This is a genomic window from Microcoleus sp. EPA2 (genome assembly GCA_020882975.1).
Lineage (GTDB): Bacteria > Cyanobacteriota > Cyanobacteriia > Cyanobacteriales > Microcoleaceae > Microcoleus.
This window is the reverse complement of sequence record JAHRFD010000002.1, coordinates 70,039-127,570: the sequence shown is the minus strand read 5'-3', so window position 1 is coordinate 127,570 and position 57,532 is coordinate 70,039. Positions and strand designations below refer to the sequence as shown.

The 57,532-nt window shown below is 44.1% G+C and carries 59 protein-coding genes and 1 tRNA gene (1 of these 60 cut by a window edge); 21 read left to right on the top strand and 39 right to left on the bottom strand.

The window, feature by feature from the left end:
* Positions 1–58 carry the 3' end of a GNAT family N-acetyltransferase gene (locus AAFP14_RS03135; RefSeq protein WP_340517608.1) on the top strand. 497 nt of this gene lie to the left of the window's left edge, so only the last 58 of its 555 coding nucleotides appear in the window; its start codon lies beyond the left edge, outside the window; the stop codon is at positions 56–58.
* Between the two features lie 153 nt (positions 59–211).
* Positions 212–285 (top strand) — tRNA-Pro (locus tag AAFP14_RS03130).
* 230 nt (positions 286–515) lie between these two features.
* Here AAFP14_RS03130 and ispG read toward each other — a convergent pair.
* Entirely contained in the window at positions 516–1,736 is a 1,221-nt protein-coding gene (gene ispG / locus AAFP14_RS03125) for a (E)-4-hydroxy-3-methylbut-2-enyl-diphosphate synthase (RefSeq protein ID WP_341730851.1), read from the bottom strand.
* A 369-nt stretch (positions 1,737–2,105) separates the two neighbouring features.
* On the opposite strand from ispG, the gene AAFP14_RS03120 reads away from it, so the two are divergent.
* Together AAFP14_RS03120 and AAFP14_RS03115 are read left to right on the top strand one after the other, a co-directional pair.
* Positions 2,106–3,026, top strand: a complete 921-nt coding sequence (locus AAFP14_RS03120; protein ID WP_341730850.1) for an NAD(+) kinase — start codon at positions 2,106–2,108, stop codon at positions 3,024–3,026.
* Positions 3,027–3,053: 27 nt separating this feature from the next.
* Positions 3,054–3,386, top strand: coding sequence for a winged helix-turn-helix transcriptional regulator (locus tag AAFP14_RS03115; RefSeq protein ID WP_341730849.1), 333 nt, complete (start codon positions 3,054–3,056; stop codon positions 3,384–3,386).
* 122 nt (positions 3,387–3,508) lie between these two features.
* Here the strand turns inward: AAFP14_RS03115 and AAFP14_RS03110 are convergent, their stop codons facing one another.
* Together AAFP14_RS03110 and pdxA are read right to left on the bottom strand one after the other, a co-directional pair.
* Positions 3,509–7,111 carry an OmpA family protein gene (locus AAFP14_RS03110; protein WP_341730848.1) on the bottom strand — a complete coding sequence of 1,201 codons (3,603 nt, stop codon included), beginning with the start codon at positions 7,109–7,111 and terminating at the stop codon, positions 3,509–3,511.
* A 301-nt stretch (positions 7,112–7,412) separates the two neighbouring features.
* Complete coding sequence (pdxA, locus tag AAFP14_RS03105) at positions 7,413–8,525, bottom strand: 4-hydroxythreonine-4-phosphate dehydrogenase PdxA (RefSeq protein WP_341730847.1); 1,113 nt, start codon at positions 8,523–8,525, stop codon at positions 7,413–7,415.
* Between the two features lie 69 nt (positions 8,526–8,594).
* On the opposite strand from pdxA, the gene petM reads away from it, so the two are divergent.
* The 3 genes from petM (at position 8,595) to AAFP14_RS03090 (ending at position 11,029) form a co-directional block, all read left to right on the top strand.
* The gene (petM, locus tag AAFP14_RS03100) at positions 8,595–8,699 is read left to right on the top strand and encodes a cytochrome b6-f complex subunit PetM (RefSeq protein ID WP_340517484.1); all 105 of its coding nucleotides are present in this window, start codon (positions 8,595–8,597) and stop codon (positions 8,697–8,699) included.
* 190 nt (positions 8,700–8,889) lie between these two features.
* Positions 8,890–9,867, top strand: a complete 978-nt coding sequence (locus AAFP14_RS03095) for an NmrA family NAD(P)-binding protein (RefSeq protein WP_341730846.1) — start codon at positions 8,890–8,892, stop codon at positions 9,865–9,867.
* Positions 9,868–10,111: 244 nt separating this feature from the next.
* Positions 10,112–11,029: an NAD(+) kinase gene (locus AAFP14_RS03090; RefSeq protein WP_341730845.1), complete on the top strand. Its 918-nt coding sequence runs from the start codon at positions 10,112–10,114 to the stop codon at positions 11,027–11,029.
* Between the two features lie 366 nt (positions 11,030–11,395).
* On the opposite strand, the gene AAFP14_RS03085 is transcribed toward AAFP14_RS03090, so the two are convergent.
* From AAFP14_RS03085 to AAFP14_RS03010, 16 genes are all read right to left on the bottom strand, one after another.
* Entirely contained in the window at positions 11,396–11,818 is a 423-nt protein-coding gene (locus tag AAFP14_RS03085; RefSeq protein WP_341730844.1) for a type II toxin-antitoxin system VapC family toxin, read from the bottom strand.
* Positions 11,815–12,057: a hypothetical protein gene (locus tag AAFP14_RS03080; protein ID WP_341730843.1), complete on the bottom strand. Its 243-nt coding sequence runs from the start codon at positions 12,055–12,057 to the stop codon at positions 11,815–11,817. Before AAFP14_RS03080 ends, AAFP14_RS03085 begins: the two co-directional genes overlap by 4 nt.
* A gap of 232 nt (positions 12,058–12,289) precedes the next feature.
* Entirely contained in the window at positions 12,290–13,231 is a 942-nt protein-coding gene (locus AAFP14_RS03075) for a Fic family protein (RefSeq protein WP_341730842.1), read from the bottom strand.
* A gap of 277 nt (positions 13,232–13,508) precedes the next feature.
* A complete protein-coding gene (locus tag AAFP14_RS03070; protein WP_341730841.1) occupies positions 13,509–13,724 on the bottom strand; it encodes a YgiT-type zinc finger protein in 216 nt (71 codons plus the stop codon).
* Positions 13,725–13,726: 2 nt separating this feature from the next.
* On the bottom strand, positions 13,727–13,993 hold the full coding sequence (locus tag AAFP14_RS03065) for a DUF4258 domain-containing protein (protein WP_255699703.1): 267 nt from the start codon (positions 13,991–13,993) through the stop codon (positions 13,727–13,729).
* A gap of 108 nt (positions 13,994–14,101) precedes the next feature.
* Entirely contained in the window at positions 14,102–14,356 is a 255-nt protein-coding gene (locus AAFP14_RS03060) for a hypothetical protein (RefSeq protein WP_341730840.1), read from the bottom strand.
* A gap of 265 nt (positions 14,357–14,621) precedes the next feature.
* The gene (locus tag AAFP14_RS03055; RefSeq protein ID WP_341730839.1) at positions 14,622–16,583 is read right to left on the bottom strand and encodes an AAA family ATPase; all 1,962 of its coding nucleotides are present in this window, start codon (positions 16,581–16,583) and stop codon (positions 14,622–14,624) included.
* A 496-nt stretch (positions 16,584–17,079) separates the two neighbouring features.
* Entirely contained in the window at positions 17,080–17,319 is a 240-nt protein-coding gene (locus AAFP14_RS03050) for a DUF5615 family PIN-like protein (RefSeq protein ID WP_341730838.1), read from the bottom strand.
* 7 nt (positions 17,320–17,326) lie between these two features.
* Positions 17,327–17,413, bottom strand: a complete 87-nt coding sequence (locus AAFP14_RS03045) for a DUF5615 family PIN-like protein (RefSeq protein WP_263053636.1) — start codon at positions 17,411–17,413, stop codon at positions 17,327–17,329.
* Positions 17,410–17,640, bottom strand: a complete 231-nt coding sequence (locus AAFP14_RS03040; protein WP_006634608.1) for a DUF433 domain-containing protein — start codon at positions 17,638–17,640, stop codon at positions 17,410–17,412. Before AAFP14_RS03040 ends, AAFP14_RS03045 begins: the two co-directional genes overlap by 4 nt.
* Positions 17,641–17,711: 71 nt before the next feature.
* Complete coding sequence (locus AAFP14_RS03035; protein WP_341730837.1) at positions 17,712–18,290, bottom strand: Uma2 family endonuclease; 579 nt, start codon at positions 18,288–18,290, stop codon at positions 17,712–17,714.
* Positions 18,291–18,356: 66 nt separating this feature from the next.
* Positions 18,357–18,557: a type II toxin-antitoxin system VapB family antitoxin gene (locus tag AAFP14_RS03030; RefSeq protein ID WP_341730836.1), complete on the bottom strand. Its 201-nt coding sequence runs from the start codon at positions 18,555–18,557 to the stop codon at positions 18,357–18,359.
* 125 nt (positions 18,558–18,682) lie between these two features.
* Positions 18,683–18,964: a hypothetical protein gene (locus AAFP14_RS03025; RefSeq protein WP_341730835.1), complete on the bottom strand. Its 282-nt coding sequence runs from the start codon at positions 18,962–18,964 to the stop codon at positions 18,683–18,685.
* Positions 18,961–19,308, bottom strand: coding sequence for a hypothetical protein (locus AAFP14_RS03020; protein WP_341730834.1), 348 nt, complete (start codon positions 19,306–19,308; stop codon positions 18,961–18,963). Before AAFP14_RS03020 ends, AAFP14_RS03025 begins: the two co-directional genes overlap by 4 nt.
* Positions 19,309–19,360: 52 nt before the next feature.
* Positions 19,361–19,939 (bottom strand): Uma2 family endonuclease, encoded by a 579-nt coding sequence (locus AAFP14_RS03015; RefSeq protein ID WP_341730833.1) that lies wholly within the window; start codon positions 19,937–19,939, stop codon positions 19,361–19,363.
* Between the two features lie 161 nt (positions 19,940–20,100).
* A complete protein-coding gene (locus tag AAFP14_RS03010) occupies positions 20,101–20,685 on the bottom strand; it encodes a Uma2 family endonuclease (RefSeq protein ID WP_341730832.1) in 585 nt (194 codons plus the stop codon).
* 242 nt (positions 20,686–20,927) lie between these two features.
* On the opposite strand from AAFP14_RS03010, the gene AAFP14_RS03005 reads away from it, so the two are divergent.
* Together AAFP14_RS03005 and AAFP14_RS03000 are read left to right on the top strand one after the other, a co-directional pair.
* Positions 20,928–21,155 carry a hypothetical protein gene (locus tag AAFP14_RS03005; protein ID WP_341730831.1) on the top strand — a complete coding sequence of 76 codons (228 nt, stop codon included), beginning with the start codon at positions 20,928–20,930 and terminating at the stop codon, positions 21,153–21,155.
* A complete protein-coding gene (locus tag AAFP14_RS03000) occupies positions 21,152–21,508 on the top strand; it encodes a type II toxin-antitoxin system PemK/MazF family toxin (protein WP_341730830.1) in 357 nt (118 codons plus the stop codon). Before AAFP14_RS03005 ends, AAFP14_RS03000 begins: the two co-directional genes overlap by 4 nt.
* A gap of 118 nt (positions 21,509–21,626) precedes the next feature.
* Here the strand turns inward: AAFP14_RS03000 and era are convergent, their stop codons facing one another.
* Positions 21,627–22,538, bottom strand: coding sequence for a GTPase Era (gene era / locus AAFP14_RS02995; RefSeq protein ID WP_341731077.1), 912 nt, complete (start codon positions 22,536–22,538; stop codon positions 21,627–21,629).
* Positions 22,539–23,036: 498 nt separating this feature from the next.
* Between era and AAFP14_RS02990 the strand changes: the two genes are divergently transcribed.
* Entirely contained in the window at positions 23,037–23,456 is a 420-nt protein-coding gene (locus AAFP14_RS02990; protein WP_341730829.1) for a hypothetical protein, read from the top strand.
* Positions 23,457–23,603: 147 nt separating this feature from the next.
* On the opposite strand, the gene AAFP14_RS02985 is transcribed toward AAFP14_RS02990, so the two are convergent.
* Positions 23,604–23,876: a hypothetical protein gene (locus tag AAFP14_RS02985; protein WP_340517512.1), complete on the bottom strand. Its 273-nt coding sequence runs from the start codon at positions 23,874–23,876 to the stop codon at positions 23,604–23,606.
* A gap of 247 nt (positions 23,877–24,123) precedes the next feature.
* On the opposite strand from AAFP14_RS02985, the gene AAFP14_RS02980 reads away from it, so the two are divergent.
* The 3 genes from AAFP14_RS02980 (at position 24,124) to AAFP14_RS02970 (ending at position 26,729) form a co-directional block, all read left to right on the top strand.
* Positions 24,124–24,684: an NUDIX hydrolase gene (locus tag AAFP14_RS02980; RefSeq protein WP_341730828.1), complete on the top strand. Its 561-nt coding sequence runs from the start codon at positions 24,124–24,126 to the stop codon at positions 24,682–24,684.
* 309 nt (positions 24,685–24,993) lie between these two features.
* Positions 24,994–25,749 carry an ATP-binding cassette domain-containing protein gene (locus tag AAFP14_RS02975; protein WP_341730827.1) on the top strand — a complete coding sequence of 252 codons (756 nt, stop codon included), beginning with the start codon at positions 24,994–24,996 and terminating at the stop codon, positions 25,747–25,749.
* A gap of 323 nt (positions 25,750–26,072) precedes the next feature.
* Complete coding sequence (locus AAFP14_RS02970) at positions 26,073–26,729, top strand: ABC transporter permease (RefSeq protein ID WP_341730826.1); 657 nt, start codon at positions 26,073–26,075, stop codon at positions 26,727–26,729.
* 364 nt (positions 26,730–27,093) lie between these two features.
* Here the strand turns inward: AAFP14_RS02970 and AAFP14_RS02965 are convergent, their stop codons facing one another.
* From AAFP14_RS02965 to AAFP14_RS02930, 8 genes are all read right to left on the bottom strand, one after another.
* Positions 27,094–28,317, bottom strand: coding sequence for a glycosyltransferase family 4 protein (locus AAFP14_RS02965; RefSeq protein ID WP_341730825.1), 1,224 nt, complete (start codon positions 28,315–28,317; stop codon positions 27,094–27,096).
* Between the two features lie 24 nt (positions 28,318–28,341).
* On the bottom strand, positions 28,342–29,907 hold the full coding sequence (locus tag AAFP14_RS02960; RefSeq protein ID WP_341731076.1) for an MFS transporter: 1,566 nt from the start codon (positions 29,905–29,907) through the stop codon (positions 28,342–28,344).
* A gap of 207 nt (positions 29,908–30,114) precedes the next feature.
* A complete protein-coding gene (gene recO, locus AAFP14_RS02955; RefSeq protein ID WP_341730824.1) occupies positions 30,115–30,993 on the bottom strand; it encodes a DNA repair protein RecO in 879 nt (292 codons plus the stop codon).
* Between the two features lie 29 nt (positions 30,994–31,022).
* Complete coding sequence (gene deoC, locus AAFP14_RS02950; protein WP_341731075.1) at positions 31,023–31,706, bottom strand: deoxyribose-phosphate aldolase; 684 nt, start codon at positions 31,704–31,706, stop codon at positions 31,023–31,025.
* A 192-nt stretch (positions 31,707–31,898) separates the two neighbouring features.
* The gene (locus AAFP14_RS02945; RefSeq protein ID WP_341730823.1) at positions 31,899–32,645 is read right to left on the bottom strand and encodes a hypothetical protein; all 747 of its coding nucleotides are present in this window, start codon (positions 32,643–32,645) and stop codon (positions 31,899–31,901) included.
* A 324-nt stretch (positions 32,646–32,969) separates the two neighbouring features.
* Positions 32,970–34,622, bottom strand: coding sequence for an ABC1 kinase family protein (locus AAFP14_RS02940; protein WP_341730822.1), 1,653 nt, complete (start codon positions 34,620–34,622; stop codon positions 32,970–32,972).
* A 302-nt stretch (positions 34,623–34,924) separates the two neighbouring features.
* Positions 34,925–35,629, bottom strand: coding sequence for an HNH endonuclease signature motif containing protein (locus AAFP14_RS02935; protein WP_341730821.1), 705 nt, complete (start codon positions 35,627–35,629; stop codon positions 34,925–34,927).
* On the bottom strand, positions 35,622–35,867 hold the full coding sequence (locus AAFP14_RS02930; protein ID WP_341730820.1) for a helix-turn-helix domain-containing protein: 246 nt from the start codon (positions 35,865–35,867) through the stop codon (positions 35,622–35,624). Before AAFP14_RS02930 ends, AAFP14_RS02935 begins: the two co-directional genes overlap by 8 nt.
* 125 nt (positions 35,868–35,992) lie before the next feature.
* On the opposite strand from AAFP14_RS02930, the gene AAFP14_RS02925 reads away from it, so the two are divergent.
* Complete coding sequence (locus AAFP14_RS02925) at positions 35,993–36,877, top strand: DNA cytosine methyltransferase (RefSeq protein ID WP_341730819.1); 885 nt, start codon at positions 35,993–35,995, stop codon at positions 36,875–36,877.
* Here the strand turns inward: AAFP14_RS02925 and ileS are convergent.
* Both ileS and AAFP14_RS02915 read right to left on the bottom strand, forming a co-directional pair.
* On the bottom strand, positions 36,874–40,494 hold the full coding sequence (ileS, locus tag AAFP14_RS02920) for an isoleucine--tRNA ligase (protein ID WP_341730818.1): 3,621 nt from the start codon (positions 40,492–40,494) through the stop codon (positions 36,874–36,876). The two genes, AAFP14_RS02925 and ileS, sit on opposite strands and share 4 nt — an antisense overlap.
* A gap of 462 nt (positions 40,495–40,956) precedes the next feature.
* A complete protein-coding gene (locus AAFP14_RS02915) occupies positions 40,957–41,520 on the bottom strand; it encodes a Uma2 family endonuclease (protein ID WP_341730817.1) in 564 nt (187 codons plus the stop codon).
* 91 nt (positions 41,521–41,611) lie between these two features.
* On the opposite strand from AAFP14_RS02915, the gene AAFP14_RS02910 reads away from it, so the two are divergent.
* Positions 41,612–41,953, top strand: a complete 342-nt coding sequence (locus tag AAFP14_RS02910) for a hypothetical protein (protein ID WP_341730816.1) — start codon at positions 41,612–41,614, stop codon at positions 41,951–41,953.
* A 272-nt stretch (positions 41,954–42,225) separates the two neighbouring features.
* Here the strand turns inward: AAFP14_RS02910 and AAFP14_RS02905 are convergent, their stop codons facing one another.
* The 5 genes from AAFP14_RS02905 to AAFP14_RS02885 form a co-directional block, all read right to left on the bottom strand.
* Positions 42,226–42,636: an Npun_F0494 family protein gene (locus tag AAFP14_RS02905; RefSeq protein WP_341730815.1), complete on the bottom strand. Its 411-nt coding sequence runs from the start codon at positions 42,634–42,636 to the stop codon at positions 42,226–42,228.
* Between the two features lie 284 nt (positions 42,637–42,920).
* Positions 42,921–43,499, bottom strand: coding sequence for a hypothetical protein (locus tag AAFP14_RS02900; RefSeq protein ID WP_341730814.1), 579 nt, complete (start codon positions 43,497–43,499; stop codon positions 42,921–42,923).
* 13 nt (positions 43,500–43,512) lie between these two features.
* Positions 43,513–44,496: a protein kinase domain-containing protein gene (locus AAFP14_RS02895; protein ID WP_341730813.1), complete on the bottom strand. Its 984-nt coding sequence runs from the start codon at positions 44,494–44,496 to the stop codon at positions 43,513–43,515.
* 24 nt (positions 44,497–44,520) lie between these two features.
* Entirely contained in the window at positions 44,521–46,299 is a 1,779-nt protein-coding gene (locus AAFP14_RS02890; protein ID WP_341730812.1) for a protein phosphatase 2C domain-containing protein, read from the bottom strand.
* Between the two features lie 105 nt (positions 46,300–46,404).
* On the bottom strand, positions 46,405–47,076 hold the full coding sequence (locus AAFP14_RS02885) for a vWA domain-containing protein (RefSeq protein WP_340523073.1): 672 nt from the start codon (positions 47,074–47,076) through the stop codon (positions 46,405–46,407).
* 438 nt (positions 47,077–47,514) lie between these two features.
* Between AAFP14_RS02885 and AAFP14_RS02880 the strand changes: the two genes are divergently transcribed.
* A complete protein-coding gene (locus AAFP14_RS02880; RefSeq protein WP_341730811.1) occupies positions 47,515–48,882 on the top strand; it encodes a helix-turn-helix domain-containing protein in 1,368 nt (455 codons plus the stop codon).
* 16 nt (positions 48,883–48,898) lie between these two features.
* On the opposite strand, the gene AAFP14_RS02875 is transcribed toward AAFP14_RS02880, so the two are convergent.
* Both AAFP14_RS02875 and AAFP14_RS02870 read right to left on the bottom strand, forming a co-directional pair.
* Entirely contained in the window at positions 48,899–49,231 is a 333-nt protein-coding gene (locus AAFP14_RS02875; protein WP_341730810.1) for a DUF5615 family PIN-like protein, read from the bottom strand.
* Positions 49,224–49,541 carry a DUF433 domain-containing protein gene (locus AAFP14_RS02870; RefSeq protein WP_341730809.1) on the bottom strand — a complete coding sequence of 106 codons (318 nt, stop codon included), beginning with the start codon at positions 49,539–49,541 and terminating at the stop codon, positions 49,224–49,226. The genes AAFP14_RS02875 and AAFP14_RS02870 overlap by 8 nt, the downstream gene beginning before the upstream one ends.
* Positions 49,542–49,729: 188 nt before the next feature.
* On the opposite strand from AAFP14_RS02870, the gene AAFP14_RS02865 reads away from it, so the two are divergent.
* Entirely contained in the window at positions 49,730–51,220 is a 1,491-nt protein-coding gene (locus AAFP14_RS02865; protein ID WP_341730808.1) for a catalase, read from the top strand.
* Between the two features lie 303 nt (positions 51,221–51,523).
* A complete protein-coding gene (locus tag AAFP14_RS02860) occupies positions 51,524–51,964 on the top strand; it encodes a peroxiredoxin (protein WP_340523081.1) in 441 nt (146 codons plus the stop codon).
* A 5-nt stretch (positions 51,965–51,969) separates the two neighbouring features.
* Here the strand turns inward: AAFP14_RS02860 and AAFP14_RS02855 are convergent, their stop codons facing one another.
* The gene (locus tag AAFP14_RS02855; RefSeq protein ID WP_341730807.1) at positions 51,970–52,125 is read right to left on the bottom strand and encodes a hypothetical protein; all 156 of its coding nucleotides are present in this window, start codon (positions 52,123–52,125) and stop codon (positions 51,970–51,972) included.
* 85 nt (positions 52,126–52,210) lie between these two features.
* Between AAFP14_RS02855 and AAFP14_RS02850 the strand changes: the two genes are divergently transcribed.
* The 3 genes from AAFP14_RS02850 (at position 52,211) to tnpA (ending at position 56,920) form a co-directional block, all read left to right on the top strand.
* The gene (locus AAFP14_RS02850) at positions 52,211–54,865 is read left to right on the top strand and encodes a C39 family peptidase (RefSeq protein ID WP_341730806.1); all 2,655 of its coding nucleotides are present in this window, start codon (positions 52,211–52,213) and stop codon (positions 54,863–54,865) included.
* 191 nt (positions 54,866–55,056) lie between these two features.
* Positions 55,057–55,956: a helix-turn-helix transcriptional regulator gene (locus AAFP14_RS02845; protein WP_341730805.1), complete on the top strand. Its 900-nt coding sequence runs from the start codon at positions 55,057–55,059 to the stop codon at positions 55,954–55,956.
* Positions 55,957–56,467: 511 nt separating this feature from the next.
* Positions 56,468–56,920: an IS200/IS605 family transposase gene (tnpA, locus tag AAFP14_RS02840; RefSeq protein WP_341730804.1), complete on the top strand. Its 453-nt coding sequence runs from the start codon at positions 56,468–56,470 to the stop codon at positions 56,918–56,920.
* Positions 56,921–57,532 lie beyond the last annotated feature (612 nt).

Below are 57,532 nucleotides of genomic sequence, written 5' to 3'. Positions count from 1 at the left end.
TTTGGGCTTTATGTCAGATCCAGAGGGGATTAAAGGTATGTTCTGGTATCCAGATTAGTCGATCGGTCTATGTCAGCGTTGATTTTTGGCGGCCTTGCCCGATTGACGCTGGCATCACCCTTGGAAGTACATTTCGAGCTCAAATGAAAAAATAGCTTGACAAGTTCCTGGTTTTATGTGTTAATGGTCATGGGGTGGATAACTACCACACCGGGATGTAGCGCAGTTTGGTAGCGCGCCTGCTTTGGGAGCAGGATGTCGCAGGTTCAAATCCTGTCATCCCGATTTAACTTAATCCTTACATCTTTTCCCGCTGCTCTTAAAGCAGGTGTGCGATCGGGGTTATATGCCCCATAGGTAGAACTTATTTATCTATATAAATAAAATTTTGCGCCTAAAATGGCTTGTAGGGGCGGGTTTTACGAATAATAGATGAATACAAACCATCTAAATCAACCCGCCCCTTACTTTGGGTAACTACCGGATTTAAAATTAATCATCCGGCATCCGCTTACTTAAGGTTCCACCCAGCGATCGTCCGACTTAATCAAATTAATCAATTCTTCCACACCTCTGTCCTCCGGCACCTTCTTAATTTCTTCCCGGCCCCGGTACAGCGAAATATAACCAGCCTGCTTCCCCACATAACCATAGTCAGCATCAGCCATTTCTCCAGGCCCATTGACAATACAACCCATTACTGCTATGTCCAAACCCGTCAGATGCTGCGTCGCCGCCCTCACTTTGTGCAGCACTTCCTCTAAATTAAACAAAGTACGACCACAGGAAGGACAAGCCACATACTCAACCATCGTTTTCCGCAATCCCAAGGCTTGCAGAATGCTGTAGCAGACAGGAATTTCCTTTTCTGGGGCCTCTGTCAGGGAGACGCGGATGGTGTCGCCGATACCATCAGCCAATAGCGGTGCGAGCCCCGCGGTGGACTTGATACGGCCATATTCCCCGTCGCCAGCTTCCGTGACACCCAAATGCAGGGGGTAATCCATGCCCAGTTCGTCCATCCGGTGTGCCATCAAGCGGTAAGCCGCCACCATCACCGGAGCACGGGAGGCTTTCAGGGAAATGACGATGTTGCGGAAGTCCAGGGATTCGCAAATTTTGATGAATTCCAGGGCGGATTCTACCATGCCTTCTGGGGTGTCGCCGTAGGTGAACAGCATCCTTTCGGCGAGGGAACCGTGATTGACTCCGATTCGCAAAGCTTTGCCCTGATCTCGGAGAGATATCACTAGGGGTTCCAGGGTTTCCCTGATTTTTTCGCCAATTTCGGCGAATTCGGCATCGGTATATTCGGTTCTGTCAGCTTTCGGTTTCTCGAACACGTACAAACCCGGATTGATTCTTACTTTGTCTACGTGTTTGGCCACTTCTAGGGCGATTTTCATGCCATTGTGGTGGACATCGGCAACGAGGGGTACTGGTTGGTAGGTGGCGATCAGTTTTTGCTTGATTTCGGCTAAGGCTTTGGCGTGGGCCATGCTGGGCACGGTGACGCGGACGATTTCGCAGCCAATCTCGTGCAATCGCCTAATTCCGGCTACTGAACCGTCAATGTCGAGGGTGTCTTCGTTAATCATCGATTGTACAACCACTGGGTTGCCGCCACCGATGGTGACGCTACCTACTTTGACGGGTCTGGTTTTGCGCCGTTTGATGGTGGTGTCGAAGGCTGGTTGAGGGTTGGGGGTTTTAGTTGGATTTGGTAGAGTTTGCATAATTGATTGCTGGGTTTTGTTACCAAAAGTTTATAAAATTGTCTCCGCTGTTTTTTAGATTGCCACAGAAAGGGTCTGTTTGGAGACTGAGGTTTGGGGTTTTGGTTTTTTTTAAGGGATGTGCGATCGAATTTATGGGCTCGGCCCGATAACACATATTCCGATTCTCTGCCTCGCAATTCTCGAAAATAGTTTAGAATCTAAAAATGATCTCCAAAACCAATTTGTGCGATCGCACCTGTTAGGATTTTGCAGCTACCATAAAATCTCAAATCGGTGGATTTTGCAGTTTGCATAAAATCTAACAATCTCCAATCCCCGATCGATCGATCTCACAATCCCAAATCCCCAATCTAAAATCGACAGTTTGTGCAACTAAAACAAGTAATTATTGCCCACAAAGCCAGAGATCCCTTCAGCCAGCGGTGGGCAGAACAATGTGCTCGGCAGTTAGAAAGTCGCGGTTGTCATGTTTTGATGGGGCCCAGTGGCCCAAAAGACAACCCCTACCCAGTGTTTTTGGCTTCTAGTACCAGCCCCATTGATTTAGCTGTGGTGCTTGGTGGTGACGGCACTGCCCTGGCTGCGGCCCGAAATTTAGCTGCTGATGGTATCCCGATTTTGGCTGCCAATGTGGGGGGACACTTAGGTTTTTTAACTGAATCTTTTGACGATTTCCAAAATACTGAAGAGATTTGGGACAGACTTACTGAAGATAGATACGCCGTGCAGAAGCGGATGATGTTGCAGGCGGCGATTTTTCAGGGAAATAGAACTAATCTGGAACCGGAAAGCGATCGCTTTTTGGCCCTCAATGAAATGTGCATCAAACCTGCTTGCGCCGATCGAATGCCCAGTTGTATTCTGGAAATGGAAGTTGACGGCGAAGTAGTGGATCAATATCAGGGCGACGGCTTAATTGTCGCAACTCCCACAGGTTCTACTTGCTACACCGCATCTGCCAACGGCCCGATTATACACCCTGGCATGGACGCGATCGCCGTTACCCCCATTTGCCCTTTAAGTTTATCCAGTCGCCCCGTAGTTTTGCCACCCGGTTCTGTAGTCAGCATTTGGCCCTTAGCAGATTACGAACTCAGTACCAAACTCTGGACAGATGGGATTTTAGGTACTGCCATTTGGCCAGGACAGCGCGTAGACGTGCGGATGGCGGACTGCGAGGCTAAATTTATCATTTTGCGAGAAAACTATTCTTATTACGGCACTTTGAGAGAAAAACTTCAGTGGGCCGGAGCCCGCATTCGGTATAACAACAATCACCGCAATTAAAAGGCAATTAAATCCTTAAAAGATACTATGGAAGTCAAAACAGATACGGAGAGAGCCAGTTGTGTTGTAGAAAGAACTTTAGATGTCATTGGCGGACGTTGGAAAGTATTAATCCTGCGCGAGCTATTTCAAGGTGTGAAGCGTTTTAATCAGTTGCAAAGGGCCTTAAAAGGCATTACTCAAAAAATGCTGACACAACAACTGCGCGAGATGGAGTTACACGGGATTGTCCATCGTGAAATTTACTTGCAGGTTCCTCCTAAAGTCGAATATTCGGTAACACCTTTGGGAGAAAGCCTCAAACCTATCATCGACGCCATGCACGAATGGGGTGTGAAGTATCTCGATCTAACAAATTAATTTTGACAATAAATTACCGATCGCCTTCTAGTTTACCTGAAGCGCGATCGCTTTTTATAGCATTTACCTTAACAGCCTTGGCAGTTGCTATATTTTATGTATTTAAAAAGCCATGGCAACTTTTAATTTACCACTTCAAAAGTTACTGTTCTACTCAGCCACAATGGTTGATTTTCCGCCACGCCTGCAGGACGACTTTTGCTAGAAGCAACTTGTATTCTGTCACTATCTATTCCTTTATTCACTAAAGCTACTTTCACATTCTTCGCCCTTTCCAGTGCCAATCTTTGATTTTCGGCAGGATTGCTTTTAAAATCGCTATGTCCAATTACTCTCAAATTCTTGCCTTTATTTTCTGCCATAAATACCTTGATTTCTTTCATTTTTTGGGTGATGTCATTCGCCGGCAAAGTAGCAGCCCCCACACCAAAATAAATCCGAATTCCCATGGCCTTAGACAGCGGTTTACTTCCTATTACCACTGTATTTGTGACCGACTTCACCCCCGGAATTTTAGCAAAAGCTTCTGTTATTTTCTGAGCATCTTTTGCCTGGAGTACGCTACCTTCTACGGTAACTTTCTCTGCCGCATAACGAGCCGAAATGTCAATGCTTTCTACTTTGTTCAACAGAGCCACTGTCCGCTTGACATCAGCCTCCACTAACACTGGGTCTGGAGGTACTTCCACAGCTATAATTTTATTGTCTAAGGTTAATTGTGGCACAACTCCTTGAGCGATTTGTAGGGCTCTTGAACGCAATTTCTGATTCGGTACTCGTCCCGAAAGCTCTGCTACTTTACCTTTCACATCTGCCGTGAGTCGATAAACTGATAATTCGGGAGCAGACTGTAAAGCTAAATTTGTCTCAGCTTCTAATCTGCGTTCAATTCCACTACGGTATTGATAAATCCCCCAAGGTACTATAATTAAACCTAAAAGTCCAAATCCCACCATTAATAACGCTTTAGGTTGAGTGGATTTAGGTTTGACATTTGTATCAATTAATTTCCGCAACTCCGAATTGACTTCCACGGGGATACTGGCTGGATCTCCATTAAATGACTGGATTTTACTGCCGTATTCTTGAACAATATTTTTGAAAATTGCTCGCATTTTATACTTAAACCATTGGCGGGTTTCTCCTTCCACCACTACCGCTAGATAACAGGAACCCGCTACTTCCAATAAAATCGTAGATGTCCCGTATTCTATGGCATCAATTTCTGCAATATTGCCAGACTGAGAGATACAGTCGTTAACAAAAGAACGAATCGCAGTTAACATCCCCGCCACCATTTCCGATTCTAGCTGCTCACTTTGTGACTGTTGCACTGCTGTAATTACTAACCCAGAGTCTTTTTGAATTAAAAATACTGCCTTAACAGTTGATGGTGTGGTCTCTTTCATCAGCAATTCTGCTTCAGAAATCCCTTGTAACTTAGCTTTAAATTTGCGGGTAATTCCCTCAAAGCTCACCGCTTTTTCGAGTTTTTCATTAATCTCCTGTATCGTCTCGGCCATGTACTTCAAAATCGTACTACCGATAATCGGGTAGAGTGCATCCGACATCGCTTCTGTATTAAGATTAATTTGTCTTCTCACAGCAGAGGCAATTTCGGGTGCGATCGCCTGTGCAATCTCCTCTGGCGATTCATTGATGCGGTGGCTGATTCCCACTGGTATCGCTGGAGATATTGCGATTCCCATCGATTGCCTATTTTCCCTGGTTTTGTTATTAATTACTTGATCGATTATGGGGGCAATTGTTTCAGTAAATGCTTCCTGGGATTCGTTAATTGTGTCTAGCATCATTTCCAGGAAAATGGCTTTAATTTTGGCAACTAATGCTTCCTCATTGCCACCCCATTGAGCATCCTTTAGTTTACGTTCCAGATTTTCTACTTTATCATTGAGTTGATAATTATAATTAACAACCTCATCTAATAAAGGCAAAATTGACTCTATCACAGATTGTTCTAGTTGCTTGTGATGACCGACCATAAGCTCGTCAATTAAAGGTTTCAATAAATCGGTAAACAAGTCAGTAGATTCATAAATTCGGTGTTCGATCGCGACAATTTTTTGTTCGATTTTCCCCAGTCTTTCTTCAATTCTTTTATTTTGAATAATGGCATCCACCGCGGGACCGATCGCACTTTCTATCTCTACTCTTGCTTCGCTGATTTTTTCCAACAGCACCTGAGATATCCGGGGCATAATCCTTGCCATCAACCCTTCTAACTGGGCGACTGTTTCGTGCTGAACTTCGATAATTTGATGCTCATTTCTTAAGATTTTTGCTTCTATGCCACTGTTTTGAAAAGCTTCATTGATACCGGGGGCGATCGCCTCTCTCACCTCTAACTTTGTCTCATCTATCTTCCGATTCAGCGACTCAATCATTAACGGCATCAGCCTGGCCATTATTTCTTCCGGTTGAGAATTCTGCTTTTTCTGAATCAGATTAACTTTATTTTCTACATTCAACAGTTGCCCTTTAATTACTTCTTGATGACTTTGGCTAGCCATCAAAGGTTCGATGAGGGCGGCTAAATCTAATTTAGATTCATCTATTTTACGGTTAAGTAACTCCGTGATGATTGGCATTACCCGCCCAATTATTTCTTCCGGCTGCTGAATTTGTGGTTGTTGATCTAGCAGTCGCCCTTCGATGATATTTAATACTTTTTCTTCGATTTCTGCCCAAGCTATTCTCACCTGGGCTGAGGGTGTCACAGTCTGGATTAGCTCAGATTTTAACTCACTGATTTTCCGATTCAGCGACTCGTTAATTATGGGCAGTAGTTGTTTGACTAAATCTTCCGGCTGCTGCTGAAAACGTTGTTGAACGTGAGCAACTTGATGTTCAATATTTAATACTTTTTCTTCGAGGCCGTTTTGGTGGTTAATTACTTCCTTGACAGCCGGTGCAATTTTTGAATCTACCCCTAACTTAGACTCCTCTAGTTTGCGGTTGAGCAAATCGCTGATTATGGGAGTTAACCCTTTGATTAACTGTTCTGAATTGGGGATTTTTTGCTGAGATAGAATCGCGATTTGATTTTGTAGTTCTACTACTTTTGCTTCTATGTTACTCTGATTAATTCTGGGACTACCATCCGGTGCGATCGCCTCTCGCAACTCAGACTTCAATTCCCTGACTTGGCCGCTCAGCAACTCAGGAATTAATGGTGTTAATAATTTTAGCAACTCATCGGGATCGGAAATCAGCCTTTCAAAGTTTGCCAACCTCTGTTCTACGCTCAAAACATTATCATAAAACTCTGGTAAATCCCGTTCAAATAGTAATTGCTGTAACCGCTTTAACTTTTCTCTAGCCTCTTCTAAGGTTTCTTCCGAAGGCACTTCTTCGTTTTGGGGCTGGGATTTTCGCGTTCCTAATCGTTCTTTTTTTATTTTTTTCGGACTGGGATTTTCTGGCTCTGTTGTCACAACTTCGGGGATAATTGCTGGTGATTCTATCAAAAAAGACCATTGCTGATTTGGTTCATTTTTCTCCTCATTATTATTGTTAGACATTTTTGTACACCTTAAATTAATTTCGTTAGATTCATTTTTTAATTTTAATAATTGCAACTCCGCCAGCATTTTCATTAATTCTTGAAGTTGCTCGCCCGCTTTACTACCTATCTGATTTGTAGCATCGGTGTCAGTATTTTCTAATGGCTCCCTTTCCTCTGAATTGAGATTAAATTCTGTCATATTTTTTTACCATGATTTGACTTTGACTAATGAAAGGAAATCACCCGTTGGCAACCCCATATAAGGGAAAATCAATAGCAAATTTCAACAGAATCAAGCTAACTAACCTATCTATAGCAATTCTAAATCATTTGTGAATTTCTTGCTCCCGGACCTTAATAAGGTCCGGGTTGGGGTGGGGTAAAAAACTTGCGACTCCTGCAAGGATTGCTATATACTTGACTAACCTTAGTTAATTAACTTCATCTTTTTAGACACTCAGCGGGTTCTCTCTCTACTGGGAGAGAGAGGGCGATCCGTTTTATTTAGTATCTCGCGGATCGCCCCATTTTGCCAGCGATCTTCTGGTGGCCAACTCCCTCCCAAGCTCTAAGGCAGATTTCATGCTGGAAGCATCCGCAATCCCTCTACCTACAATATCAAAAGCAGTGCCATGATCGGGGGATGTGCGGACAAAGGGCAAGCCAATTGTAGTGTTAACTGCTTTATCAAAAGCCATTAATTTTACCGGAATCAAACCTTGGTCGTGGTACATTGCCAAATAAGCATCGTGAGTAGGTGCTGCTAAACCGTACCAAGCTTTACCGGGCTTTACCCAGAGGGTATCCGGTGGGATGGGCCCGTCTAACTGTACTTGCTCAAACCGATCGCGCTGAGTTTCCAACCAGGGTATCATCCAGTCTTGCTCTTCATTTCCCAGTTTCCCATTTTCGCCACTGTGAGGATTCAAGCCAGAAACCGCTATTCTGGGTGTTTCGATCCCAAAATCTGCCCGCAAACACTCGATGAGCAATTCCAGTTTTTCGCTCAACAACTCTGGAGTTAAAGCATCGGGGACTTGACGTAGGGAAATATGTGTGGTAGCCAGTAAAGTAATCAGCATCCAGTTGCTGTGGGGAGATTTGGCTGCAAACAGCATTCCGAAGCGTTTCGATCGCGCTTTTTCGGCCAGAAGTTCTGTTTGTCCTGGATAATTGTAATTTGCAGCCTGCCAACAAGTTTTGGAAATTGGTCCTGTGACAATCGCCGAGAATTCACCACTGAGGGTACGGGCGATGGCAGTTTCGAGATAGACAAAGCTAGCAGCGCCGCTGGCTGCATTACCAACACCAGGGATAATTTCGCCCCATTTGCTGTCGGATGCGATGTCAATAATATTTAATGTGTCGGGATTGGCTAGGGCTAGGGACGGATCTAGCGATCGCAATTTATCATAAGTTTGCTGCAAAATTGTCCGAGAGCCGATCGTCCACACCCCAGAAGCCTCTACGGGATCGGCCAAAGCCTTGAGAATCACTTCCGGCCCAATTCCTGCCGGATCTCCCAGAGTTACAGCTAGTTTCAATCCTCGATCGAGACTCAAGGCATTTTTCTCCAGAAATCTAGAACTTTTTCCGCACTGAAATTTTAGCATTCCTGTAGCTCGTTGCCCCAATTTATACTATCTTTATTGAATGCGATCGCCTAATTAGAGATATAAACCATGAATCCTGAAATTTTAAATGCAGCCTTGTTGTCATTTTCCCTAATTTTTGTGGGTATTGGCGGAGGCTTCCTCCTGCTCAAACTCCAGGGCGGCGAAGAATAAGTTTTTGCACTTAGGACTGTTGCCAGGGGACTCATCTACCCAGTTTGTACGCACCCGAAAGCCAGCCCTCCGCAGTAGGTCTCAACGCCAAAATGAGAAATTTTCAGGTTTTTGTTAAGTTTGTTATACAAACTTAACAAAAACCTGATACAATCCTATAGAAAGTTTAAGATTCATAATTAATCCCTAGATGACTTTATTGATTTTAGGTGCCACCGGCACACTCGGCCGCCAAATAGCCCGCCGTGCCCTAGACGAGGGCTACCAGGTGCGTTGCCTAGTAAGAAATTACAGAAAAGCTGCATTTTTGAAAGAATGGGGTGCCGAACTCGTACCCGGAAACCTTTGCCAGCCAGATAGTCTGACTTCAGCGCTATCCGGGGTAACAGCTATCATCGATGCAGCCACAGCTAGCGCTGCCGATTCTGTAAGCATCAAAAGAGTAGACTGGGACGGGAAAGTATCGTTGATTCAAGCAGCAGTTGCAGCAGGAGTCAAGCGTTACATCTTCTTTTCGTTTCTGGACGCCGAGAAATATCCCCAAGTCCCGTTATTGGAAATTAAGCGCTGTACCGAGCTATTTTTAGCAGAATCCGGTTTGGATTACACCATCTTGAGGCCTTGTGGATTTTTGCAAGGACTGCTAAGCCTATACGCCATGCCGATTTTGGATGGTCAGGCCGTTTGGTTGCCCAACAAGCCCTCAGCCCTCGCCTACATGAACACTCAGGATGTGGCGAAATTTGCAGTCCGAGCCCTTTCCGTTCCCGAAACTGAGAAAAAAAGCTTTCCCGTGGTGGGTCCTCGCGCTTGGGATGCAGAAGAAATTGTGCGCCTATGCGAACGCTTATCTGGAAAACAAGCCAAAATCACTCGCACCCCAGATGCTTTGTTGAAGGCTACTCGTCAATTTGCTGAGTTCTTTCAGTGGAGTTGGAACATAGCTGACAGATTGGCTTTTTCCGAAGTTTTGGCCGCCGGAAAACCCTTGAAAGCTCCGATGGATGAAGTTTACAGTGTCTTCGGAATAGACCCCAAAGAAACTACTACTTTGGAATCTTATCTGGAAGAATACTTTAGTCTGATTACCAAGAAGCTCAAGGAAATAGAGTACGAGCAGCTTAAAACTAAAAAACGGGGTAAACAAAAAATGCCTTTTACGTTTTAATCAGCTTATACTCCATTTCTAGGACTCAAATTGCTGAGTTCTGGGATTAAATTTCGGTAATTTGTGGCGGTTTGATGCCGCCACAAACTGCAAAATCTACGTGATTAAAAATTTCATGACGGTAATAAGACGCGCCACATTGAAACTGTTTCCCACCAGAACTTTGGAACTCTCCAATTTATTATATAAAGATAAAGATGACGTAGTTTCTATCCTCGATGATAGTAGGGCGGGGTAGTCGATCGTGCCGAAAGCTGGGATTATATATAACGACGTTAAACCTGTATCTTGTCGCATCGCCCAAGAGTTGAAAGCACAACTGACGGCGATCGGCTGGGATGTCTGTGCTGTTTCCGGTTCCGGGGGAATTTTGGGGTATTCTAGTCCCGATCGCCCCATGTGCCACACTCCGATCGACAAAATTGTCCCCCCCGGTTTTGACAGCGACATGGAATTTGCCGTGGTGTTGGGAGGCGACGGTACTGTGCTGTCTGCGTTTCGCCAAGTCGCTCCCATTGGAGTGCCACTGCTGACTGTCAATACCGGTCACATGGGCTTTTTGACCGAAACTTACCTTAACTTGCTGCCACAAGCCTTAGAGAAGGTGCTGGCTGGAGAATACGAAATCGAAGAAAGGTCAATGCTAGCAGTACGGTTGTTTCGCGACAATGACTGCCTCTGGGAAGCACTGTGTTTGAATGAAATGGTGCTGCACCGGGAACCGCTGACTTGTATGTGTCATTTTGAAGTGGCGATCGGGAATCACGCTTCTGTGGACATTGCCGCCGATGGAGTAATCATCTCGACTCCGACAGGATCGACAGCCTACGCCCTATCTGCTGGCGGCCCAGTGATTATTCCGGGAGTACCCGTGTTGCAATTGCTACCTATTTGCCCGCATTCCATGGCGTCGCGGGCTTTGGTGTTTTCCAACACAGAACCGGTGAAGATTTTGCCAGCAAGTCCTAACCGTCTGGTTATGGTGGTAGACGGGAACGGCGGATGTTATGTTCTACCAGAGGATTGGGTGCAAGTAGAGCGTGCTCCCTATCAGGCGCGCTTCGTGAGGGTGCAACCTCCTGAATTTTTCCATGTTTTGCGGGAAAAATTGGGCTGGGGATTACCTCATATTGCTAAACCCAGTTCCGTTGAGTTGCCATGATAGTTGTTGTTGACACTCCCCCCCGGCGCGAATGCACGGGTTTTTTAGTGATATTAATTCCGGTAACACCGGAATAATATAGAGGAGACGGCAGTGCCCATTGGTGTCAACTTAAGGTAGAACCAATAGTCCGGCAGGGGTTGAAACCCCTGCCTCAAAGCGCAAGTCCTCTCAAAGAGGACTGAAGAACTCATTAGTCCTCTTTGAGAGGACTGTCTTCTATTAGACAGGGGTTTCAACCCCTGGCGGATTCGCGGGATCACAGACAGACTTGGCGGGCTTTCAGGCTTAAGTTGACACCAATGGGCACTGCCGTCTCCTAATTTGGTCTACTAATAATTCCGGTGCAACCGGAATTGATATGACTCATAAATTTGGCATGATTACCAAAATATTTTGGTTGCGGTGTTTGCGATAGATTTGAAAGTCGCTATCTAGGGTAAGCACGGAACTATCTTCATAGATCTCGCTCATTTTGACTAAGCAGGCATCGGCTAGGGACATTGGCACGGATGCATAACGCTCCATTAGATTTTCAATTGCTTCTATTTCTTGATTGAGAATAAAAGGAGTTTGAATATGTCCCTGTTTGATTAGTTTTAAGATTGTTGCTTGTCCATGATGGATTCTCTGGGCGAGAAAACAGGCTTCTGTGATTACAGGTTCGCAGGTAATGACGGGATCTGTAACTTGGGAAAGTTGGGAGACTGCCCAAGAGTGAAATTTATCTTTGGGCATCAGAAAGGCAATTAAAACTCCAGTATCTAAAATAATGGGGTTACTCATCATTCTCCGAAGCCTTTTAGGTATTGGGAATTGTGGGAAAGATCTTCGAGATCGCTATCTAAACAACCAACAAACTCTTGGGCTGCTTGTGTAAAAGATATTTTCTGTGACTTTGTATCAATCGGCTCAAAGGTTTTTTTATTGGCTTGAAACTCAAGAAATTCGATATATTCAAAAATCTTTTCGAGTTGATTTGGGGGAAAATGTTGGATTTTTTCGATTGCCATTTCTAGGGTTAACATGGGTTTCTCCTTGGTTGTTTTTGGTACTCTTTTAACGATTTACACAAACATTTTTTTTGGGGATCTACTAGCTTATTGCATGGTGCGCGATCGCAGCGTATCTATTTATTATACCAATTTTCTGATTTGTCAAACTCTCGATCGAGATTCCGAATCATCTCCAAAGTCAGGTAGCGTTTGCGAGATAGCGTTGGTACGCAGGAACATTTGTGTTTAACATCCTACCCATTACCTATTCCCCATCCCCTAAACCACCGCTGCGATCGAGAAAATCAGTAATCTCCTGATAAAAAGCCTGTCCCTTTCCCCTGCTGCTACTGGCTGTCACCAACAATCTTAAAACTTCCACAAGCGAACTAATCGTAGCATCAAAAATTAATGCAAACAACTGGCTTAAATCATCTTGGTTTTGTTGCCCGTAGGCTAAAGCATTAATATAATCATTGCGGATTTGGTTGTCAATCACCACAATCGGATAGCCTGCACGGATTAAGAGTAAATTCATTAATAATCTAGCCGTTCGACCATTCCCATCCCGAAAAGGATGGATAGAAACAAAACGATAATGAGCCATAGTCGCATATTCGACTGGATGGAGATTTAAGGCAGATTCCGAATTCAGCCAGCTCGCAAAATCTCTCATTAATTGAGACAATAAATAATGGGGAGGATAACGATAATTAGTTCCTGCCGCCATCACATCCAGAGTGCGATAACTACCCGCTTCCTCCGGGTTAATTTTGCGGAGAATAAGATTGTGAATTTGCTTAATTTCCCATTCATTAATCTCCGTATCCCTTTGGGCTAAATTTTCAATATAATCGATCGCCTCCTTATGTCCAATAACTTCTAAATGTTCGTCAAGGGTTTTGCCCCCCACAGTAATGCCCTTCGTTAAAACTAATTCCGTTTCACTTTGGGTTAAAGTATTACCTTCAATGGCATTTGAGTTATAAGTAAAGCGAACATCATAGAGCTTTTTGAGTTCGGCGACGAGGGGGGAATCGAACGGTCTAAACCCATCTAGCCAAGCTTTTAGTTTATCGATTCGTTCTAATTTAAGCCGATAATTCATGATTAAATAGTTGTCGATCGAAGAAGTTAATGAAAAGTCCTTTTGTTTACCTAAAATAATTACCTTTTGAATGAATTTCTCGTATAGTTGAGTAGACATCTTTGAAAATACTCCCCCATTCCCTAAAACGGCACCTCAATCCCCAACTCCTCACAAAATCGCCGAATCAGGCGATCGTTCTCCGACCTTGTGCGATCGCGTATCTATTGATTCTACCAATTTTCTGATTTGTCAAACTCGCGATCGAGCTTCCGAACCATCTCCAAGGTCAGGCAGCGTTTGTGAGATAGCGTTGGTGCTCACCGGACGTAGATAACCTTTGCCATTAACCGACCAGATTAGAACGTTCCAGTGCAGCGCGATTGTTATATAGCTACTACGATAACTGACCAACTAACGTCGCAGTCTCTCGATCTAAACCGACTAATGCTTCCTGGATCAAATCAACTTCGCGGGCTTCAAATAAAACCTCGCCACATTGATCGCAAACCCACGCTGGAATGTTGTCCCATGACACACGATAACCATTTCGATCGATCGTGAATGGGGCGGTTCCGCGTCGCATTTTATTTCTACAGCACAAGCATTCCATTCTTACAGTCTCCCTCTAAAATCCGGTGTCCATTGGCTGGGATCGGGCAGATATGCCGTAATGATAGCTAAATATTCGTCTTTCGGGGCACACACCACATGAATTGCTCGGTCATCTCGCCCAAGCCCTAACATGAGACAACTATGCCCCCTTGCATCCTCTGGGTAATCTTCGATCGCTTCGCCTGTCCTAACCACCGCTTCAACCTCAGTAGTTGCAATCATTCGATCTGGGCGGGACATTTGCCGGATCGTATGAGGTAGAAACAATAAGCGCTTACTTGCCGCTTCTCGTACCTGCTCTAAGATGTTATCAGCCAATTTCTATCTACCCAATTATTTAGAATTGATTTAGTTATTCATACCAGTTTAGCTCAGTTACAAGCTCTCAGTAATCTCCTGATAAAAAGCCTGTCCCTTCTGTTCTTGTTGTTTTGTTGCCAGAAGATTCATTAAAACATTGGCAGCCTCAGAGCAATTGTAAGGCGACCAGACCGGATACTCTCGATCGGCAACAAAAAAGTTTGTTGCATCTTCTTCTTTGACCAGTTCTGTTGCCAGAAACTGCATCAACCGCAGCTTGTCAATTTTTGAAAGCTCCTGCACCTGTGACATAAGTTCAGTCAATGGCATTTGAGACTCTCCTCGTCTGAGGTTAGGTGAAAAAGTTGGAGATGATGGCTTGTCGCATGGGAGCGATCGCTAGCATTTGTTTATTCTACCAAATCGAGCTTCCGAATCATCTCCAAAGTCAGGCAGCGTTTACGAGATAACGTTGCTGTTCAGTGGCTGAAAATAACCTTTGCAAACACACCAACGACCTTTGGCAGTCCGCTGCAACAGCGTTGTTCTGCCGATTTTGCTTGAATGTAGCTAAAGCGTAGATTTTGCATGACCATTAACCTATATTAATGCCTTGAATATCTTTCAGCAAGTGTAAAAAATCGCATGGAATAAGGGAAGGCACATCATCAATTACCTTTGTGATGATCTCCCATTTTAAGTCAGGTTCTTTTGTAAACCGCTTCAACTTATGAAAGACATCTTTCAGAGTCGTCTCTAAATCATGTCCTTGTCTATGAAGAAACCATTTTGGTAAGTTTATGGTTTGTCCACCAAGGTATTGGCATAGCAGCTTGTCGTTTCCCACTGCTGGCGATATGTGAAGCTGTACCTTATTTACTACGAAATCAGCGATATCCTGAAGCCGAGTGCTATCGAAAGTGGCAAAATTAATATAGGTTTCACACTCACTAAGCCCAATTTCACTTCGTTCTATCCACTTTTCTCGCAAAAGTAAAGCTGCTATAAGAACTGGATCAAGAATATAATTTTCAATACTGTAACGGTTTTCCCTCCCAAGAACTTTTATGCGCTCGTTACCAGAATTAGTTAAATCCCAGTCGATGATTCCATAAACTGTTCTGCTACCTCCCTTAACTAGTTGATTAACAACCTCTTTTACTTGGTCACAATTACCGTTCCCTCTAACTCCAGATGCGATGAAGTTGAGTGATACTTCAGGAATCAAATGCTCCGTTAGCTTTTCGTATAATCTTTCATAAAACTGAACATCATAATGGCTCTCAACAAATACTTGACGGCGATTTTCATAATCTATACTTAAGGTTGGAACTCCAGTAGTCAGTATAGATAGGGCTTTATCTTTTGTACTCTTTTGTATCCGCTTTTGATCTGTTTTATACATCGCATACAGAGATTCTTCTGGTGATAGAGCTACTGTTGAAGGTGAATGTGTGGTCATAACCACTTTAATTCCGTGGCGATTTACCAACACATCTTGAATGGTTCGTAGAAGAGATTGAGTCATTGAGGGGTGCAAAGGAGCATCAATTTCATCGAACAATAAAATTTTTGGATAATCTACCATTTGACGACGATCGCCTGCATAGTAGAGACACAACGCAAAAGACATCAAAACTCTTTCACCTGAAGACAGATCATTGAACTTTACTTGTGAGTTCCTTATTCTATCCGTGAGAATCGGCTCGTAAGGTCTATCTTCATATTTCGGTGGTTGGTTAATTCTAAAATCGAGATTTGCCGTTTCAAGAACACTATTTACAAATTTCCAAGGTGGCTCTCCATACTTGTCCAAGAATTCCTCATCAGTTAAGAAGCTAACGGATTCACCTTCAGAATTTGCCACGGCTCTAAGGCGATTGTTGAGCCAGTGGCGTTGATAGTCTGCGAATAGTCTGCCAAATGACTGCTGAAACATGTCAACAGGTTGCCAACTTCTGGGAAAGTAATGATAAAAGTCATCTTCCTCCAAAGCAATTAAGGGGATACTGGTATTACTCTGAAAGAGACTTACTAATCGTTGTCTATTGATTGGATCAATTTGTATGAATCTAGTAGTTACATTTTGAGTTGCAGTAGAAGCAGCATTCTGAATCGCCTCAACAAGCTGATTTGCCTGCTCCCTAGTGCTACCTGCTGCAATTAATTTTTCTGGTGTGAGATCTATTATTTCGCGAGTCTTAAGCTTGTCTAAATCAACTCGATTCAATTGATGAAGAGCTTGAGAAATCTGGGGACGGAATTCTTTTATGTGTTGAGAAAATTCATTCCAAAATCCATATCTTTCTTGAGTGATTTGATAAGGCGCAAATGCGCCTGTATCTTGTGGAATGAGATTCATCCAATCGAAGCGACGAATAGGACGTGTCTGATTATTTACTACTATATCGTCAATTTGCATTGAGCCATTTTCAATTGCTTCCAGCAGATGACTTTTTCCTGCACCATTTACCCCTGTGAGAACCACAAAATTGGGTAGTTCTGTATCTGGAAAAGAAGTTATTGATTTGTGAATCTTGAGAAATGATAATCTCATAGTGTCTGTCAACCGCTCCAAACCTATATTCTGAAAATACGAAAACAAGTTACCCAATTCTCAGGCTGAGTAGCAGTGCTAGAATTATACAAGGAGATATCAAGTCCTGTACAAGTTGTGTGCATCGACAGAAGGATGGAGTTCAGCCTTCGTAGATGTTCTTTCGAGCAAACCCCTGGATCTTAATACGGTCGGCTGGAACGATAAGATTTATCGAAGCACTCGCGCGGAAAAATGTAATTTTTGCCGACAGGTTAACTTGCTACCGATAAATCTTATAATCGTATCGCAGTTGCGGTACAATACTGAATATAGTCGAATAATACCGCAGCTTAATGATGTATGTCAACCCGTTATTACTCCCCATCGAAATCTTCTTTCCTCGATCGAGTTCGCCGCACGATTCGATTCAAACACTTCAGCCGTCGCACTGAAAAAATTTATCTATATTAGATTTGAGATGAGAGTCGATCGCACACCCTCGGCGATCGGTGCATTATGATAAAGCAAGCAGCGATAAAGTCTCGTCTTCATAAAATAATTCGATCGCCTTAAAATCCCGACGCAGCAAATTTTCAACTTGTGATGTCGAACAGTTTCCAAGCCGAAGCCAAATAACTTTCGGTGGATTCCCAAATACCAAACTCAGATCGTGCATATCCGCGTCTTTCGAGACAATCATCAAATCATTGTCTTTTGCATAATCCCAAACTATTGGGTCGATCGTTGCTTTCATGCCCACATCAAAGGACGTGAAGCGAATTTGGGAAAATATCGCTCAAACGATTCGGCAACTTGGGCGACAAGTTTTCATCAAAAAGTAATTTCATGCCGATAAGGTCGCGGTCATAAACCGACGCTCACGGTCAGCAGCATAAGCTATACAAGCTTTTAAATCTTCTCGTGTCAAATCGGGAAAATCGTCTAGAATTTCTGCTTCAGTCATCTCGGAAGCCAGGTACTCAAGCACTTCATAAACCGTAATTCGCAAGCCGCGTACACAAGGCTTACCACCGCGTTTATTTGCTTCGATCGTGATGTGGTTTCGGTAGTTCATAAGAAACACTCGGTAATATCATTTTTCTGTGAAGCTACATAGAATGTATCCTCATAAATCCATTTATAAATTCAAGATTTCTGCTCGAAAACAATTTCTTCATAGAATTGCTCGATCGCCAAACTCAACCCAATACTTCTAAGCTCGACGCGATCGCCCGCTCGATAGCTCAGAATCAACCAATCCCCCGCATCATTTCTGTGATACATATCGATCGCGATTTCATCAGAACTCACTAAAACATAATCGACCAAATTTGGGTTGCGGCGATATTTTTCAAACTTCTTGCCTCTGTCATAAGCCTCGGTGCTATCGGATAAAACCTCGACAATCAAACAGGGATAGGTAATATAAAAAACATTCTCTCGATCGCGGTCATCACAAGTCACGCTTAAATCGGGATAAGTATAGTTAGGAGTATTGAGAATGTTAACCTTTAAATCTGAATTAAAAACACGGCACTTATTGCCCCGCAAATGTGCTGAGATCGAACTCCCGATATTTAATTTAATCGCACTATGATTTTGCGTGCCCCCACTCATCGCATATACGCGACCATCGATTAGCTCATGCCTTTCTAATTGTTGCTCCTCCCAAGCAAAATACTCTTCAGGCGTAAAGTATCGCTCCTGCTCTCTAGCTGCAATCATAACAATCTCCTAATTTAAAAAAAGTAGTCAATCCAGACGCTGGAATCAACAATAATCATGGGCTTACTATTGTTCCGTATTGGTTCTCATGCGATCGAGGTCGCCATCCCAGGCGAGTTTACCCCGTAGCGCCCGGAGGTTCTGTTGGTTTTTCATTTGGATCAACAGGTTCAGAGCCAGTTCGACAACTTCTTGTTGTGCTGTGAGTCGAGTCGCCTGGAGCGCATTAGTGATGAGGGAGTTATCGATTTCGATCGTGGTTTTCATAGGTATTTTTGGGGTGAGTCTTATCGATCGCGCTTTCATCCAATTATAAGCGATCGCCCACCGGCAGCGATCGACATCTTTTTTTTAATTAAATCCTTTTGTTCCTGCCGATCGATCGCATATTCTCACATATAACGAAGTTCAAGTGCATTGCAAAAGCTATTCAAGCGATTCAGCAAAGCATTGTAGTAGGGATAAGCATCATCTCGTTCATCTTGAAGGCGGGCATAAAGAGTCAGTTCTGGCTCTGCGGCCAGACGATCGAGAGGAACATCTAAGCCCGCTTCAGCTAGGCGCGTTGCCGCGATCGCGACTAACAATGACCCAACTGTATTAGTTTTACCATGATGAAGATCGTCCAGTCCAGGTAGAATTAGCTCTGCTCCCGGTAACTCATTCAAGCTCATAACTGTCCATCCTCTATGTTACTTTCAAAACGTTTGATGAAGTTCTCAACTCTGCTTCTGAGCGCATCAGGATTAAGAGAGGGAAATCGGATTAATTCGGGTGCAATACTCTCAAAACTATTACGCAGTTCTTCTAAGGAAAATAATTTCTGTTCGTACATGGCTTGAACATCTTTAATGTCCCGATCGAATCCCCTGGATATTTTGGAGAGTGCTTGGGCTATAAAGTCATAGTGATAAAACGAGATTTCACCGTATTTGCCAATGAAGATACTCCTGTCGCGCCACCCCGGAATTGTGGGTAAGAAATCCTGTGGGGAAGCCAGTTCGATATTGATATTCAATTTTCTTAGAACTCTACATCAATATTATTATGTCGCCCTCTTAATAATAAATTCAAGATTGCTGCTCAAAAACAATTTCTTCATAGAATTGCTCGATCGCCAAACTCAATCCAATACTTTTAAGCTCGACGCGATCGCCCGCTCGATAGCTCAGAATCAACCAATCCCCCGCGTCATTTTTATGATACATATCGATCGCCATTTCATCAGAACTCACCAACACATAATCAATTAAATTCGGATTGCGGCGATATTTGTCAAACTTCTTGCCGCGATCGTAAGCCTCGGTACTATCCGATAAAACCTCAACGATTAAGCAGGGATAGGTAATATATTGAGGGCTAGAATTATCTCGCCGATCGCAAGTGACACTCAGATCGGGATAGGTATAGTTGCTAGTATTGAGGATATTTACGCGGCAGTCAGAATTGTATGTTTTACAACCACTACCCCGCAGGTGGGGCTTGATTCTCAGTAAAAAGTTTCCCGCGATATCACTGTGATTTCTAGTCCCGCCAGTCATCGCATATACGCTACCATCAATTAGCTCGTGCTTTTCTAATTGTTGCTCCTCCCAAGCAAAATACTCTTCAGGCGTAAAGTACCGCTCCTGCTCTTTAGCTGCAATCATAACAATCTCCTAATTTAATTGCTCTATAGCGATCCTAAATCATTTGCATAATTCTTGTAGGGGCTCGCTTGCCCCGTGGTTGCCCAATCCCTCGGAGGGCGGGCACTCTTGGCACCGCCCCTACATATCTGTATGAATGATTTAGGATTGCTCTATCAATTTTAAGCTGTTGTTTCTGGGGTGAGGTCGAGGTTGCGATAGACTTGTTCGATCGCAAAACTGAGATTGATGCTTTTTAGTTCTATGGTATCATCTTCTTTGTAGTTAATGATGAGCCATTCACCTGTATCTTTTTTATGATACAAATCCATTTCGATACTGGTGGAACTAACCAATAGGTAATCTTGTAAGACAGGGTTGTGGCGGTACATTCTAAATTTGCTACCGCGATCGTATGCCTCAGTGCTGGGAGAGAGAACTTCAACGATTAAGCAGGGGTAGGTAATGTATTGAGTTGTGGTTTTATCGCGATCGTCGCAGGTGACGCTGACATCAGGATGGGTGTAGTTTTTGGTTCCGGCGATGTTGACTCTCAGATCGGAGTTTCCGGTTTCGCAACTGCTGTTTTCTAGATGATTGGAGAAGAGAGTTGTGAGTCTGACGGCAATGCGGCTATGGTTTACGCTGCCACCGCTCATGGCGTAGACTTGACCGTCGATATACTCATGCTTTTCTAGCTGCTTTTCTTCCCAAGCAAAGTAGTCTTCTGGGGTAAGTTGGGGAAAGTTTTTTTTTGCAGCGACCATTTTTTTAGGTAATGGGTAGTAGGTAATGGGTAATGGAGCTTATTTCTATTCCCTATTTTAGTCTCACACAAACATTTTTTGCAGCAAGTCTTTTTTGAATTGTTTGGTTAAATTGATTTGTTGATAGATCGTCACAATTGACAGAAATTTTATGCCCTCAGTACGGGACTTCTCAGAGATGGCAACAAGTGGATTGTGCAGGGTGCTAAACTAGGAATTATTGTGTTTGGGAGAGCTGTTTTATGGTGCAAGCGCAGTTTAATTTGGATGAGTCGTTGTGGGCATTTGTCCAACGATCGCGGCAGTATGGTTTTCAGAATCAGGATGAATTGATTCGGGTGGCGCTGGGGAAGTTGCAGCAGGAGTTAGATTCGTTGGAGATGTCGGCGGATTTATATACGGAAGTTTATGGGGAGGATGCCGATTTGCAGGCTTTGACGAATAACGCGATCGCGGGTTGGCCAGAATGAATAGTTTGCGGCGCGGGCAGATTATTGATGTTAATTTGGAACCGACGAGAGGTTCTGAAACGGGAAAGGTTCGACCTTGTATCATTGTGACGAATGATGTTTACAATGCCCGTGTGCCTGTGATTCAGGTTGTGCCGATTACGGAATGGAATGAGAAAAAGGCGCGTATCTCGACGAATATTGATTTGGAGCCATCGGCGATGAATAGACTGGCGAAACGATCGATCGCGGATTGTTTACAGACTCGTCCGATCGACCATCGCCAACGGCTGGTAAGAGTACGTGGGGAGTTGAGTGGGGAGGATTTGGCTAGGGTTGATTGGGCGATTAAGCAAGTGTTTGGCTTTAGTTAACGATCAACAGCAGCAATTACAGGCACTAGACAAACATTTTTTGCAGCAAGCCTTTTTTGAATTGTATCGCGATAAGTCGCCACAATCTTATCCACTTCAGATCTATGAATCAAGAATCTCAGTCTTCCACCCGATAGCCCAATTCCGCCAAACGAGTCCGAGACTGCCGCCATTTCGGTTGCACCTTGACAAATAGCTCCAAATATACTTTACCCTCGATTAACTTTTGAATCTGTTCGCGGGCCGCACTGCCGATCGCCTTTAGCATAGTGCCGCTCTTACCGATTAAAATCCCTTTTTGGGAGTCCCGTTCAACGTGAATTGAAGCGAGAATGCGAGTAATTTTCGGTTCTTCTTCCACAACTTCGATCGCGATGGCTACAGAATGTGGCACTTCCTCCCGCGTTTGCAACAAAATCTGTTCGCGAATCAACTCACCCATGATAAAGCGTTCCGGCTGGTCAGTCACCAAATCCGGCGGATAATAATAAGGCCCAACGTCCAAATGTTCGACTAACAATTTTTGCAGCGACTCAACACCCTCGCCAGTTAGAGCCGAAAACTTGACCACAGGCCACTGAGGATTGACAATTTGCTCGTAAGTGCGATCGATTAACACGGAATCAGGAGGCTGTTCGTCCAACTTATTGAGCCCCAAAATCACCGGCACTTCCGTATTGCTGAGGATTTCCACAATATATCGATCGCCCCCACCAGACTCCACCGAGCCATCCACCACAAATAGCACTAAATCGACCGATCGAATCGCCGTTCGAGCATTTTGGACCAAAACCTTACCCAATTGGTGATGAGGCTTGTGAATTCCCGGAGTATCCACAAAAATTATTTGTGCCTCATCCGTAGTCAAAATACCCCGCAGTCGATTGCGAGTCGTCTGAGAAACCGGCGAAGTAATCGCAATTTTCTGCCCCACCAACAGATTCATCAGGGTTGACTTCCCCACATTCGGGCGCCCGACAATCGCCACAAACCCCGATTTGTAACCCGCAGGAGCCGCGGGAACACTCATAACTTCTGATAAGTCTATAATCTTGCTATCTTCCACTAAAATCACCAATATTCAATCAAGCCCCTTCTCCACCCATTCTCCCCTGAAAATGGTAAAACGACAATTCGATCGAGAAGGAAACAGCAAGAGCAAAGATTTTCTTGACATCCACACCATCTCGCCATCTCACCATCTCGCCATCTCCTCATCCCAAAGCTTGATATCTGAGACAAAATTTGATAAAGTTCCCACAGGCATCGCTCAAAAATCAATAATTATGCTCCAACCCAGTTCCCCAACCTGTCAAAAATTCAGACCAGTAAAAATTTAACTGAACTGAAACCATTTTACAGTTGGTCTGGGAAGGCAGTTGGAAAATTTTTGGGGATGTGTGGTAATCAATTAGGCGGCTGAAACTAACACCAAAAACTCATGATTAACAGCTTGTTTTTAATGAGAAACTTAGGTTTGTGGAGTCCACCTAGTTAGTGTTCCTATAAAGTTGAGGAGATGAATCTAATGAAATCGAAATTATTTTGGACTTGCTGCACCGTTTTGGTAGCCAGCTTGCCGATGCCCAGCTTCGCTCAAACCAGCCCTAAAGCAGGTTTTGACTACAAAGCTGGCCCGATGAAATATCAAATGCTACCGGGCGCAATCCCTGACAGAAGCTTGCCCAAAGCCTTTGATTTTCCAATTATTACCAATGTTGCTACGGATACTAGCATCACCACCGATTATTTAATTACCGATCAGTTTCGCGCTCCAGCGACTCGCTCAGAATATACTTCGGCTCTCAACACCTGGTCAGAAGCAGTGAAAGAATGTCTTCGCAAGCAGCCTCGATTGATCCGAGCCAGTACCAAAAACCCAGTTCAAATTAACGGCAAAGTAGGCACGATTGTCAGAAACGCAAATAACCGTGCTGTTTGCAAATAAGCTAGTAGACTCTGCTACTTAGCAACTACAAATCAAGGGCATTTTTAAACAAAAAGAGCAGTAGAAAAGCTATGGCTCTTTTTGTTTGCTAAATTTCCTTAAATAAATAGCGAGCAGGCGGTTGAAATCGGCACCAGTACCTCATCATCAAGTAGCGCAAAATTCATTGGTACTGAGCAAAATTTCGCCATAATCAGGAATCCAAGCCAGCCATTTTTGTTCGGAACACTCACACAAAAGCCATGCTTCGTCAAAACTGAATGCTGTTGGCGGATTGAATAATCTCACCCAGGTAGAAGCGGCAAATTTGGGTGGTGGTGTTGAGGGGCGCGAACCAAATTTTTCCCACTCCCGCCCACTCGCGACCCTTGCTTGGGTTGATTGAGGTAGCCCAGTACAAATATCGGTTTCTAGTTTCATCTCAAACCTCCTGTCGAGGGAAGAGTCTGCACTAGGGCTTGCCACAGAGCAAAACGACAGCGCAGAACCTACTTATATGTATTTTATGATACAGATTTCTCTCGTAAATTGTGCTTTTTTGTAGTAAAACTTAACAGTCTGGAGTAAAAATCGGCTCGAAGCTGCAAAAATCCTGTGGCTTTGGTACGATCGCCAAGAATCGATTACCATCACAAAAACCTCTAATCTTCTGACCAAAAATTACAACATGAATTCAGAGACCAAACCCCACTGGAAAACCCTAGACCGGTTTATAGAAATCAACTCCGATTGGGTAAAACTAATCGGCGAACATCTGGAAACATCCGAAGGGAAAACCCTCGAATATTGGCGGGTAGAAAGGGCAGATTCAGTGGTAATTTTGACAGTTCAAAATGACACATTGCTGTTTCCAGTACCAATGTATCGCCCCGGTGTGGGAGAAGCAACCCTGGATTTTCCCGGTGGTCGCGTACCTGCTGGAGTAACAGCAGCAGACGCAGTTCCAGCTATAATCAAGAGGGAATTAGGAGTGTCAGAAAGTGCGATCGCCAAGCTACAACCAATTAATGCCATGGGATGGGCAATTAACAGTTCATTCTCCAATCAAAAACTCTACGGTTTTGTAGCAGAATTGCACCCTCAAGCAACAGTAAACTCCGCAAATATCGGTGCTGCATATTCAATCACACCAGCAGGAATTAGGGATTTACTAAAATATTTAACTTGTCTCCAATGTCGAGCATTATTATTAGAATGGCAACAGCAATCGTTAAATTTTAGATTTTAGATTAAGACTTACGCACTTCGATCGAAGAAACCGGGTTTTTACCTAATCTTCGGGCTTCAACCTGTGTATTTTCGTAAAAAACCAGGTTTCTGCCACCCACAATCAAATTAACTGGGAGCATCCCGATTCTGCATAGGCGAAGCATGACCGCAGACAATTTATTAGTAATAACGAGAGATTTACAGCGGTCATGCTTCGCCCCTACGAATATATTTGCCAAACACAGATGCACCCAATTAACTCTTTGTAGAACAGGGCGTAAACCCTGTTATTAACTGATTGTACAAACCAATATCACTGAAATTACCCATGCCTTCCCAGAATGAAGTTGCTGTCCAATGCTTCGATGTCACCTATCGCCTCAACCGCCGCAATTTAGTAGAAAACCTCAATTTCAAAGTGCTGCAAGGAGAAGTTTTGGTCTTGCTGGGACGCAGTGGTAGCGGTAAAACTACTACCATGAAATTGATTAACAATCTGCTGACACCAAGCAGTGGCGAAATTACTGTCATGGGAAAACCGACAACTCAGTGGAACTCCATTCAACTGCGGCGAAAAATTGGCTACGTCATTCAAGAAATCGGTTTGTTTCCTCATTTTACAGTGGAGCAAAATATCGGTTTAGTGCCAAAATTAGAAGGCTGGGAGGGCGATCGCATTCAATCTCGCGTCCACCAACTGCTAGAATTAGTCAACCTCGACCCCCAGCACTTCGCCAAACGCTATCCCAGCCAATTATCCGGCGGACAGCGACAGCGAGTGGGGGTTGCTAGGGCGCTAGCGGCGGACCCTCCCGTGCTATTAATGGATGAACCGTTTGGTGCTTTAGACCCGATTACTCGCCTGGAATTGCAGCGGGAATTCTATAAATTGCAGCAGCAACTGGGCAAAACTGTGATTTTCGTGACTCATAGTATTCAAGAAGCTTTTTTGTTAGCTTCTAGAATTGGTTTGATGCAAAATGGACAGTTGGTTGAGTTGGCTTCTCCTGATGATTTTATGAAATCTCAGCAACCAGAGGCGATCGCCTTTTTGGAATGTTTGCAATTACCTGGAACTGGATAATTAATAATAACGGCTGTAGGGACACGGCAGTGCCGTGTCCGGCAAAGATCGTCGATTAGGACACTCCAAGAGCCCAAAGCGTGTCAACTTAAGCTGTCAGCCCGCCAAGTTCATTGGTCATCCCGCGAGTCCGACAGGGGTTGAAACCCCTGTCTAATAGAAGACAGTCCTCTCAAAGAGGACTAAAGAGTTCTTCAGTCCTCTTTGAGAGGACTTGCGCTTTGAGGCAGGGGTTTCAACCCCTGCCGGACTATTGGTTCTACCTTAAGTTGACACCTATGGGCATTGCCGTGTCCCTACACAATTCCAATTACCAAATACCAATGATACAATTTATAAATCGTTATGGCTCAGAAATTATTCATCGTGCTCTGGAACACTTATATTTAGTAACAATTGCCATTGGGGTCGCGATTGCTTTGGGTATTCCCCTCGGTATTTTAATCAGTAGAAAACCGCAGTTAAAAAAGACTATTTTGGGTTTTGCCAATATCATGCAAACTATTCCCAGTTTAGCATTATTTGGCTTGCTAATTCCAGTACCCATTATAGGCGGCATAGGCGATCGCACAGCAATCATTGCGCTGACTCTGTATTCTTTGTTGCCGATTATCCGCAATACTTATACTGGTATTATTGGTGTCGATCCTGCGATTCGGGAAGCTGGGAAAGGCATGGGTATGACGGATTGGCAACTGTTATTTCAAGTCGAAATTCCGTTGTCAATGGGGGTGATTTTGGCGGGGGTGCGAGTTGCTGCGGTAATTGCGATCGGGCTCGCTACAATTGCGGCTGCGATCGGTGCCGGCGGTTTGGGAGTGTTTATTTTTCGGGGTGTGGCGACAGTGAATAATCAGTTACTTTTTGCAGGGGCAATTCCGGCGGCTTTGATGGCGCTAGCTGCTGATTTTGGGTTGGGTTTGATTGAACAACGGCTGTCGAAAAGTGAGATGAAAACTATCAATTCAATTGGAGTTTAGACTAAGCAGGTCAAAAAGTGCGATCGCTGTGAGACTAGCTCACAGTTCTCAAGAACGGCAATGGTCGCTGGCGACAAGCTATCAGACTCAACCATAATATAAATGCCAGTCGTACTCAAAGATGTCGCTATCCTGTGGTAAAAAAGGGCAAAGGTCGGTTCCAAAAATCAACAAAATTCGTAAGTTAACCTTGAGAACCTCTCGCTGATTAACCATTCTTTCCACTCAGCTCATGCTGAGTCAATTTGTGCTTAGTCTAAACTCCAATAAGGGTGCGATCGCCATCCATCAGGGCGATCTTATATAGAGGCAGAGCCTCCGCATCTGCATCCCCAGGCCAGAGCCAGGGGACGAGTTATATCTGTTAGGCTAAGCCCCGAACTGGTAGGCGCTGGCCTTGCAAAACCTGTGCATAGAGCTTTTCCAACTCAGTAATATTCTGACTGAGAGTATACCGATCGATCGCCCGTTGGCGAGCTTTTTGGCCAAGCATCTGTGACATTTCCGGGTGATCGCAAAACAACGGTAGCAAGGTTTGCAACTGACTCCGCACCCGCTGAGTATTTAAAACTATCCCAGCCCCTTCCTCCAAGGCTTCGCCGTCAGCGCCGGCATCGGTGGCCAAACAGGCTAAGCCACAGGCCATCGCTTCCAGCAGTGACAGCGACAATCCCTCTACCAAAGAAGGCAAAATAAACACATCTGCACCCCGCAGAATTTCGATCCGCCGTTCCTCGTCGGCGACAAATCCGAGCCAGACAATGCCCTCATCTTCGCCGTAGAATAGTTGCAGCGAGGCGGCTAGGGGCCCGTCGCCGACGATCGCCAATAGGTTTCCAGGACCAAAATTACATTGTTTCCAGGCCTTTAGCAGGGACTCGACATTTTTCTCTGGGGCAATGCGGCCTTGATAGACAAAAATGCGATCGGCCTTTAGTTCCGACTTCAACCCAGAAGGCCCTGGAGAATACTTAACTGCGTCTACTCCGTTGGGAATCACAGCCACCCGCTCTTCGGGTACTCCCAACTTCACCAATATATCCCGCTGAATCTGAGAAAATACGATCGTGGAGTCGTAGTGAGCTAAAAACGGAGCGTACAGTTGATACATCAGGTGTTGGGTTCCCGATGTCAAATTCCGCAATTTGCGATCGAAGGGCGGGTGAAAAGTTGCTACCAGGGGTATATTCAATTCTTGGCAGATTTCTGGTAGCAAAAAGTCTAGAGGCGAAAGGGTGAGCGAAGCGTGAACGACATCCGGTTGCAGCCGCCGCAGAGATTTCATCAGCACTTTACTGGATTTGAAAGTGGGAATTGTATAAATTTGCGACTTGTAAAGACAGGGTAAGGAGACTTCGTTGCAACTCACGGGTGGGAGCGATGCAGCAAATGAGGTGGGAGCAATTTCTGCCCCCCATTTCCCATTAGCCATACTCCACGCTGCCTTATTCCTTTCTAGTTCTGCTTCTTGGGCAAAGTGCAGAAAACTGACTTGGTAGCCCCGGTCTAAAAGTGCGTTGGTGACTTCCCTAGAATAAGTGACGTTACCGCAAAAAGGTGATTTTTTTCCCAGCCAAGCAATGTGCATTCAAGTAAATTTGAGTTTGTTATTTTATGGGAGTCGATCGACTGTGGTATTACGGGAAATATACCAGGTTAAGACACCACCTGCGATCGCTAACCCAGCCAAAGCCAAAAATACTTTTGGCAAACCCAGAAATGTTTCAGCAACTCCTGCCAAGGCCAAGGGTAAACTCAAGGCGATATTAGTGGCATTATTTTGCAGCCCGAAAACTTTTCCCCGCATTTCTTCTGGAGTTTCTGCTTGAATTGTAGTCTGCATTGGCACTCCGACGATCGCCGCAAATACACCCAACAGGGTAATGAATAGTACGGATATCCACAAATTGTGTGTAAATAGAGACAGACCAATCAGAGCAACTGCCATGCCGATGGAGCCAATTAAACTGAATTGGGAGTGAGAAAATTTGTTACCAAGATAACCAACTGTTGTGGCTCCTGCTGCCATACCCACACCCACCGCCGCCAGCAAAAAGCCAAATTGAGAAGCCCTCATACCTGGAAGTATTTCGGCCAACCGCACTGCTAAAACTGCTAAGGCTGCAAAAATCGAAAACAGAATAATTAGTTGGATTAAAGCATTACGGACTTTTGGTTGATCGTTGATGTAACGTAGCCCATCTTTCAAGTCAGCTAGGGGATGTGGCGGTTCGTGTTCCACCTCGGTTTTTTCGCCAGTTTTCAGGGAAAGCAACAAGACTCCGGCGACTGCGTAACTTCCTCCTACTATTAATTCTTTGCCAATGCCGATGCCGCCACCAAGGTTAGTAAAGAGAGTATCGGCTAAAGCTAGTAGGGGTTCTCCCACTGCAAAACCAATAATCACCGAACCCATCATGGTTGTAGTGTAGAGGGAGTTGGCGGTGAGCAAGTGGCGACGTTCTACCATCAGAGGAATGGCTGACTGTTCTGCTGGGGCAAAAAATTGAGTTAGGGTGGAAACTAGGAATGTCACCAGCAGCAGCAAACAGAATCCGAGGGGTAATTGACCTATTTCTATGCCTTTAGAGAGCCACAGCACTATGGGCAGGCTTAAAACTAAACTTCCCCGCAGCAGGTTTGTGGCTACGAGCACTGCTTTTTTTGGCCATCTATCAACATAGACACCGGCGGCGGCTCCGAACAGCACTGCGGGAATTGTAAAGGCAATCATGATTGCGGACACCCACCTGCTGATGGTTTGATCCGCTGCTTGGAAGTTGCTGGCTACCAGGGCGATGGTCAGTACCAGATACACTTTATCTGCTAGCTGGGAGAAAATTTGGCCGCTCCACAATGCTAAAAAATTACGGTTTTTCAGAATTGGCAGAAATCCTGTTTCTGGTTCGGGATTTTCGACAATTGCTGCTGAGTTGGTGGGGGCTGATTCGGGGGTGGTTTGCTGGGGGAATTTTTGTTCCGGTTGCTTGACGCGGCCATTTCCCCTGTTTGGTTCGGGAGTGGTGGGATATTTATCCATTTCTGAGTCTTGGGCCTTGCTCCATACATCGGAAACTGGATGAGAGTCGAAGTTGGGCAAATTTTCTCGTTCTTCCATCTGGTGATGAGTCACGCTTAAAACAGATCTTGTCAAATCAGAATCGGAAAGTCGCATCATGGGGTTTGGGGCAAAATCGCTCTTGACGATCGAGATTCGGCGGGATGTGAAATTCAAATTAGGGCTGGAACAGCCAAGTTTAATAATTTGTAACTTTTTTATTATCCAATGTTCTCAGAATCTTTGGACTTTACCTGCAATTACTTGCTGGTTCGGGTTTCTCGCTGATTGGGGTTCGGAGCGTGCCGATCGCTCTTTTTCCTCTGCTCAAAACTCAAAACTTTCTAAATAAGCATCGATCGAACTTCCCGATCGAATCGCACAACCTAAATGATACTGGGCATACTGCCGCAAAATATTTTCTACTGATACCCAAGCTCCGCCATCGCCAATCGCTCCTATTTTTAGTTCTGGGCTACCCAACTGTTGCAGTGCGTCTAGTTCCATAGCATTAATGCAAAAATCTGTCAAGTGTTTGCTGGTAGAAGTTTTAGGGGAACGGGAAGCCCCAATGTAAGCCGAACCCGTTGCTGCCAATCTTTCTGTCTCTAAGTTAGCTAACTCGGACAAGCTAAAGGTTCCCCCCGAAGGTATGCTAAATCCAATTTGCCACTTCGGATCGGTGAAATTTGGCATCAAGGGGAGTCTGGTGGCGCAGCAGACTTGGACTTGGGGTGCAACGCCGGCGAGGGCTAGCAGGTGAAAAATTGCCTGATCCAGGTGGGCGACAAGTAAGGCTAGGGAGTCTGTATCGGTGCGATCGGACAAACGCTCCAAACGCTTCAAGTGTTCGCTCAGCAAGCAAAATAGTTCTTCTTGGGGTTGATCGGAAAGGGCGCTGGCGATCGCCAATTCCGCCAAATATTGGGCGGATGCGAGTTTTCCCAGGTTGCGACTCAAGCCCGGATGGGACTCTACAGTTTCGGCTTGGGTAATTTTGTCGAGCGATCGACCTTTGGCCAGGAGCAATTCGTTGACAACAAATAATTCGCTTCTACCGCCGATGGTCGATCGTTGTTTGCGAACACCGGGTGCTACGGCTCTAATTAAGCCGAACTCCCGCGTTAAAACTGTCAAAACGCGATCGGATTCTCCTAGGGGCGAACTCTTGAGATTAATGCCAGTTGCTTTGTAATTTCTAATCATCTAACCAATAACAATTAACCATTAACTATTTATTTCTGTTGTTTGTTCAAATTATCCCGCTGGCGGATTAATTCAGGACCGCGAGAAGTCCCCAAACGAGTTGCACCAGCCATTATCAAATCTAGAGCTTGTTCATGAGTGCGAATGCCCCCGGCCGCTTTAATCCCAATCCGCCCCTTCGTAACTTCCTTCAACAGCCGTACATCGCTAACTGTCGCCGCCCCAAAAAAGCCGGTGTTGGTTTTAATGTAAGCTGCCCCAGCCTCCATACAAATCTCCGCCGCTAATTGTTTTTCCGCATCCAAAAGGAGAGAACTTTCGATAATTGCTTTGATAGTAAGATTAGTTTCTTCGCAAATCTCCGCTAATTCCCGATGGAATTCGTCAATTTTTCCAGCTTTCAATAATCCTAAGTTCACGGAAACATCTAACTCTACGGCTCCATTGTCAGCGGCTTCTAGGGCTTCGTAAAGCTTCACCCTGGAAGTCGAAGCACCGGTAGGAAAACCTATCACAGTACAAACTTTTGGACGTTTTCCGTGCAGTAGCTCAACAGCTTTGCGGACGTAGCATGGATATACGCACACTGTGACAAAGCCAAATCTCTCTGCTTGTTGGCAACAGTTTTCTACTTGGTCTGGCGTGGCTGTCGGGTCGATTAGGCCGTAGTCGATCGAGGGGGCAATATCTATGTCTGACTGGTTTACAGGCATGGTGGTTTTTATCCGCATTCACTACTTCTTTATTATGTATCTAAATCTATTTAATTATTAAGAAACCAGGGTTAAGTATTAATTTATATTATGAGATAAAAAAACTCGCCCCTAGGCGAGCTTTGGTATTTTTTGGTGGCAAATGCGAGAAATAAAATAGTATTTTGGCAATTTTTTCTCTGGCAATTGAGACTATTGCAGAGAAACTTTGATTGCAGGCTTGATTGGTCTGTTGGCAACTACGAGGACTCGGTAAATTCCCGATTCTGGCAGTTGAGCGAAAGTTTGACCTTCCCCTTGATCGAGGAGTGTTCCTGACGGAGATTCGATCGCCACATCTAGATTTTTGTTGCTCGCAGTGACTCTCATTGTCTGTCCGCGTTTCCCTTGAATTGTCAGGGGCTGGATTTGGTAGCCGGACATTTTGAGTTTAATTTTACCTTCTTTTTCTCCGAATGCTATGGGAATTACGCGATCGGGGCGATAAGTCCACTTGGCACTAAAGTCACGTTCCAATACAAAACTACTGGTTTCGCCTTTAGGGATGGCTCGGACGCGGTAGATGCCCGACTCCGGTAACTTCCCTACCCATTGATTATCTCTTTTGTCAAGGGTTCCCAAATTTTCGCCACTGGGAGTGTAGAGTTCGGCGCTCAGTTCTCCAGCCCATAGGGAAAGTGTGAGTTCTCGTCCTTTGATGCCTTCAAAAATATAGGTGGTCGATTCTTTGATGGTCTCTCGGATTTCCGATGTTGACATCGGCTTGATGGGTTCAATTTGTGGGGGTGCGACATCGTTGCTCGGTTTCTCAATGGTTTCTCGAATTTCCGAGGTTGCTATCGGATCGATTGTTTCAAGCTTTGGAACTACGGGGCTGGCAAAGGCTGTTTTTACCATCATCATCAGTAGCATCCCAGTCAGTAAAATTAGTTTTTTCATGTCGTGTTTCTAAGGGTAATGAGTTGTATATGGTTACTTATGCTTCCCTGTCAATACCTATCGGCACATCTGAGTATACCCTACCGATACACAAGCTGCGATCGGTAGTTCCATATTAAAAACAGCACCAGAAAACAACTTGGTTAGGGTACGTCATTGACATACACACCGCCCTTTCAGGTCCGGTGATTCTTGACGCTTCATCGACATTCTGCTACCTTTGGCAGTTTTACCGTATCTCAGCGTCAGTCAAGCGAGTTGTGGCAATGCCCTATATCCTCCTAGGCCACTAAATCGTGAGATGTAAATTTTTGTGAACTGTTTTTACCCCCGCAAACGACCAGATCTGAGAATACTAATAATTAACCACAAACCCAAAAAACTCGCCGCTGCAAACAAACCATTGCTCAAAAAAGATAGTTGAGCAGTTTGAGAATTAGATGAAATAATTGCCGCTCCTACAATCAGCGAACCCACAACAATACTAAAAGAAAGTCGATTCGCAGAATCCCCCAAAGTGCGGCGCAGAGGATCGATTTCTTTCACAGTCAAATTCCACTTCAAACTTTCCGAAGTAACTCGGTCTAAAAGCACTTCTAATTGACGCGGAGATTGCAGAGACAAACTTTTCAGATCCAGGGCTGTTCTGAGCAAAGCTTGCACCGGATCTTCTCCGAATAACTGACGCCGAAATAGATCGGTCATCAGCGGCTTCACCTGTTCTACAATGTTGAATCTGGGATTGAAAGCGCGCGCTAGACCTTCTAAATTAGCGAGAGTTTTGGCATATAAACCGAGGTTGCTAGGTAGCCTAATTTTATTTTTGCGGGTGATGGCCAGCATTTCATAAAATATTTCCGACAAGTTCATTTGCGACAGGCTGACATTGTAATACTTACGCAGCATCCTAGCCAAATCATTCTCTAGATTGGCTAAGCTAGTAGGCTGAGCAAATTCTGCCATTTGTAATGTTAATTGAGTGCAGCGTTGAGAGTCTAAATCCACAATTGCCAGTAACAGTTCTGTCAAACTTTGTTGAGTGCGCGGATCTAATCGACCAACCATGCCGCAGTCTAGGAGTGCTATGCGTCCATCTTTGAGGTAAAATAAGTTGCCCGGATGTGGATCGGCGTGAAAAAATCCGTCGATATATAACTGTTGAAAGAAAGCGCGGCAAAGCAGGGTGGTAATTTCTTCGCGTTCTGCATCTGCATCGCCGTTGTGGCGAAGTCCTTGCAAATCACCTAACAAAATTGGTACGCCGTCTAGCCACTCCATTACTAATAGTTTTTTGGTGGTTAATTTCCACTGAATTTCTGGGACGACTATTTGTTTGGGGTCAAACCAGCGGCTTTTAGAAAGGTTGCGTTTGAGTTCGTCTGTGTAGCTGGCTTCTTGAATAAAATCAAGTTCTGCGCGCAGGGCTGTGGCAAATTCTTCGGCTAGGGCGACGATATCGTATTGTTGACCGTAGTCTGTGAGGGAAACAAGTTCTGCTAAGGCTTTGAGGACGGCAATATCTCGTTCTATGATGATATCAATGCCGGGACGCTGAACTTTGAGGGCGACTTCGCGGCCGTCTTTTAATGTGGCTTTGTGGGTTTGGGCGATCGAACCGGCGGCGACGGCTTGAGTGTTAAATTTGGAGAAGGTTTCTTCGATCGACACTTTGAGTTCCTGGCGGATAATCACTTCTACTTCCGACCAGGGTACGGGGGGAACATCGGCTTGCAGGGAGGAGAGAGTGTCGAGGTAGGCGGTGGGTAAAAGGTCGGGACGGGTACTCAGCAATTGTCCCAATTTCACAAACACTGGACCTAATTCGATCAGGATGTTGCGGAGGACTGCTGGGGGTGGCAGACTGGGTTCGTCGGTTTTGCGGCCGGTGAGGAGGCTTTTCATGTAGTCCCAACCGTTGCGGAAGACGACTTCTAGGATTTCTCCTTGGCGAGAAGTGGTTTGAACTAGACTGAACACGGGGCCTCCGGGTCGATCGGGTTTAAGGACTATAACTACTAGGATAGCGCTGTTGAGTGGGCTGACCAGTATCTAGGGGAATAACTTGGGGTGAGGGGGCGAAGGGGCGAAGGGCAGGGCGGTTTCATTCTCTTGTAGGGGCAATCCCACGCCCGGTTGCCCCAATCTCTGAAATGACGGAAAATGGTCGGTGGGGGGGTAGGCACGCACCATCCACTACCCCTACAAACCCCTCGTTTTTTGGAGAATGAAACCGCCCTGGGGCGAAGGGGGCGATCGAATTTTGGGGAAGGAAGTGGTAGTTAAGTTTGGCTGTTCAAGTAGCTTTCAATTATTTGCCTTAATAAAGCCTCTGAGCTAATTCCTTGTTGAATAGCAAGTGCCTTAATTCTTTGGATGTCAGAAGCCGATATTTTAATTGGGGCAAAAGTTTCAGGAAATGCCCAGGCACACTGTGTGCACTCAAGTTGGCATCCTCTACAGGCTGTGCTTTTAAAGTTATTGCATTCTGCACATAGCGGTTGCCAATTATCCTCTTCATTTCCCCCTCCTCTCAAACGCGGAATTTTATGATCTCGATCTAATCTGACAAGAGGCGGTTGTCTGCCACACACTGCACAGCGATATTGATAATTAATCAAAATTTTCTGCCAAAAAGCATCGCTGATTTTGATTCTCTGTTCGCGTTTGGGACTGATTTCTATGCTGATTAGCTGATATCTTGTTTTGCTACCACTACCGAATCTAACTATTCCCAAAAATCCTTCTTCCCCTTGCAACTCTCGTATGCGTCTAGGCGTATCTGCATAAGGTTCTCCTCTAAAATTGTTAATAACTTGACGTAAATGCGATAGGGGAACTACTGGCCCTGGAATGCTGTCACCGGGAGGCCAAAGCGTCTCTAAAATTAATCTATAATAATAATTTATATTGGCTGGCTTGGTGCTTGCAAAGCCAGCGCAAGCTTCTCCGATCCACTGTTCGCGGTTTGCTCCCATATCACTCATGGGAGTTTGCCTCATCTCCGCGCAAAAGCCACTCTGGACTTACTTGCAGCACACGCGCGATCGCATCTAGCTCAAAATCTTTGACCCCACGCTTCTGGCGCTCTATCTCTGAAATGTCTGACTGATCCAGCTTAATGTGAAAGTCTACATCGATTGCGGCGGCTAGATCGCTCTGCCCCCATCCGAGTTTTTCACGAGCCTGCTTGATTCGTGAGCCACTAATATTAGCTTCGCCCATCTGATAAAGATGTTTTTAAACTACGATTGAGGATGATATCGTGTGGTGTAGCAGTGCAGTAGACGATTTTCGTCTATAAAGCCAATTAAGTCTACAAGCTGTGTAAATAAAGAACTATCATTAAGATGCGAATTGCGTCATTTTTCACAGGGATTGGTGGTTTCGATTTAGGGTTTGAAAGAGCTGGAATGAAAGTTGTATTTCAATGCGAAATAGATAAGTATTGTCAACAAATATTAAAACGTCACTGGCCCAAAGTACCGATTTATGAAGACATCAGAACCCTCACACATTCAACTATCCCTGCCGCTGATTTATGGTGTGCAGGATGGCCCTGCCAAGACCTCAGCAATGCCAACACAGAAAGAAAAGGACTTGCAGGAGAAAGAAGCGGACTTTTCTACAAATTTATGGAACTTGTTGCAGAAGTTCAGCCAGCGTGGTTGGTCTTGGAAAATGTGCCGGGGCTACTCTCGGCACAGCAAGGAACCGCTCTTGAGGTCGTTATCGACACGCTGGAAGCGCACGGGTATTTGGGGGGATGGCTATCGTGTAACGCTCGACATACGGGCTTACCTCACGACAGAGACAGAGTGTTCTTTATTGCCAGTTTTAGATCGAAACGTGCCTGTAGAATCTTTACTGACAGCGGCGAATTGTCTGGGGATTCTGCGGCGCGAAAATCGAGGGAGAAGGAAACTCGATCGAGTGTTTGTGAAAGCATTATCGGAGACACTCCGCTTGTGGTACAACGTCGCGGTGGCTTCGGGTATACCTTGGCAAAAAGCGTCTGCCCCACGTTACGCGCCCAAACTGGAGGACATCAAGGAGGCCATTCTGACAGACCAATACTCTGTGGCGAGAAACTTGACTTGGACAGAATGGGAAAGGCTGATGGGATTTCCTCCAGGATGGACAGTCGCCGAGGGAGACTCCTTGGTAATGCCGTTGTCCCAGGAATTGCCGAATGGATTGGCAGACAAATCTTAGAGATTGATTCTTGTACTTAGAATTCTCCAGCTACTGCACAGACACAGCGTTCGCAAATTAGCGGATGTTCGATCGACTCCCCGACGTGAGTAGAATAATTCCAGCAACGATCGCACTTTTCGCCATCTGCTTTGACTACACCAATCGCCAAATCAGGAGACTGGAAGTTGTAAGGTAACTCTTGCAGCACTTGATTCGATTCTATTAGTTCCACTTCCGAAGTAATGAACAAATAGCGCAATTCGTCTACACCGTTCCCGGTCATTACTAAATTAGAAGCTACAGGTATTTGGGCCGGTGTTTCTAATTTTGGTTCGACTGGAATTAATTCATTTGTCTGGATTTCAGGTACTTCTACCATCAGTGGTTCGACTGAACTCGCCAGTACCATTTGCGGGATTTCAGGTACTGCTACAATCGCTGTTTCTACTGGGGCTGTGAGTACGATCGCCTGGGTTTCTGCAAGCACAATGGCGCTGGTCTTGCCCAGCACATCTGCTGTCAGCAACTCAATATTTTCTGCCAGTTCTTGACGGCTAGCTGCGAACAACAAATGACGGAAAGCAAACCAAATGGTGAATAGGATGCCGATGATTTCCAACAGTCCTCCCAGCATGGGAATTTGATTCATTGTATCCAAGATTCCCAGGGTTACTTTACCAGTTACCAAGAGTGAGGCCAACAAGCCAACTGTTACCAAAACCTTTTGGTATTCTGTGAAGAAATTGCCCAGGTAGGTAGGTAAATCTGCTACAAACTGAGCAACTCGCTCGAAGATTGGCTGTGGATCGGGAACCGAGGGTTCAACGGCAGAATATTCGATGATTTCTGAAGGTCGATCGCCCTCTGCGATGGTTTCCTCCTCTACATGAATTGTCGTTTCTGTCAAGACCTTGGCAACATTTGCTGCTTGTGCTTCCTGTAGATCTTGTGCTGCTTTAGCTTTTTCCGCGGCTGCTAACTCGATAATTGAATTTTGCGATCGCACAAACTCCAGCAATCCCTCACTACTAGGATTCAAAGCTTGTAACTGCTCTCTTTTTTCAACATCAGGAACATACAATAAAACCTTAGCTTCCAAAGAAGAACCGATCGCCTTCTCCATCCGAGCTTTTTCCAAAACCTTGTTAACTTCGCCACGCACTTGCCGCAAATATTGCCAACGAGTTGCCAATTCTGGATTGTGCCATGAAGCATCCAATTTTACCCAACCCGATTCAAACACTGATTTGTGCGATGTGGGATAGGGAATGTATTGCCAAATATCCTCAGCCATGTGACACAACACAGGTGCGATCGCCTTTGCCAAATTCTCCACAGCGATCGCAATCACCGTCTGACAACTCCGGCGGCGGTGAGCATCTGTAGCGCTGATGTAAAGTCGATCCTTGGCAATATCCAGATAAAAACTCGACAAGTCTACGGTACAGAAATTCTGCACTGTTTGGAAAAACCGAGAAAATTGGAAACTATCAAAAGCATCCTTTACCTCCGCAAATACTTCGCACATTCTGTGCAACATATAGCGATCTAGTTCCGGCAATTCCCCGTAAGCCACAGCATCTTTTGCGGGGTCGAAGTCATGCAAATTCCCCAGCAAAAACTTAGCTGTATTGCGAATTTTGCGGTAAACATCCGACTGCTGTTTGAGAATGTTTTTGCCCAAAGGCACATCGGCCGAGTAGTCTACCGAAGACACCCACAACCGCAAAACATCAGCGCCATATTCCTTAATTACCAAGGCTGGATCGACAACATTTCCTTCAGATTTGCTCATCTTGCGGCCTTTTTCATCCAGCACAAAACCGTGAGTCAAAACTGTTTTGTAAGGAGCAACACCGTTGGTTGCTACGCTGGTGAGTAAACTGGATTGAAACCAACCGCGATGTTGGTCTGAACCTTCCAAATACATATCAGCAGGATAGTTCAATTCCGATCGCCCTTTTGCGACTGCGGCCCAGGAAGAACCAGAGTCAAACCAGACATCCATCGTGTCGGTTCCCTTACGATAAGTGCGACCATTATTGCGGTAAGATTCCGGCAGTAATTCGGCGATCGACATTTCCCACCAAACATCAGAACCCTTGTCAGCAATAATTGCTTGGACGTGGGCGATAGTTTCTTCGTTTAACAGCGGTTCGTTAGTTTCTTCATCGTAGAATACCGGAATCGGAACGCCCCAAGTCCGCTGGCGGGAGATGCACCAATCCGATCGATCGCCTACCATTGCAGTAATCCGATTTTCACCTTGGGCGGGAATCCAATTCACATTAGAAATGGCTTTTAACGCTTCATCACGGAACCCTTCCACCGAAGCAAACCATTGTTCCGTCGCCCTAAAAATAGTTGGCTTCTTAGTGCGCCAATCGTAAGGATAGGAGTGAGCGTAACTTTCCTCTTTAATCAAAGCATTTGCTTCGGAAAGAGCATCAATCACTGCACTATTGCCATTTCCGAGGACATTTAGACCTGCGAATACTCCGGCTTCCGCGGTGAAATTTCCGTTTTCATCTACGGGAGTTAAAACTGGTAAACCGCAGCGTTTTCCGACGATAAAATCTTCTTGTCCGTGGCCCGGTGCGGTGTGCACCAATCCCGTCCCAGAATCAGCGGTAATGTAATCGCCACCAGCTACAATCGGGCTTTCGCGATCGAACAAAGGATGTTTGTAAGTACAGCCTTCTAATTCTTTACCTTTGAAAGTCGCCAGTATTTTTAATTCTGTATTAAAAGTTGCCGATAGTCGATCGACCGCATCCAGAGCGACTAACATGAATTGTTGGGCGATGTGGGAATCTGCCGGCGGTTCCACCACCGCGTAATCCAATTCTGGATTGACGGCGATCGCCAAGTTAGCCGGAATCGTCCAGGGAGTAGTCGTCCAAATCGCAGCCCAGAGGCTCGGCATATAGCGCTGTAGGGGCGGTGCCCCCGTGCCCGCCTTCTTCCCTTGCAAAGTTTTCGACAATTTTCTCACATGAAAGCCAACGTAGATGCTGCGCGACGTGTGGCCTTCGGGATATTCCAATTCAGCTTCGGCGAGGGCGGTTTTGGAACTCGGACTCCAGTGCACGGGCTTGAAGCCACGATAGATGTAGCCTTTGAGTACCATTTCACCGAATACGCCGATTTGGGCGGCTTCGTATTCTGGTTTCAGGGTTAAATAGGGGTGTTCCCAGTCGCCCCAAACGCCGTAGGTTTTGAAGGAAGCGCGCTGCTGTTCCATTGTTTGTTGGGCGAAGGCGGCGGCTTTGCGGCGGAGTTCGATCGGAGTCAGATTCAGCCTTTCCTCCGATGTCATTTTCTTATCTTGCAAGACTTTAAGTTCGATCGGCAATCCGTGACAATCCCAACCGGGAACATAGCGGACTTTTTTGCCGCACAGCATTTGGTAGCGGTTGATAAAGTCTTTGAGGATTTTATTGAGGGCGTGGCCGATGTGGAGTTGGCCGTTAGCGTAGGGTGGGCCGTCGTGGAGGATGAACAAATCGCCCGGATTATCCTGGGAAAGGCGATCGTAGATGTGTTCATCTGCCCAAAATTGTTGCAATTCCGGTTCCCGTTTGACGGCGTTGGCGCGCATTTCAAACTTGGTTTGGGGCAGGTTTACTGTGTCTTTGTAAGATTTAGCTTCCATTTTTGAGAAACGTTTTCTGTAGTTAGTTGTTAGTAGAAGGAAGAAGGAAGAACCCCCCCCTGCCCCCCCCAAGGGGGGAAATTCAGGAAGAAGGAAGAAGTCACCCCCCCCTGCCCCCCCCAAGGGGGGAAATAAGAAAGAAGGAAGAACCCCCCCTAAGGGGGGAAATTCAGGAAGAAGGAAGAAGGAACAGTGCTTATACAGTAAGTTTTTTAGCCATCGATATTTTAATTTTAGTTAAATGGACTTACTTATCAAGTCCGGTTAAATAATCATAATTAGTTTGTAGTCAGGACTTTAGTCCTCTCTCGTGCTTGAAGAGCTGACAGTTAGATATTCCAGTATAGGCGATCGACCGCACATTCGCTCAAAGCAAATCCGTAGAGAGCTCTCTCTTCTCTACCTCTGCGCCCTCTGCGCCCTCTGTGGTTAAAAAAAAATCATTCATAAATTGAGGTTACGCTACCGACTCAACCAACTGAACATTTCACCAACAGTCAGATTCAAGGATTCGGCGAAAGGTGGAACGGGGAGGCGATCGCCCGGTGCTTCAAAAAATGCTATGGTGCGATCGGCAAAATAGACAAAGACTAATTTCTCTTCCGGGTCAATCAACCAGCCCATCTGGGTTCCGTGGGCTAGACAGTGCAGGATATTGCGGACAACTTTGGTTTGGCTTTGGTCTGGGGAAAGAATTTCGATCGTCCAGTCTGGGGGGATGGCGAAGGTGTTGGCGACTTCGCCGTTGTCGTCGCGGGGAATCCGTTCCCAAGTAAACACTGTAACATCGGGCACAGTCGATCGACCGCCAAAGGTGCACCGTAATTCTGGATAGGCGCGGGCGATGCGTTGGGGTTTGAGTACCCGGTTAATGTCAGTACCCAAATCGCTTTGAATTGTGCTGTGTTTTCCTTGGGGCATAGGTTTTTGGATAATTTGACCGTCGATGAATTCGCTGGCGGGTTTGGTTTCCGGTAGTTGGAGAAATTCATCGAGAGTCAAAGGTTTAGTCGGGGTTTGAACCATTGTTTTAATTTGATTTAAGTTTAATTTGTATTAGTTAAGCGATCGTGCATTTAATTGATCAAGAAAATGGGTCTCAAACCCCGTCCTTCCCTTGACGGTTTTAAGGGGTAGAACTCGTTTGACGGCGAGTCCGACAGTCCGACAATCCGACAGTCCGACAGTCCAACAGTCCGACAGTCCGACAGTCCCAGAGTCCAACAGTCCGACAGTCCAACAGTCCCAGAGTCCAACAGTCCGACAGTCCGACAGTCCGACAGTCCAACAGTCCCAGAGTCCAACAGTCCGACAGTCCGACAGTCCGACAGTCCAACAGTCCGACAGTCCAACAGTCCGACAGTCCGACAGTCCGACAGTCCGACAGTCCGACAGTCCGACAGTCCGACAGGGATTGAAATCCCTGTCTCATAGCGCAAGTCCTCTGAAAGAGGACTGAGGAGGTTGATTTACGTGAAATGGCAAACTCAACATCAAGTTGAATTTAGACTTGCAGTCGATTTTATGCGAAACTCAATATCAAGTTGAATTTAGACTTGCAGTCGGTTTTATGCGAAACTCAATATCAAGTTGAATTTAGACTTGCAGTCGGTTTTAACCGACTTTCGCTATGAGACAGGGAATTCATTCCCTGTCGGACTGTCGGACTGTCGGATTGTCGGATTGTCGGACTGTCGGACTATCTGTCAGACTGTGGCAAGCAAGAAAAGCTCATAGAAATAGTCCCAACCCGCGGCTAAAGGTATTTCCAATACGATCGCACAATGAAGCATCCGGCACTTTATTTCCTTCCTGTTCCCATTTTTCCACGAGTTGGCGGCCTAGGGGCGTGAGGCGAAAACTGTCGGTAATCCCTTGTCCATCTACTTCTCGCCGCAGTACGCCGACTTGGATCAGCCACAGCAGGGAGTTTTCGGCTGTGAGTTCGGCTACGGGCGATCGGGTGTAGCCGCGTTCGACACCGGAATTTGAGGCGATCGCAGTTAGGAAAACGCTGTTATCGCGGATGGTCTGGAAGAAGTGTAATTGAAATGGGCTGCACCGGATCGCGCGATCGGCCCTTTCTACAGTGCGATCGGGATAACTAATAGATTTAAACGCTTCGGATGGGATAAAAGTCATTGAGAGAACTTTTGAATAGGTACTATTCTTATCATCACCTATTTAGAGTCAGGAGGGTATAGTTCTTAGGGCTTACACAAAAAACCCGGTTTCTTCCAAAAATCGTCGCTTTTTCGATAAATATTGACGGGGAAACCGGGTTTTTGGCCCCCATGCGTAAGTCCTGGTTCTGAAAAATACATCCACAAAAGAGCCGTTGAAGTGGTGGGTGTTGGGCAGGGGCGATCGTTCTACATTCAACACCCACATCCAAAAAAGCAAGTCATTTCCATAAACTCTAACTATTAACTATTGATTAATGTTTCAATGTTTTGTTCAAACTCATCACATTTTTCTACCAAAATAATTAGTATCTTCCTGAAATAATTAACATCTATTAAGCTCATCTCTGCATTATGAATAATTGAGAATGTCTGTTTTTCTCCTATTTTTTGCAAAGCCCAAAAACCGAGTTTATATTCAGCATTTTTGCCAAGAAGAAACGTAGACAGATTATGTGGTATGTCATCGATGTCGTCAAATTTCAAGCCACTCGGACAAGAAAACTCAAGAGTTGAATCGTACTTGACAATAAATAAAGTTTGTGTACTTCCCGATTCCATATCAAACTTAATTACAGCTATTTGATTATCAATACTAGAAATCTTCCAGCCAATATCTCGGCAATAACCCTCGATTGTAGATCTAAATTTAAAGGAAGAAAATAAATCTTTATCAATAGCCATAGTTTCATCTCCTGAATCAATCGGTTTACTCGTAGCTAATCTCGTCCATTCTCGTCCTGTACAAACCTGACACTCTGAAGGCTTCATCAGTGAAACAACTTCATTCCCACAACCTTTACACTGGTAAGTTTTTTTCATAAAATCAAAAATTTCATAATTTGGGCTTCAGATTGATGCTTAGCTTATTTCTACCATCTTTGGGTGGAACACCATTATTATAATAATACTTTATTCTTTGATGAACTTGATTAATATCAGGTCTTTCTTCATGGTTTAAAGCTAACATCTCTCCTATTAGTTTACGCACTTCGGTATCTAGTGGATCTTCTCGAATGAGAGTACCGCGCAATTTAGTTGTATTTTTAATCGACGGTAATTCCAGTTTTTTTCGATCCAGAATAGCTTCGTGAGCATAAGTATACTTTTCTGATAACATCGGACGATCACCTGTCCAATATTGACTGAAAATTAAACCCAGGGAAAAAATATCAGATTTTTTAGTGGGTGCGGGTGTCTTTCCTGCTGTGGCGATATGTTTGGCAAATTCTGGGGAATAATATACTGGATCGCCGACTAAAAATTCCGCCGCGATCAATTCTCCTTCAAGAATACTACTATCAAAATCAATAATTTTAGCAACTTGCCTTCCTTCCCATTCTTGAATCAGCACATTATCTGGTTTCAAGTCAAGATGGACAATGCCATTGGAGTGTAAAATTTTCAGCGCACCTGCTGCTGTTAGCATCACAAATAAACGCTTTTTTTGCTCTAGTTTATGTATTTCCTTTGATAAGGAACTGGTATCGACTTTTTGGCAGACTTTGAAGAAATGTTCGCCATAATCATCACCGTACTTAAAAAAGTCCACCATCACTACTACCGATCCCCCTGCACCACAAGCAGATAGTGCTGTTTGAATAGCTAGCTGTTTTCTCGCAAATTCTTCACACTGATCGCGCCGCTTTTGTTTTCCTTTTTCGCTTCCTGGTGCATCTTCACCTGGATAAACTGGACTGAGGAATTTTTTAACAAAATATTCGTTTCCATCGTGTATATTCAGAGCAAAACCCCATTGGCATTGACCCCCGTTAGCACTATCAAAGTCACGGGTTACTAGATATTTGTCAGTAATCACATCACCTTCTTTGTAAGACATAGTTTAATAAAACCCCCTATGTTTTAATTTATTCTGAATTTCTTGATACTTTTTTTGAGCTTTTGCTCTAAGTTCAATATTAACTTCTGAAGACGATGTTAATATTGTTTTAAGGCTATTCAATGCGGCGTTTAATTCTCCTTCTATTTCTTGCAAAACTGCCATAAAGTAATAAAGCGAAGCCTTTTTTCCGTAGGGTAAAATGCTATTGCTATTAACTAGACGCAGACAAAACTGAATAGCTGCATTGGCTGCTTTATTTTTATTGCCTATTGATTTCAGGGAGGTAACGAACGCATCTAAGTGTTCTTCCCAGTAGTCGCGATTTTCCGCACCCGGACTATTAAAAAATTGTTGATAAAAGAAAACGGCATTGTCCCATTGGTTTAAATGATAGTAAATAAAACCTAGATTTCGGGACGATTCTATAATTTCTTCTCCATTATTTTTGCTAACTACTTCTTCCAAGCAGAAAGCGGCCTTTTGTAATAAGTTTTGTTTTGGAACAAAATCTGTTTCAAAGAAAGCTAATTTAGTGTAAATCAATCCTAAAATATATTTACATTCACTGTGATGAGGATCAATCTCCAAAACTTGATTACACCAATCTTGAGCTTCTTTTAGTTGATTGTTGTCATAACAACACTTAGCCCGATCCAGCAAACTTTTAATTTTTTCAGCATTAGCTGTTGCTTTATGTTTAGATAAATTAGTAATTTTTTTGAAGGGGTCAGTTGTACTCAAACTTGAACTGGTTGAACTGGCTGGGGAGGGTTTCGCTTCTGACACTGGCGGTTGAGAATTAGCGGTTGGCTGAATATCCTGAATGAATGGCAAATAATATTCATAATCAATTTTATACTTTTCCCACAGGTTTTGTAAATCCTCATAGCGAGTATTAGCCGTAGGAGAAATAAAGTTTTCTTGTAGATACTGCAAACGCTCTTGATAAGAACTCTTTAAGTGCTTGATCCCGTTAAATCCTACTGGATAGAGAATTAAAGAAACATCATCTTGCTTAATCTCTGTGTATCTTTGTTTAATTAATTGTTGCCAAGTATTTTTTTCCATTGTATCCCCTTCTGACTTAGAGAGCATCTCTAGCAACAATTTTTCAAATTCCCAAGGAGCAGAAAAATACTGGAAACAGCCGTCAGTACAAGCTAAAAAACAGCCAGGTTCTTTAATATCATAATGCTGAAAATGAATTTGCCATGTCGGATTTATATGGGCGGTTAAATATTGAGACATGGGTGGATCTTGTCTCAACATTTCTAAGGCATCTTTGGGAGTTACTAAGTCATCTTTGGTCAGTTGTTGTAAACCTTTAGTTGGACTGAGAAAATAAATTCGTGAATCTCCCATCCAAGCCAAGTTAGCTTCAAAAATCCTTTCTTGCCCTTTTTGCTTGGGAATGCTAGCAAGGGCAATCGTTGTACAAAGTTTATGTTCCACTAAAGAACCTTTTAGCCGAGATGAAGTTTTCGGCTGCATCTCGATATCTGCTTTAATTTTCAGCGATCGGCAAATTTCTTGTTGTAATTGAATGACATTTTCTGGCTTTATTTCACCGTGCCATTGTTTGAAGAATGTTTTGCTGATTTGAGATGATTCTTCTGAGGCAATACGTCCCCCTGTTTTACCACCGTAACCAGCCGATCGGCCTCCTAATCCGTCAAACACGCCCATCAAGAAAGTTTGTCCAAAATCTTCAGCTAGGTTGGCATCTTCGCCTTTGCCTTCAGCAACTTCTATATTTACTACTAAATTAAATTTAGTCATAGCCATAATTGAATCTTTTATTTAAAATTGTAGGTTATGTAAAAAGTTAACTTAATACATCTGTGGGTAATTAAGTTAACTTAGATAGCTCATTAACAAACCGGCTTATATGCTCCCCGATATCGCTTCTAAAATTTGATCTATTTCTAGTTCTTCTAATCCATTACCTGCTTCCGAAACATAATGAATCGTATTTTCCCAGCTACTCATCATTGTCCAGGGTTCAGCATCAGGTGCAAACAGTAATAAACGCTTGGCTGATGTTGGTATATCGTGCCAGTAATCCGTCAAATCATCAAAGCTTTTTGGTATATCATTAGGATAGTGACTGGGTTTAGGGCCTTTGTCTAAACTATGAGCGCTAGCATCGGTGTAAACAACGACCACATATCGTTGCTTGCTAAAGTCTCCTTTTTCCCACTTTGACTTAAGTGCTAACCCCACTGCTTCTAAGCCATTTTCCGGTTCGTCACCGCCACCGTCAGCTTTAATTGGAGAGACAAAATTAGCAAAATCGGAGGACTGCGATCGCAAGTCAAAAAACTCAGAACATTGCATCACTTTATCGGCTGGATCGGCCCAATAATCCCGAAATACAATTACCCTAGCTCTCAGTTGATCTATTTTTTTACTTTTTTCTTTCATCTTAGCTTCTAGCTGCTCGTAAAACTTGAGAGCGGCTGACTTCACTTCTTCAATTAAATGACCCATTGAACCTGTGCCATCAATACACATCACCAAGTCCACTGCATACTTAACACTTTGACCATCACTCATAAACTTTTACCTCTATTGTCACTAACTTGTGTTGAACTCTGTCTGATCGAGATGAATTTTAAGAAGATTTTTAATTCACTTAAAATGTTTTTGCAGTCTTGTCTTAATACAACTTCCGGGTGTCCCTTTGGCTCTTCCTACATAAGCAGTATCAATTTCTCCATCAAAATCATGGTATATTGCATAAATGCCAGATAAACCGGATGGAATCGATCTAAGATTAGCATCAGTCATTTCTTGGGGCATTGACATACTGAAGTGCCTTGTTCAAAACAAAATCATAAAAATCACTATACATACTTTGATAAACGAACACAAGCTTAAAATGTCTTATTTTATCTTGTGTTTTTTTATAAAAATCAAACTAAAATTAACAAAAATCAATTAAATGTCTTAAAATATACTATAATTGTCATAAATTTACTGTGGATACATTTTATGAATGTTACAGAGGTTTTACAATGTGCCGATAGGTTGATTTTCACTAACACAGGAAAACACTTGGATGATGTGCAAAAATCCGTAATTACAGGGGTTTATCAGGGAAAAACCTATGATGAAATTGCTGATGAATGTAACCGCAGCGAAAGTCGTGTTAGAAATGTTGGGCGTCAGCTATGGCAAATTTTATCTGAACAGTTAGGTGAAGATATTAATAAGTACAATTTTCGCTCTACCTTCCAAAGACTGCATATACAATCATCTCAAAATCAAAATATTTGTCATGTAAACGGTAGCAATTACAATTTTAATTTTAATCGAGAATTTTTATATAATACAAATAAAGACAATCAAGAGAATATAACTGAAAATCAATCTAAATCTCTGTATCGTGATTTAAGCCTAGCCCCTAAAATCACCATTTTTTACGATCGCACAACCGAACTTCAAACCCTCTCCCACTGGTTAATCGACCAAAATCTTCATCTAGTCTCAGTTTTAGGATTAAGTGGAATTGGCAAAACCACCCTAGTCAAACAGTTTGTTGACCTAAATTTAGCACATTTTGAGGTAGTAATCTGGAAAAACCTCAAACTATCTCAATCTTTAGATGGCATTATTAATGAAATTATCATAGGTGTCGATCGCGATTCTCTTCAAACTGATAATAAGTTAACTCAGTTTTTCAATCTTTTACGTCAGCAAAGATGTTTAATCGTCCTTGATGATTTCCAAGAATTATTTATTAAGGGAGAATTGGCAGGAGAGTTCAAAACGGAATCTAAAAATTTCCAAAATTTATTGAAAATGATGACAAATCTAGAACATCAAAGTAGCTTGATTTTAATAAGTCAGGAACAATGTCAAGAAATGATTAGTCTGGATGAGGATTTATATCCTATTAAGTGCTTAGATTTACAAGGATTAGACAATACAGAAATCTTCAAAAAATGGGGACTAAAAGATGATGAAGCCTGGGCGGAGTTTAGCGATATGTACGGAGGAAATTTCGTTGATTTAAAAGATATTGCCAGTTTAATTAAAAGTATTTTTGGTGGCAAAGTTGCTGATTTTTTACAAGAAGACAGTTTAATTGTCACTAAAGATATGAAATCTAGGTTGACTGAATTATTCAAACGGCTATCACCCACAGAACAAGAGATTCTTTTACAATTAAGTAAATTTGACTTACCTGTGTCAAGGGAAGATTTAAGACAAAGTTTATCTCTGTCATCAATGGACTTGATGAATGGGTTGCGATCGTTGGGTCAACGTTATTTACTCCAAAGAATAGAAGGAAATAAAGTATTGTTTGATTTATCTCTTGTTGTTCGAGAATATGTGAGAACTTGTTGTCAAAATTAATTACGATCGCCTATTTTTACAAATACTCCCAACGACCGTTCATTTCTTCAGCATTCAGTACCTCCCAAATTAATACTAATCCTTGCAAAATTTCCCCAATCGATTTACTGGTTTGCGGACAGTAAACAATACCCGCGTGAGACAAACCCGCATGATGCAGTCTTAAAAAATCTGTATCTTGAGTAAAAATTACCCGTTCTTGAGACAGCGAAAATGCTAATTGTTGTTCGTCGGATTGCCCGATCATTCCTTGTTCTGGAGTTGTGGTGACATCAATTCCACGTCTTCGCAATCCATTCCCTATGGCAAGAGTTATATTTTCGTCGAGATGGAATTTTATCTTAGCCATGTTGACGACTTTTTAATTTTTGTTGCAATAGCGATGGGTTTTGAGCTTTCAATTGGCGCGCAAATTCTGCATCTGCTTCGATCGCAGAACGAATTTCATCTCGACGATCGTGATAATAGGCTAAAGCTGCATAGATATCAGATAAAGTAATACTCGGATAGTGATACAGAATTTCATCTGGTGACATTCCCATTTGTTCGTGCCAAACAACTATATCCTGAACTCGGATGCGATGTCCGGCGATACGGGGTTTTCCCCCACAAATTCCTGGGGTGATTTCGATATGTTCTTTAATGACGGCGATCGACATGGTAGGGAATTAATATAGGATGTCTCTTCTATTTTAGGACAGGTTATTAGTTTTAATTGACTCAGCAAATTTTCAAAACACACTCATAATATAACACACTATCGCCCATTTGATAACTACCTCCGCAGATAGACCCCCCTCCCAGAAACCTATGGAACACTGAGGATAGAGCAATCGACTTACCAACCATGACAGAACACAAAACATTGACAACGGCGGACGGGATTCCCGTTGCAGATAACCAGAACTCCCTGACTGCCGGTGAACGCGGGCCCATCCTCATGCAGGATTTTCACCTGATGGAGAAACTGGCTCACTTCAACCGAGAACGCATTCCAGAGCGCGTTGTCCATGCTAAAGGAGCCGCTGCATTTGGCACGTTGACCATCACCCATGACATTACTCGCTATAGCAAAGCTCAGGTATTCTCAGAAATTGGTAAACAAACTCAGGTTCTCCTCCGCTTCTCTACCGTAGGCGGCGAACAAGGTTCAGCAGATGCCGAACGTGACCCCAGAGGCTTTTCGCTCAAATTTTACACCGAAGAAGGTAACTGGGATTTAGTTGGTAACAACACCCCTGTTTTCTTCATCCGCGATCCAATTAAATTCCCTGATTTTATCCACACCCAAAAGCGCCATCCCCAAACCCATCTCAAAGATCCTAACGCCAAGTGGGATTTCTGGTCTTTAAGTCCAGAATCTCTGCATCAGGTGACAATTTTGTTTTCCGATCGCGGTACGCCGAAAAACCACCGCCACATGGACGGTTTTGGCAGCCATACGTTCAGCCTCATTAATGCGCAAGGAGAACGAGTTTGGTGCAAATTCCACTTCAAAACCATGCAAGGTATTGAAAATTTGACCGCCCAAGAAGCAATGCGGATCAAAGGCGAAGATCCCGATCATTCCACTCGCGATTTGTTTGAAGCGATCGAGCAAGGTAATTATCCCAAGTGGCGCTTTTGCATTCAAGTAATGACTGAAGCCCAGGCGGCAGAATATCGCGAAAACCCCTTTGACTTGACAAAAGTTTGGAAGCACTCAGAGTTTCCCTTAATTGATGTGGGAATTCTCGAACTCAATCGCAATCCCCAAAACTTTTTTGCAGAAGTAGAACAGGCGGCGTTTTCTCCTTCTAATGTGGTTCCAGGAATTAGCTTCTCTCCAGATAAAGTGCTGCAATCTCGCATCATGTCCTATGCAGATGCTCAACGCTACCGTCTCGGTGCAAACTATCAGCAATTGCCGGTCAATCAACCAAAATGTCCGGTGATGCACTACCAGCGGGATGGCGCAATGGCATTGGGTAACAACGGTGGTAGCGGGCCGAACTACGAACCTAACAGCCATGAGGATACGCCCAAGCAAAACTGTGTCTATGCTGACCCAGCTTGGGACTTAGGAAATGTCAAAGTCGATCGCTACGATCATCGTAAAGGCAATGACGACTACACTCAAGCAGGAGACCTCTATCGCTTGATGAAACCCGATGCACAGCAGCGGCTTGTCGCTAATATTGTGGAAAGTTTGGGTGGAGCAAAACCGGAGATTCAGATGCGCCAACTGTGCCATTTCTTCCGCGCCGATCCGAATTATGGCCGCCAAGTGGCAGAAGGTTTAGGAATTAAGCTCGATCCATCGATGATGCCCGCTGCGGCTCAACCGGTGGGCGTGTAGTCCGCCAGGGAATGAATTCCCTGTCTAATAGAAGACAGTCCTCTCAAAGAGGACTGAAGAACTCATTAGTCCTCTTGAGAGGACTTTAGCTTTGAGGCAGGGGTTTAAACCCCTGTCGGACTGTGGAATGAACCTTAATTTGACACCAATGGGCACTGCCGTATCCTCTATATTATTCCGGTGCAACCGGAATTTATCTTAGAGGCGATCGCAATTTTCAACAAAAGCCTATTACAAAAGCACACAACCAACTAAAATAAGTTGAGGAACTGCAATAAAAACCAAACAAGGCAAACAAAAACTATGACTTTACCAGTTGGATGCGCTGCCCCTCAATTTACCGCCAAAGATACCAATGGCAAAACAGTATCCCTCTCCGAATTCGCCGGTAAAACCGTCATATTGTATTTCTACCCCAAAGACGACACCCCCGGCTGTACCAGACAAGCCCAAAGCTTCAAAGCAGCCTATGAAGAATACAAAGACAAAGATATTGTAGTTCTCGGTGTCAGTCGCGATAACGAGGAATCTCACCAGAAGTTCACAGAAAAATATTGTTTGCCTTTCCAGCTATTAGCAGATGTGGATGGCGCGATTACCAAAGCCTACGATGTCGAAAAAGGTGATTATGCCAAGCGCGTCACCTTTGTCATCGATGGTACGGGCAAAATCATTCAAGTTTTTGAAGGAGAAACCATGAAAGTTGACACTCACGCTCAAGATATTCTGGTAACAATTGTGTAGTTAGGTTAAGTAAAATTAATCATGTCGATCGACAGGTGAATATTCTCCTCACCATAGTTTAGCCGATCGAACTTAAAGGCACTTACCGCCCTGAGACTGAATCTAGGGGCGGTTTTGTTTGCGATCGAGCAGTTATGTTTGATAAAATCAGAATTTATCATTGTGATAGCTGAACAATTACCAAATTTGTGCAAATTTTAAATTAACAGCCAGATTTAACAGCAAACCTAGCTAACAGAGATTGAGATGACAAACAGTACCAGTATTTTGACCTACTTAGGCCCTCAAGAAATTGAGGCGAATCGAGCCGCAGCCCTAGTGGGTATTTTTGACAAAAATCGAGTGGCTGGGATTTCAGCAACCGAAGGCACAAATGCCCTGAATGTAGAAATAAATTTATCTACAGGTACTTGGAGTATTGGTTTAGCCAAAGGCTTCGACAACCCTGGAATTCGCACATTGCAAGTAAAAGCAACTGATAAAACAGGCAAAGTTATCGGCGAACAAACATTTAATATCAAAGTCAATCCTGCTACTCACTCCGCCCTTCCCTTATTGATGTTAGTTGTCCTCCAAAATACCAAATTTAAAGCGGGAACAGTCGCATCAGCCAGTCTCAATGACCAACAAAAAGCCGACACAATCGCGGGTCAAACCTATCTGCTAGCAGATTATGAATTAGACGATAGACACCTGAGAGTAGAACTAAATAATCCCATTTCTCCGGTAGGAAAATCTGGCTATTTCTATGAAGAACACGTTTTGCTCACCAAAGGTGCAAAAGTTCTCAGATTCGATCGCACTGACTTACCGACACCCCCACCGGGAATGCAGTTACTTTGGGTAGTCAAAAAAAGCAAATTGAAGCTCAGCCCCGCCGATTCTGCTACCTTATCCTCCAATCAAAAAGTAGATCTCAGCCAGGGAGAAACCTTCAATATCCTCGGCTATGCTTGCATGGAAAATCATTTTCGAGTCACCTTCGATCGCCCCATACCAAACTTGGGAACTTCCGGTTTTCTGTACTCGCAGCACGTCCAAATTTTGCAAAACGGTCGAGGTATTCCCTTTGACACAAATGCTGTCACCATGACTGTTCTCAAAACTACTGTGTTTAAAAAGCGACCAGCGAATGCAGCGACTCTGCAACCACAGGAAAAAATTACTTTACCAGCGGGAATCATTTACGGAATTAGCGGATTCTCCATCGAACAAGGCCACATTAAAGTCTCCCTTACCGAAAATTTACCGCCCTTTGGTAATACCGGTTTTATTTTTCCCGATTTTGTACAATTTGCCCGCGGTGGCAAATCTTTCAATCCGGCACCAAATTTAACTTATCAAGGTCCGACGGAAGTGTTGCTGAATCAGGCGATCGCACTTTCAGGTACTTTTGACAAACAAGAAGCAGTCAAAGTTGAAGTCATAGCCGAGGATAAACTGCCACTAAAGGTAACACTAAACCAAACAGCAGGCACTTGGCAAGTAAATTTAGCCAAAGGATTTAGTACCCCTGGAGCTCGTTGGCTGCGACTGCGAGCCACTGATAGCAAAGGCAACGTTACTGGCAGTCAAATCATTTATATTACCGTAAGTTCTGACCCCTTAACTGTCGGCAAAGATTTGACTTTAAAGATAGTTTCTGATACTTTATTTAAAGTAGCTCCAGTGGACTCTTCCCGACTAAACAATCAGCAAAAAGTTCTGGTCAAAGCAGGTCAAACTTTGATTGTTAACAAGTACGGATTTATTGATGGCCATCTCAAGGTAGTTTTGGATGCGGCAATTACACCGATCGGCACTTTTGGCTATTTTTATGAACCAGACGTTCAGCTAGCCAAAGGTACAAAAATTCTGAAATTTGACCTAGCTGATGTACCCAATACTAACATCAGCGCTCAACTTTTGGTAACTCAAACCACCCAGATTAAAGGTGCACCGGAAGATTCACTTAAACTCCCAGCAAATCAGGTGGCTGACCTAATTTTAGGCAGTACCTATGCCATTACTGGCTATGCCTGCATTTTGGGTCATTTCCGGGTAACTCTTGCCGAATCTATTCCTGATTTTGGGAATGTAGGATTTATCTATTGGCGTCACGTTCAAATTAAAAAATTAAATAAAGAAATTATCTTTGATCCCGATGCTTTGACCGTAACGATGTTGCAACCAACGGTGTTGAAAAAACGACCAGTTGATGCTAACCAATTGAGCGCTACGGAAAGGACTACGTTGCCTCTGGGTCGAGTTTACGGTGTGGAAAGCTACGGTTTGGAAGGAAATCACCTGAAGATTTCTTTGACGGAAGAACTGCCTAATTTTGGCAATACAGGTTTTGTTGTTCCTACTTCTATTCAGTTTAAGCGGGGCGATAAAGTTTTCGACCCAATTCCCAATAATGTGGAATTGAATGTGCCCTATTTTTCTCAGCGCGATAATCCCCGTTTTGATTGGTCTACTTGCAATGTAACTGCGATCGCGATGGTACTTTATTACTATGGCGTTCGTTCTAAGTGGGGCGGACAGTTGGAGGATGAGTTATTGCAGTGGTGTTTTGATTATGCGGGCCAGGGTTCACAAACGGATCATAACGTGCTTTCGGCGCTGATTAAAGCCTATGGGTTCAAGACGAGTTTTAGTACGACTCGGAAATGGGCTGATTTGCGATCGGAATTGTTGAATCGGCGGCCAGTGGTTTTAGCCGGAGATTTTACTGCTTCCGGTCATATTATCACCTTAATTGGTTACAATTCCGAGGGTTATATCGTGCAAGATCCGTGGGGAGATGCACTCACTGGTTATAGGGATACTGAGGGTAGAAAGTTGATGTATCCCTACAATTATATGAATCAAGTTGCCGGGCCCGATGGGAATATTTGGGCGCATTTTATCTCGCGCTAATTTAACAGAGAGAGAGAGGGCGGGGACTCTTGGCACCGCCCCTACAAAAGGGTGGATAAGAGTATTCAAAGTCTCCCTTGTTAATGAGGATTTAGGGCGATCGAAACTTGGCTAAAAGCTAAAAGTATTGAGATGCGTTTTGTCTGTTTCATAAATATATGATAGGGCAACTACGGTAGCAGGTGTAAGCTATGTCCTCAGAGAAACCGTTAATTCTAGATTTTGCCCAGACAGACGCGACGAAATTGATTCTTCCGCGTCCCGCAATCCTGTCGAGTCACGGTGCAAAGTGGGAGGGAATTCACGTCGAATATCACCGTCAGCCACCACCACACCAATGTCCTGAACACTGTTTCCAACAGCACAGCATTGGGCTGATACTCAATTCAGTAACAGTAACAGGAATACTGAACGGAAAACACTACGGTAGCGAACCGTGGCAAAGTGGACAGATATTCATCGGTGCTGCTGGTACTGATTTCCAGTCAAGTGCAGTCGAAGAACCTGAATTTATGGCGATCGCCCTTGAACCTACCGACTTCGACAAAACAGTAGACGAATCGACAAATTCCAATCTGATTGAAATTATACCGCACTGGAAAATCAGCGATCCGTTGATTCACGGAATTGGCTGGGCCCTGAAAACTGAACTAGAATCAGGTGGATTAAACGGTACTCTTTATGTTGATACACTAAAAAACGCGCTTTCAATGCACATACTGCACCGCTATTCGGCACAAAAACCCCATCGGCGAGATTTTGACAATGGTTTGGAACCTGTAAAATTGCAGATTGTTATTAACTACATTAATGACTATCTAAACCGAGATTTGCACTTAGCTGAACTTGCTAATTTAGTGCAGATTAGTCCTTATTATTTCAGTCGTTTGTTCAAACAATTAATTGGAGTGACGCCCCATCAATACGTCACGCAGTGCCGAATTGAAAAAGCCAAACAGTTGTTGAAAAGGCGAGATTTATCAATAACCTATATCTCGGAGCAAGTCGGGTTTCACGACCAAAGTCATTTTAGCAAGACTTTCTGCAAAATCGTCGGTGTGACTCCTAAGAAATATCGCGATTCACTTTAATAAAGGTAACACCCGCAGTCCGCCAGTCGGGCAGTCCGGCAGTCCGACAGTCTGGCAGTCCGGCAGTCCAGCAGTCCGACAGTCCGCCAGTCGGGCAGTCCGGCAGTCCGACAGTCCGACAGTCCGACAGTCTGGCAGTCCGCCAGTCCGCCAGTCCGGCAGGGGTTTAAACCCCTGCCTCATAGCAAAAGTCGGTTGAAACCGACTGGGAAATCGAATTTAATTACGATCGATACCAGTCCTCTTTGAGAGGACTTTTGCTCTCTCGACAGGGGTTTTTAACCCCTGGCGGACTCTCGGATTCACCCAAATTTTTTGGCATTCAAGAATTTTCGCATTCACCCACAAGTCTGCCGGGGAATTAATTCCCCGTCTCATAGTGAAAGTCGGTTGAAACCGACTGGTAAATCCAATTGAATTATCCAACGAGCTACCGATATGGTAAAATAACTAACATAGCAAGAAAACCGCAAAATAATAAAAAAATTACATAAAAATCGGAAACATATTTATGGCAATGTGGCGGCTGTACTATCATTTAGTTTGGGCAACAAAAGAAAGGCAACCTCTGATACATCCACAAAGAGAAACAGAACTTTACAATTATATTATCGGCAAAGCTGATACCCTCAATTGCATCGTCCACGCTATCGGTGGCACAGAAAATCACATCCATTTAATAGTTTCCATTCCTCCGACACAATCGATCGCTGAATTCGTGAAAAATATTAAAGGAAGCAGCAGCCATTATCTCAATCAAACTTTGCAAAATCCCAATAGATTTGGCTGGCAAGAAGGATATGGAGTATTCTCTTTAGGACAAACACAAATAGAACAAGCAGTCGCTTATGTTATCAATCAAAAGCAACATCATTTGCGAAACACTGTAAATTCGCATTTAGAACAAATCACCGATCGAGACGATCGCCCAACCCGGTGGTATCCAAAGAGGCCAAAGAATTAACAGATCAAACTCTCGCATTCACCCACAAGTCCGCCGGGGAATCAATTCCCCGTCGAGAGAGCAAAATTCGGTTAAAACCGACTGACAAATCCAATTAAATTACGATCGATCTTAGTCCTCTTTCAGAGGACTTGCGCTATGAGACAGGGGTTTTCAACCCCTGGCGGAATATCGGACTTACCCACAATCTTTCGCATTCAAAAGTTTTCGCATTCACCCACAAGTCCGGCAGGGGTTTAAACCCCTGCCTCATAGCAAAAGTCGGTTGAAACCGACTGGGAAATCGAATTTAATTACGATCGATCTTAGTCCTCTTTCAGAGGACTTGCGCTATGAGACAGGGGTTTTCAACCCCTGGCGGAATATCGGACTTACCCACAATCTTTCGCATTCAAAAGTTTTCGCATTCACCCACAAGTCCGGCAGGGGTTTAAACCCCTGCCTCATAGCAAAAGTCGGTTGAAACCGACTGGGAAATCGAATTTAATTACGATCGATCTTAGTCCTCTTTCAGAGGACTTGCGCTATGAGACAGGGGTTTTCAACCCCTGGCGGAATATCGGACTTACCCACAATCTTTCGCATTCAAAAGTTTTCGCATTCACCCACAAG

Coding starts and splice junctions, on each gene's coding strand:
- ispG (WP_341730851.1), bottom strand. CDS start 1,736: ATGCAAACTCTACCAAATCCAACTAAAACCCCCAACCCTCAACCAGCC.
- AAFP14_RS03115 (WP_341730849.1), top strand. CDS start 3,054: ATGGAAGTCAAAACAGATACGGAGAGAGCCAGTTGTGTTGTAGAAAGA.
- AAFP14_RS03110 (WP_341730848.1), bottom strand. CDS start 7,111: ATGACAGAATTTAATCTCAATTCAGAGGAAAGGGAGCCATTAGAAAAT.
- pdxA (WP_341730847.1), bottom strand. CDS start 8,525: ATGCTAAAATTTCAGTGCGGAAAAAGTTCTAGATTTCTGGAGAAAAAT.
- petM (WP_340517484.1), top strand. CDS start 8,595: ATGAATCCTGAAATTTTAAATGCAGCCTTGTTGTCATTTTCCCTAATT.
- AAFP14_RS03095 (WP_341730846.1), top strand. CDS start 8,890: ATGACTTTATTGATTTTAGGTGCCACCGGCACACTCGGCCGCCAAATA.
- AAFP14_RS03085 (WP_341730844.1), bottom strand. CDS start 11,818: ATGATGAGTAACCCCATTATTTTAGATACTGGAGTTTTAATTGCCTTT.
- AAFP14_RS03080 (WP_341730843.1), bottom strand. CDS start 12,057: ATGTTAACCCTAGAAATGGCAATCGAAAAAATCCAACATTTTCCCCCA.
- AAFP14_RS03075 (WP_341730842.1), bottom strand. CDS start 13,231: ATGTCTACTCAACTATACGAGAAATTCATTCAAAAGGTAATTATTTTA.
- AAFP14_RS03070 (WP_341730841.1), bottom strand. CDS start 13,724: ATGGAATGCTTGTGCTGTAGAAATAAAATGCGACGCGGAACCGCCCCA.
- AAFP14_RS03060 (WP_341730840.1), bottom strand. CDS start 14,356: ATGCCATTGACTGAACTTATGTCACAGGTGCAGGAGCTTTCAAAAATT.
- AAFP14_RS03055 (WP_341730839.1), bottom strand. CDS start 16,583: ATGAGATTATCATTTCTCAAGATTCACAAATCAATAACTTCTTTTCCA.
- AAFP14_RS03050 (WP_341730838.1), bottom strand. CDS start 17,319: ATGAAAGCAACGATCGACCCAATAGTTTGGGATTATGCAAAAGACAAT.
- AAFP14_RS03045 (WP_263053636.1), bottom strand. CDS start 17,413: ATGAAATTACTTTTTGATGAAAACTTGTCGCCCAAGTTGCCGAATCGT.
- AAFP14_RS03040 (WP_006634608.1), bottom strand. CDS start 17,640: ATGAACTACCGAAACCACATCACGATCGAAGCAAATAAACGCGGTGGT.
- AAFP14_RS03035 (WP_341730837.1), bottom strand. CDS start 18,290: ATGATTGCAGCTAGAGAGCAGGAGCGATACTTTACGCCTGAAGAGTAT.
- AAFP14_RS03030 (WP_341730836.1), bottom strand. CDS start 18,557: ATGAAAACCACGATCGAAATCGATAACTCCCTCATCACTAATGCGCTC.
- AAFP14_RS03025 (WP_341730835.1), bottom strand. CDS start 18,964: ATGAGCTTGAATGAGTTACCGGGAGCAGAGCTAATTCTACCTGGACTG.
- AAFP14_RS03015 (WP_341730833.1), bottom strand. CDS start 19,939: ATGATTGCAGCTAAAGAGCAGGAGCGGTACTTTACGCCTGAAGAGTAT.
- AAFP14_RS03010 (WP_341730832.1), bottom strand. CDS start 20,685: ATGGTCGCTGCAAAAAAAAACTTTCCCCAACTTACCCCAGAAGACTAC.
- AAFP14_RS03005 (WP_341730831.1), top strand. CDS start 20,928: ATGGTGCAAGCGCAGTTTAATTTGGATGAGTCGTTGTGGGCATTTGTC.
- AAFP14_RS03000 (WP_341730830.1), top strand. CDS start 21,152: ATGAATAGTTTGCGGCGCGGGCAGATTATTGATGTTAATTTGGAACCG.
- era (WP_341731077.1), bottom strand. CDS start 22,538: ATGAGTGTTCCCGCGGCTCCTGCGGGTTACAAATCGGGGTTTGTGGCG.
- AAFP14_RS02990 (WP_341730829.1), top strand. CDS start 23,037: ATGAAATCGAAATTATTTTGGACTTGCTGCACCGTTTTGGTAGCCAGC.
- AAFP14_RS02985 (WP_340517512.1), bottom strand. CDS start 23,876: ATGAAACTAGAAACCGATATTTGTACTGGGCTACCTCAATCAACCCAA.
- AAFP14_RS02980 (WP_341730828.1), top strand. CDS start 24,124: ATGAATTCAGAGACCAAACCCCACTGGAAAACCCTAGACCGGTTTATA.
- AAFP14_RS02975 (WP_341730827.1), top strand. CDS start 24,994: ATGCCTTCCCAGAATGAAGTTGCTGTCCAATGCTTCGATGTCACCTAT.
- AAFP14_RS02970 (WP_341730826.1), top strand. CDS start 26,073: ATGATACAATTTATAAATCGTTATGGCTCAGAAATTATTCATCGTGCT.
- AAFP14_RS02965 (WP_341730825.1), bottom strand. CDS start 28,317: ATGCACATTGCTTGGCTGGGAAAAAAATCACCTTTTTGCGGTAACGTC.
- AAFP14_RS02960 (WP_341731076.1), bottom strand. CDS start 29,907: ATGATGCGACTTTCCGATTCTGATTTGACAAGATCTGTTTTAAGCGTG.
- recO (WP_341730824.1), bottom strand. CDS start 30,993: ATGATTAGAAATTACAAAGCAACTGGCATTAATCTCAAGAGTTCGCCC.
- deoC (WP_341731075.1), bottom strand. CDS start 31,706: ATGCCTGTAAACCAGTCAGACATAGATATTGCCCCCTCGATCGACTAC.
- AAFP14_RS02945 (WP_341730823.1), bottom strand. CDS start 32,645: ATGAAAAAACTAATTTTACTGACTGGGATGCTACTGATGATGATGGTA.
- AAFP14_RS02935 (WP_341730821.1), bottom strand. CDS start 35,629: ATGAGTGATATGGGAGCAAACCGCGAACAGTGGATCGGAGAAGCTTGC.
- AAFP14_RS02930 (WP_341730820.1), bottom strand. CDS start 35,867: ATGGGCGAAGCTAATATTAGTGGCTCACGAATCAAGCAGGCTCGTGAA.
- AAFP14_RS02925 (WP_341730819.1), top strand. CDS start 35,993: ATGCGAATTGCGTCATTTTTCACAGGGATTGGTGGTTTCGATTTAGGG.
- ileS (WP_341730818.1), bottom strand. CDS start 40,494: ATGGAAGCTAAATCTTACAAAGACACAGTAAACCTGCCCCAAACCAAG.
- AAFP14_RS02915 (WP_341730817.1), bottom strand. CDS start 41,520: ATGGTTCAAACCCCGACTAAACCTTTGACTCTCGATGAATTTCTCCAA.
- AAFP14_RS02905 (WP_341730815.1), bottom strand. CDS start 42,636: ATGACTTTTATCCCATCCGAAGCGTTTAAATCTATTAGTTATCCCGAT.
- AAFP14_RS02900 (WP_341730814.1), bottom strand. CDS start 43,499: ATGAAAAAAACTTACCAGTGTAAAGGTTGTGGGAATGAAGTTGTTTCA.
- AAFP14_RS02890 (WP_341730812.1), bottom strand. CDS start 46,299: ATGACTAAATTTAATTTAGTAGTAAATATAGAAGTTGCTGAAGGCAAA.
- AAFP14_RS02885 (WP_340523073.1), bottom strand. CDS start 47,076: ATGAGTGATGGTCAAAGTGTTAAGTATGCAGTGGACTTGGTGATGTGT.
- AAFP14_RS02880 (WP_341730811.1), top strand. CDS start 47,515: ATGAATGTTACAGAGGTTTTACAATGTGCCGATAGGTTGATTTTCACT.
- AAFP14_RS02875 (WP_341730810.1), bottom strand. CDS start 49,231: ATGGCTAAGATAAAATTCCATCTCGACGAAAATATAACTCTTGCCATA.
- AAFP14_RS02870 (WP_341730809.1), bottom strand. CDS start 49,541: ATGTCGATCGCCGTCATTAAAGAACATATCGAAATCACCCCAGGAATT.
- AAFP14_RS02865 (WP_341730808.1), top strand. CDS start 49,730: ATGACAGAACACAAAACATTGACAACGGCGGACGGGATTCCCGTTGCA.
- AAFP14_RS02860 (WP_340523081.1), top strand. CDS start 51,524: ATGACTTTACCAGTTGGATGCGCTGCCCCTCAATTTACCGCCAAAGAT.
- AAFP14_RS02855 (WP_341730807.1), bottom strand. CDS start 52,125: ATGATAAATTCTGATTTTATCAAACATAACTGCTCGATCGCAAACAAA.
- AAFP14_RS02850 (WP_341730806.1), top strand. CDS start 52,211: ATGACAAACAGTACCAGTATTTTGACCTACTTAGGCCCTCAAGAAATT.
- AAFP14_RS02845 (WP_341730805.1), top strand. CDS start 55,057: ATGTCCTCAGAGAAACCGTTAATTCTAGATTTTGCCCAGACAGACGCG.
- tnpA (WP_341730804.1), top strand. CDS start 56,468: ATGGCAATGTGGCGGCTGTACTATCATTTAGTTTGGGCAACAAAAGAA.